A 51,668-nucleotide genomic window follows, 5' to 3' on the forward strand; every position below is an offset into this window, starting at 1 on the left:
TGACTTCCAACAGGGAAAGCGGCTTCGGGAGATACGACGTAATGCTGGAGCCGAGGAAAAAAGAGTACGACGCTATCCTCATAGAGTTTAAAGTGCAGGATACGGAGGAGGAAAAGGAGCTTTCCGACACCGTCCAGGCGGCGCTGAGGCAGATAGAAGAAAAGGATTATGCCGCCGCGCTGCGGGCGAAAGGAATCCCGGAGGAGCGGATACGGAAGTATGGGTTTGCGTTCCGGGGGAAGGAAGTGAAGATTGGAGACAGGATGGACGAAAAATAGAAACCCGTGTCCTGGCGACTTGCAGCATTGGTAAATTGATTGTAGAAATTAAAAAAGGGGGTTTACAATTCCCGGAAAGTATGATAGAATTCTTTTTGTTGTTAGGAAGTGTGCGTTTAGCTCAGCTGGATAGAGCGTTTGGCTACGGACCAAAAGGTCGGGGGTTCGAATCCTCTAACGCACGTTAAAGGTTTTTGTTTTGAAAAGTCCTTGAAGAAGCACTCTGTAAAAGAGTGCTTCTTTGTATTGTTTCATATTTTTCCGTTTTTTTCATATTTGTTTATCCTTTTAAAAATCTGTGTCTGTAGCAATGAAAAGAAAAATACTATTCAAATTGTCTTTGGTAATTGAATCGGATGTTTGGAGTGGAAGAAATAATCTTTGGAAATTAAAAAAGCTGTTGACAAATAAAAGATAGAAAAGTATAATGAAAGAGTCAAATAATTGTGCACAAAAGATTTGGCAGAAAACGGAAGATGAAAGGGCTGCGATGAGGAGTAAGGCAAATTACATCACATCCCCGTAGGCTTTTGTTTTCGACTGTAACCCGTAAACCTCAGATTATAGAAGAAAGGAGATTCGGCACGACCATTAAAAAATCATAATTTGAGTAAGGTTATAAAGACCAGATCATGAAGTGAAATCTTAAATTCATTTACAAATATCTTATGTCGACAGGCATAAGGTTGCAAATTTACATAGGAAAAGAAAGATCCTTTAGTGAATTTTTGCATAAGCGAATATCAACTATAAATATATAAATTATGTTTTTTCATTTACAATAAGAACGGATATGCAGACAATAAGGTGTCGCATATCCGTTCTTTGCGTGTTTTAGGGAGGATTTATCCAAAAGCAGGTGTTCAGGAAGTCAGCAGAAAAATCAGATTCTTAGTATCTTAAAGTCATAAACCGCATGTCCGCACATATATTGTGTAAAGAGGTGAGGACATGAAGGAAAAGGACGAGTTCATCAAGATATTCTCAACAAATATTAGAAACATATTATCAAAAGTGAATATAGATTCCGGGAGGCTTCAGGAAATCAGGCTGCGGGCGGGGAAGCCCTTGGTGCTGTCCGCGGCCGGAAAGGAATATTTTGTCACTTTGTCAGGGAGTCTTACATCTGATTCGGAGAAAAGCTTCAGGGTGTCGAAGCGGGAGATTGAAGAAACGATGGAATATGTGGCGAATTATTCAATGTATGCATACGAAGAAGAGCTGCGCCAGGGGTTTTTGACAATCGGAGGAGGGCATCGTGTGGGAGTTGTGGGAAAAGCAGTGTCGGAGGACGGGCATATCAGGAGTATGAAATACATTTCCTGCATAAACGTGCGGATTGCCCATGAAGTCCGAGGATGTGCAGATGCGGTGATGCCGTATGTGGCAGGCAGGGGAGGCGTACGGCATACGTTGATTATTTCGCCTCCGGGATGCGGGAAAACCACGCTGCTGCGGGATATGATACGCCAGATTTCAAACGGCGGGCAGCATTGCCGGGGACGTACGGTAGGCGTGGTAGATGAACGCTCGGAGCTGGGAGGAGCTTACAGAGGGATTCCCCAAAATGACTTAGGAATGCGTACAGATTTGCTGGATTGCTGTCCGAAAGCAGAAGGAATGATGCTTTTGATACGTTCCATGGCGCCACAGGTAATCGCCGTAGATGAAATAGGAGGGGAGGAGGATATCCGTGCGGTTGAGACAGCGGTGAACTGTGGATGTAGGATTTTAGCTACAGTTCATGGAAATGGCATAGAAGATATTCAGAGAAGGCCGATGCTTGGCAGACTGGTGGAAGAGAAGATTTTTGAATGTTATATTGTCCTTCACAATTTAGGCGGCGTAGGAAAAATCCGGAACGTTTTGGACAGAAACGGGCAGGTACTGTATGTTTAAAATTGTTGGCTTATTGCTGGTGGTCTGCGGCTGTACGGCAATGGGGCTTTCTGCGGGAAACGAAATGGAACGGCGTATCCGTGAACTGCGGGAATTATTGAAGCTGCTGGAGATTTTGGAAGGGGAAATCGGATATGCGAACGCGGCGCTGGCAGAGGCGTTCCGTCATGGAGCAAGGCGCATGGCAGAACCGTTTTCTGGTTTTCTGGAGCATATGGCAGAGCATATGGACGAGTTTCGGGGGGACACGCTGGGGGAGATTTTTATGCGTCACGTGCAGGAAGATTTAAAAGGAACGGCGCTGTGCAGGAAGGATTTGGATGCGCTGACAGGATTTGGAGAACAGCTTGGGTATCTGGATGTAAAAATGCAGCTTGCGGCCATTGGGCTTTATAAGGAGCAGCTTACTCACGAATATGTCCGGGCAAGGGAGGAGTGCCGGAAAAATTCAAAATTGTACCGCTGCCTGGGGCTGATGGGAGGATTGTTTTTGGCATTAATTTTTTTCTGAATATTTCGTGAGAGGCTTAAGGCGGCCTGATATAAGGAAGGGGAAAGGCATGAGTGTAAATCTGATTTTTAAGATAGCGGCTGTGGGGATTCTTGTCTCTGTGCTCAGCCAGGTGTTAAAGCAGAGCGGGAGAGAGGAAACGGCATTCCTGACCGGGCTGGCCGGGCTTCTGGTAGTGCTTTTCTGGATACTTCCCTATATCAATCAGTTGTTTGAAAGCGTGAAAAACCTGTTTTCACTGTAAGGAGGAGAAGGTATGCTGAAAATAGCTATGTTTGGAATAGCCGGAATCCTTACGGCTCTGCTTTTAAAAGAGGTCAAGCCGGCATTTACGGTATTTATTAGTATGGCGGTCTGCCTGCTGATTTTTTTCTATGCGGTCAGTAAGCTGTCATATTTAAAGGACACACTGTCGGGGCTGAAGGAATATGTGGATTTGGGGGATTCCTATCTGGCTTCCCTGATGAAAATTATGGGTATCACATATATTTCTGACTTTTCGGCAAATCTGTGCAGGGATGCGGGATATCTGGCAATTGCAGGGCAGATAGAGTTTTTCGGGAAGATATCAATCCTGACGATTAGCACCCCCATAATCCTGGCGCTGCTGGATACGATCGCCGGATTTTTGGCATGAGGTGGGTATGAAAAGGATTGCAGTGATTTTTGGGATGGCGGTACTTCTTCTGGCGGGGACGTGGGAAGTGAAGGTTTGCGCAGCGGACGGAGGCTTGACGGAAGAATTTTTGGACGAGCTGGAGTTGGATGAAATTGATGCTTCTTTTCGGGAATTGCAGGAGAATGGCGGAGTGCGCTTTACGGATGCAGTAAAAAAGCTGATTCAGGGAGAAGTCCCGATGACCGGGGAGGGCGTCCGGCAGCTTTTGAAGGACACGCTGTTATCCCAGGTGGACGGGAATCGCCGGACGGCAGTGCGGATCATGCTTCTGCTTACGATAGCAGGGGTGTTTACAAATTTTATAAGTGTATTTGAAAAGAGCCAGGCGGCGTCTGCCGGTTTTTATATGATGTATCTCTGCTTGTTTACGCTGCTGATGCAGGTCTTTCAGATGATGCAGCAGATAACCATGGATGCGCTGGATCGCGTGATTACTTTTATGGAGCTTTTAATGCCTTCTTACTTTCTGGCATCCGTGTTTGCTTCAGGATCTGTGGCGGGAGCCGGATTCTATGAGGTAACGCTTGGCGTAATCCTGATTATCCAGTGGATTTTGAAATACGCAGTTATGCCGGCAGTAAATCTGTACGTGCTGTTTTGTATGGTAAATCATCTTACGAAAGAAGACTATCTGTCAAAACTGGCGGAAATTCTGAAAACATTTGTGGAATGGATGTTAAAGACACTCATGGCAGCCGCGCTTGGATTTCAGACTATACAGCGTTTGATCCTTCCGGCTGTAGATTCCCTGAAAACAGCCGTGCTTACGAAAACAGCCGGAGCGGTACCGGGGATTGGAAATGTATTTAGTGGAGTGACAGAGGTAGTTCTGGGTTCGGCAGTGCTGATTAAAAATGCGGTGGGGGCAGCAGGAATGATTTTTCTGGCGCTGCTGTGTCTGGTGCCGCTTTTGAAACTGGGTTTTGGAGCGGTATTTTACCGGCTGCTGGCGGCAATTGCACAGCCGGTTTCGGACAGGCGTATGGTAGACTGTGTGGGCAGTGTAGGAGAAGGGCTGGGACTGCTGATGAAAGTACTGTTGATGGTAGGCGCGTTGTTCTTTATTTCCATCGCTATGGCGGCGGCATCAATTGGCAGCTGAATAGTATCTTTTAGGCTGAAAAAAGGGAATCGGGAGGTGAAAAATGGAAGCGGTTTACGGCTGGATTCGAAATATCGTGTGTTATCTTTGTCTGTTTAATATTTTTCTGCAGGCGCTTCCGGGGGAGAACTTTAAAAAATATGTCCGCTTTTTCGGAGGGCTGCTGCTTATCGTGATGGTTCTGGGACCTTTGGCGGATATGGCGAACCTGTCGGAAAGCTTTGAGCAGGCATGGAGGCTGGGAAGCCTGAGGGAACAGGCAGAGGATATGCGCATCACAGGGCAGGGCATCGAAGAGCTGCGTGAGGATAAAATCAATGAAGCGTATCGGAAAGAGCTGAAAAGGCAGGTGGAGGATGTAGTGCGGGCGTACGGGATGGAACCAGTGAAGGTTGAGCTGCAGTTTTCAGAGAATGCAGAGGGAATCCGGGGAATTTCCGGGGCAGATCTGCAAATTTCCGGGGAGGAGGAAGATTTTGAAAAAAAAGCCTCGGATATAAAAAATGAGCTTCTGGAAGTCTATCATATTTCAGCAGGACATATAAATATCAGTATACAGGAGTAGCTTATGGAAAAGGGAATCGGGAATCTCCGGCAAAAACTAAAGCATATAGATAAGAGTCAATGGCTGATTCTGGTGCTGACGGGAATCCTGCTTCTGGTCATAGCAATGCCTGTGCCCGGGAAAGAGGAGACAGAAACCGCAGATGCCCTGCAGACAGAATCCCGGCAAAAGGAGGGGGTGGACGCGCTGGAGGAGCGGTTGGAAACTGCCCTGGGGCATGTGGCGGGAGTAGGGAAAGTCAAAGTCATGATTATGAGAAAATCCAGCGGAGAAAAAATTGTGGAGAAAGATACGCCCGTGACAGATAGAAGCACTACAGAGGAGGGCGATGATGGAAACAGGAGTTCCGTGGAAAAAGTTCAGGAAGAGTCCACGGTGTACACACAAGATGGAAACGGAGGCCGGGTGCCCTATGTAATAGAAGAAATGGAGCCGCAGATACAGGGAATCCTTGTAGTGGCGGAGGGCGGAGATAATTCTCAGGTAGTTCAGAATATTACAGAGGCAGTTATGGCATTATTCGGAGTGGAAGCGCATAAAATCAAAGTAATGAAGATGAATTAGGAGGGGGAAACGTGAAAAAAATCTTTAAGAAAAATCAAATCATCATCACAGCACTGGCAGTTATGATTGCCGTAGCAGGTTACCTGAATTACTCAGGTTCAAAACTGGGGACGGAGGTGTCCGGTACGGCGGCTGACGAGAACAGTGTGAAGAAGGAGACGGAACTGTCTACGGAAACCGGGAATGACAGCGCCCTGATTGACATTGACAGCCTGGATATGGACTTTACGGATGACAGTTTCAGTATGGAAGACGCGGCAGCGGCAGAAAATGCGGCGGCGGCACAGAATGCTTCTGCAGCCACAGACGGTACGGCGGCAGATTTGTCGGCAGACGGCTCTGCAGAAGGACAGATAACTGATACGCCGGGTGAGGCGGTACTTACCAGCGTTCCGGGAAGTTCCGGGTTTGCGGCCGAGGCCAGGCTCTCGAGAGAACAGGTCCGTGCAAAAAACAAAGAAACGCTGCTGGAAATCATCAATAATGTAAACATAGCAGAAGAACAGAAGCAGGATGCCTTAAACAGTATGAATCAGATGACAGAAATCGCTGAAAAGGAAGCGGCGGCAGAGCTGTTGTTGGAATCTAAAGGTTTTGCGGATGCAGTGGTAAGTATTACAGACGGTACTGTAGATGTGGTTATCAGCCAGGTGGGTGTGACAGATGCACAGAGAGCCCAGATTGAGGATATCGTTAAGAGAAAGACGGAAATTTCTGGCGAAAATATCGTTATTACACCGATGGCCTCCCAGGAAGAGACGAGCGGCGAAACGAACGCAGAAAAATAACATAGGAACTGGAAACGGGCGGCCGGTCATGGCGTTTCAGCTATGGCCGGCTGCTTTGGCATACGCCGTGTATCAACAGGCATCCGGAGGAGCCAGCAGGCGTTCAAGCTGTGCAGAAGCACTTGGATAGTTTTCGAATAAGATAGTATGCAGACAGAACTCTTTGGCAGCTTCCAGATTTGGCATGGAATCATCAATGAAAACAGCGTTTTCCGGGTTAATCTGGAAACGGGTGAGCAGCGCCTGGTATATCTCCGGCTCCGGTTTGATATGTTTTATGTCACAGGACATCAGCCCGCCGTCACACAGGGGGATAAAAGCCAGGGCATCCGGGTTTTTCCGTCGGGTGGTTTCTGCATAATTAGAGAGATAGTAAATATGGAAGCCACGCTTTTTCAGGGATGTAATCCAGGGGACGGCGTGAGAGAGCAGGGAAAGGCTGGAAGGAAAATTATCAAAGACCAGCCGGATTTCTTTTTCGTATCCGGGTGCTGCCAGGCAAAGACGGGTGAGAATTTCCTCATCGGGAAGCGCGCTCCTGTCATATTCAGGCCAGGCAGAGTTTAAAAATACGGCCCGCCCTAAGATATCTGCGGTTTCTTTTGGAAAATGGAAACTGGCGATATATTCCTGCCAGTCAAATTTGACAAGTACCCGTCCGATGTCAAAGATAATCGTGTCAATCATGGGAATCTCCTTTGCAATCACATTTTTTTTAGTATACATGGGGAGAAGGCGCCCTGTCAATTCAGGGAATGGAAATCTTGTCAATGCTGCAAAGTGCAATTTAAGAAAGTTTTCAGAAGTTTGTCACCCGATATTCATAAATGGGGGATATACTGTCGCTGTAAAATGAAATTCCAATATATGCATAAGTTGAGGGGGAAAAGCATATATGGCAGTTAGTATGGATGTACAGAAGGAAATGGGGGTATCACATGAAATACACAACTTATTATGAGGAAAGAAATACCATTACGGTAGGAAGATATCAGCAGCTGAAACAGAGGATGCTGGATGAAGGACAATCATATCAGACAGAAAGAATCACATTGCGTAAACTGAAATTCATCGGAAATGAGTCACAGGATTCACAGGCAGACTATTCTCTGTGCATGAAGAACGGCGATGAAGAGCAGGTTTACCTGGAGAAAAAATACATACAGAACGGGATGTACTTTAAAAGCATCCTGAAGATTTCAGGGGAAGAGTGCCGGAGGATACTGGATGGGGATTTGGAATGGATGAAAGGGCATAAGAAGAGTCTGCTGGCAGATTTTTACCGCCAGATTACACTGAATCACCTCAGCCCGGGATATCTGACAGATTATGACCGGGAGATTAATTATTCAAAGAAAGGACACCGCATTATTTTCTGCAAGAAAATCAACCGTGGAGTGGGAATTACAAATCGTCTGTTTGAAGAACCGAAGAGAGTGATACCGTGCCTGGATGAAGGGAAAATGCTTGTGACTTATCAGAGAGATGTGAAGCTGCCGAAAATTTTCAGCAAGCTGTTCAACAGCCAGGAGGAGCAGCCCCAGGAGGCGCTTTCTTAAATGCAACTAGGAATATGCTATAGAGAGAAAAGGAGGCACTTGAGGGTGTCTCCTTTTCTTATGCTGTTTTATTCCTCCGGCGGCTGTATCTTGTTTCGGTTTAAAACCCGGTACATCAGTACATAGCCATAGAGGAACACAGGAACGATAATGGTACATGCAATGGAGGCCATCAGCATGTCAGAAGCATTTTCGTGTTTCATCAGGGCGAACACGAGGGTAGACAGGTACATTCCGGCCAGGATAATAATTCCGATTATCGCAAGGATACGTTTTGTTTTTTTCATGAAATACCTCCTGGTTTTCTTTTGGATTTTAGTATAATCTCTTCTGCGGGAAAAAGCAATATAACTTTTTTCCTAAAAAGTTCATAATTTGTTTATTGTTTCTGGAAAGTGATTCATGTATAATTTACAGACATATGGTTAAAAAATAGACAATCGGAATGATTGGAATGTGAAATGGTTACTGTAGTCCGGCCAATCAAAGAAAGGTATGGTAGATGTATTATGAGACATAAAGAATATTTAGAGCACATAGGGGAGATGGCCCGCACCTGCGTAGATAACGGAAAGATTGACCTGGAGTTGTATGGAAAATATGACGTCCAGCGGGGGCTTCGTGATAAGAACGGAAACGGCGTGCTGGCCGGTCTTACAAAGGTATCGAAAATTGAAGCATTTGAAGTGGTGGATGGGCAGAAGAAGCCATGTGACGGACGTCTCTACTACCGGGGATACAGCATTCAGGATTTAATCCGGGGAGAAGTCGAGGGACACAGGTATGGATTTGAAGAAGTGGCATATCTTTTGCTTTTCAGTAAGCTTCCCAGTGAGGAAGAGTTAAAAGAATTCCGAAAGGCTCTCGCTTACTGCAGGAAACTGCCTACGAATTTTACCAGGGACGTAATCATGAAAGCGCCAAGCCGCGACATCATGAATTCCCTGTCAAAATGTATCCTGACGCTGGCGTCCTATGACCCGCAGGCGGCGGATATTTCAATTGAAAATGTGCTTCGCCAGTGTATGATGCTGATTAGCACCATGCCGATGCTGGCGGTTTACAGCTACCATGCGTATAATCATTATGAGCGTGATGAAAGCATGTATATTCATCGTCCGGATCCAAAGCTGTCTACAGCAGAGAATTTCCTGCGTATGCTCAGGCCGGATATGAAGTATACAGAGGTGGAGGCGCATGTACTGGATATGGCTCTGATTCTCCATATGGAACATGGCGGCGGTAATAACTCTACATTTACTACCCATGTGGTAACCTCCTCCGGAACGGATACTTATGCGGCTATCGCATCTGCGCTTTCTTCATTGAAAGGACCGAAGCATGGCGGCGCGAATATCAAGGTCGTGGAGATGATTCAGGATTTGAAGAAAAATGTCAAAGATACCACAGATGAAGCCCAGGTGGAGGAATACTTAAAGAAATTGCTTCATAAAGAAGCTTTTGATAAAAAAGGCCTGATTTACGGTATGGGACATGCAATCTATTCTGCGTCCGACCCGAGGGCGGAGGTATTTAAGACATTTGTCAAAGAGCTTTCAGAAGAAAAGCACAGGGAAAAAGACTTTGCACTTTATTCTATGATTGAGCGCTTAGGGCCGAAGGTCATCATGGAGGAGAGGAAAATCTATAAAGGAGTCAGCGCGAATGTGGATTTCTACAGTGGATTTGTTTACAGTATGCTGGATATACCGGAAGAACTGTTTACGCCGATGTTTGCAATTGCCAGAATTGTAGGATGGAGCGCGCACCGCATTGAGGAGTTGATAAATGTGGACAAAATCATTCGTCCTGCCTATAAGAGCGTGATGGATGAGGCAGAGTATGTACCGATGGAAGAGCGTTAGAGAGATATAGATAAGAGAGCTGCTGAGCCGGCTCTCTTATTTTGCCGAAATATATAATTGTTACACACATTTCCCTCACACTACAATGATATGATACAATTAATTAACAAATATGTAACAAAACGTAAGGAGGTATTTATGACTGGACAAAAGAGACATGTAACTCGTATAGTGTTTACGTTTTTGATGATGTTCGCAGTCGCATCTCATTCAGCGTACAAGGCGGAGGCGCAAGCGGCATTTCCGGAGGCGGTGCAGCATCAGACGCAGGTGCCGGAGGGATATACGGCAATCACTACGGCGGCAGAACTGAAAAAGCTGGTAACAGGAGAAACTGTGAAGCCGGAAACACCGGATACGGATGAAAAAGAAACGGAAAGCGAAACAGAGTCCGAGAGCGAGTCAACTACGGAAAGCGAGTCAGAGTCCGAAAGTGAGCCGGAGACTGAGGAGCAGACAGAACCGGAAGTAGAGGGCGGAGCAGTGAGCAGGACAGCGGCGCTGCCGGCACCGGATGGCACAGGGAAATATATTTTAATGAATGATATTGATTTATCAGGGGAGGCTTCCTGGAGCAGTATCGCAGAATTTTCCGGTATCCTGGATGGGAACGGATATGCGATAAAAGGACTTAAGGTTCCGCTCATCGAACGTATGGCAGGAGGAACTATACGGAATCTGGCGCTGGTAGATGTGAATATCCGGGCCGCAGGAAATGGAGGAGCGCTTGCAGTTACTTTGGATGCCCAGGGAACGGCAGCGTGCGAGATTCATAATGTATATGTGACAGGTACTGTGGCGGGCGCAGGTGTAGTTGGGGGCATTGCCGGAAGGGATATATCCGGCAAAAATATGGTAAGCAGTGCAGTGAACTATGCAGCAGTAAGCTCAAGTGCAGGAACTGCCGGAGGGGTTATTGGTGAAAATGGAGCAGGAGCTGCTTCTTCTTATACAAAATGTGCAAATTATGGCACAGTCAGCAGCAATAGCGTCGCCGGGGGAATTGTCGGAAGCGCATACAGCCTGAATGGGCAGATGGGAATGAGTACCTGCACGAATACAGGAAATATCACAGGAGTGAATGGTGTCGGCGGTATTATTGGATATCTGCGGTGTGACAGTACCACAGCAGGCGCGGGGGTTGATATTGCAGGCATGGCGAATTCCGGTACGGTGAAGGGAACAAGCCGGATAGGCGGTGTAGCCGGTTATATATATCTGCAGGATTCTGTAAGCGCATATGATGCCAAAATAGCACTGACACAGAGCTATAATGCAGGATTGATTGATTCTATCAGCAGTTATTCAGGAGGACTGGCGGGACATATTCAAGTTCCGGGGACGGCCAGTGCATCCCAGGCAGTGAAGGTTGAAAATTGCTATAATCTTGGGCGCATGAAGGACGGCGGAAATATCGCAGGAGAAATAACAAGCGTGTCTGGAAATGTCCTCATTAGCAAATGCTTTGGCGCCCAGATATATGGAAGCGCTACAAAAGGAATCATTGACAAAGCGTCCAACGGGGAAGGAACAGGCTACTGCACGCTTTCAGACTGTTATTATTTCAGCGCGACAGGGGAGTATGCGTTTGTATCAGACAGTCGTGTTTCAGGGACGGCGACCGCTTTAAGTGCAGCACAGGCAAAGACGGCAGCCAGCTTTAAAAACTTTGATTTTACCGGAGTGTGGGCAATCAATGCGGCACAGAATGACGGGTATCCGTATCTGAAAGGGCTTTCTTTGATGAAAGCGAGCTTTACCGCCCCGGCAAAAGGAACTGTGCTGACAGACAGCAAGACAGAGGGGATTTATAAGGTAACGGCGGCAGGGCTGAAGGTTTCTTATCAGGGGACGGTAAACACGTCTGCCGCGACAGTTACGATGCCTTCCGAGGTAGAGATAGATGGCTATAGATACGAAGTAACGGCTATTGCAGTTAAGGCGTTTTATAAAAACAGCAACTTGACGAAAGTTACAGTACCGCAAACCGTGACGGTGATTAACAGAGCGGCATTTTATGGGTGTTCAAAGCTGAAAAAAGTCAGCGGATGCAAAGGCGTGGTGAAAATCTATAAGAATGCCTTCCGCGACTGTACGAAGCTTGTGACTCTTGGGGGTACGACGAACAGGATTACGCTTCCATCGGCAGAGTTTGTCGGACAGGGGGTATTCATGAGATGCCGGGCAATTAAGAGCGTGCTGCTTTCGTCGGCAGAGCTGACAACGATTGGTACAGGGGCGTTCCGTTACTGTTCAAATTTGACGAAAATGAGTATTTCCTCACCGGACTTATCGCATATCGGAAAGCTGGCGTTTTATAAAACGCCGAAGCTGAAAACATTTATCGTGAAATCCAGCAAGCTGACGACAGGGAATGTAGGAAAGAAAGTATTTTCAGGTATAAAAGCAACGGCGACGTTCAGCGTACCGTCCTCAAAAGTATCTTCTTATAAGAGTCTGTTCCGGAGTAAGGGAGCGGGCAGCAAGATTACTGTAAAGGCAGTGTAATATCATTAGATATCTATAAAGACAGGACCGGAAATGGTGCAGGCCATTTCCGGTTCTGTCTTTATAAGGAATTGTTATAGAAATCATTTGTGAGGTCAAAGTTATTCGGATAGTTTTTTATACCAGGATGGGCCTATGGGAGAATATAAAAATTAGATATTTAACGAATATTTTGGTAAAAACTTTATAAAATAAGTATTAAAAAGGAAAAATAAGGTTGAAATCTTGTGGAAATGGACGTAATATAAGTTAGCCGATTAATTAAAGTGAGGTGATGTTATGAAGGATGGCAGGTTTTGCGGAATATGCGGCGACAATCTCCAGGCTCTGCTTTTAAAGGCTTCTCATATGTATTTTGCAATGAATTATGAGCAGCTTACGGCAAAAGGGATGCATCCGGGGCAGATGCCGATGCTGAATCTTCTTGCAAGACGGGGAGGAATGAGCCAGAGGGAAATCGCCAGAGAACTTCATGTAAAGCCGCCCAGTGTGGCGGTATCTATCCGGCGTCTGGAGAATGCGGGCCTGGTGGTACGCGCCGCGGACGGAAAGGATCAGCGTATAAGCAGGATTTCGCTGAGCCCGAAAGGGGAAAAGATGCTGGAAGACATACAGGGAATCTTTGAGCAGAATGACAAACTTTTGTTTCGCGGATTTAATGAGACAGAAGAATGCCTGCTAAGGCGTTTCCTGATACAGATTATAGAAAATATGGCAGATGTCCAGAGCGGACAGATTGGCATGGAAATGGAGGGAATAAAGGATAAATGCTGAAAATGTTTCGATATGTGAAGGATAAATGGTACTATATTGTGCTGATTATCGCTTTGCTGTTCCTACAGGCAAGCTGTGATTTGGCGCTGCCCGATTACACATCAAAAATCGTTAATGTAGGAATCCAGCAGAAAGGGATAGAGGACGGAGTGCCGGATGAAATCCGGAAAAGTTCTATGGAGAGGCTGTTTCTTTTTATGGACAGCGAAGAGCGGGCGTATGTAGAGGAAAGCTACACGCTGGAATCCGGAATTTATGTGCGGAATAAGACGGATGCAGAACGCAGGGAGAGGTTAAATCAGATATTCGGTGTCCCGATGCTGGCTGTTTCCGGATTGTCCGGGGAGAGCGAAGAGGCGGCAGATGCCAGGACGCAGATGGGGCTTTCGGAAGACGCAGATATGTTTGAAGCTCTGGGAAAGATGCCGGAGGAGCAGCGGCAGCAGATGCTTGCCGAGCAGGCAGATAAGTTTGAAGAAATGCCGGAATCCATTGTTACGCAATCGGCAGTAGGCTATCTGCAGAATGAGTACGCACAGATGGGCAGGGATTTGGATAAAATGCAGACGGATTATCTGGTGATGTCAGGGTTGAAGATGCTTGGAATGGCGCTTCTCATCATGCTTGCAGCAGTTACGGTCACATTTCTATCCAGCCGTGTGGCATCTTATATGGGAAGGAACCTGAGAAATCAGGTATACCGGAAAGTGATTTCTTTCTCAGGGGCGGAGCTGAACAAATTTTCCACGGCATCTTTGATTACCCGGAGCACGAATGATATCCAGCAGATTCAGATGCTGGCGACTATGATTTTCCGAATCGTGCTCTATGCGCCGATCCTTGGCGTGGGCGGCGTGATAAAGGTATTTCAGACAGATATGTCGATGACCTGGATATTGGCCCTGGCGGTGGGACTGATTCTGTTGGTGGTAGCGGTGCTCTTTGGCGTGGCGATGCCGAAATTTACCCTTCTGCAGAACCTGATTGATAAGCTGAATCTGGTGACAAGGGAGACGCTGACCGGAATCATGGTAATCCGGGCTTTCAGTACGGAAAAGCATGAAGAGGAGCGTTTTGAGGAGGCGAACCGGAGACTTACAAAGACAAACCTGTTTGTAAACCGTGTCATGACATTTATGATGCCGTTGATGATGTTAATTATGAATGGAATCAGTGTGCTGATTGTATACAATGGTGCGTATGCGGTTGACAGCGGGACGATGCAGGTAGGAAATATGATGGCGTTCATCCAGTATGCGATGCAGATTATTATGTCATTCTTGATGATAACGATGATGTCTATTATGATTCCAAGGGCAAATGTGTCTGCGAAGCGTATTGATGAAATACTGCGTACAGAGGTATCTATCCATGACCCGGAGACCGCGAAGCACGGAGATGCAGATGTGAAAGGGCTGGTAGAGTTTGAACACGTAAGCTTTGCGTACCCTGGAGCAGAAGAGAACGTTTTAAACGACATATCTTTTACGGCCGGGAAAGGGCAGACTGTGGCGTTTATCGGCAGTACAGGAAGTGGAAAGAGCACACTGGTGAATTTGATTCCGCGGCTTTTTGACGTGACAGAAGGTTCCATCCGGGTAGATGGAGTGGATGTGCGGGAAATGGAATTGAAGGATTTGCGCGGGAAGCTGGGATATGTACCGCAGAAGGGGGTTCTCTTTTCGGGAACGATTGACTCAAATCTGCGTTACGGGCGTACAGATGCGACAGAAGAACAGATAAAGCGTGCGGCAGAGATTGCACAGGCATGGGAGTTTATCAGTGAAAAGCCGGAAGGTGTGGATTCTCCGATTGCCCAGGGCGGCACAAATGTGTCGGGCGGGCAGAAGCAGAGGCTTTCTATCGCCAGAGCGGTTGCGAAAGAACCGGAGATTTATATTTTTGACGACAGTTTTTCCGCGCTGGATTACAAAACGGACGTAGTGCTGCGGCGGGCTTTGAAGCAGGAGACGCAGGATGCAACGACCCTGATTGTAGCGCAGCGTATCAGCACCATCCTCCATGCGGACAATATCATCGTGCTCGATAACGGATGTGTGGCGGGACAGGGAACTCACAAAGAATTGATGCAGACATGCGATGTATACAGGCAGATTGCCATGTCTCAGCTGTCAGAGGAGGAATTGGCCAATGAGTGATAGTGGAAGAAGGGTAAGAGGCCCTATGGGGCATGGCGGCCGGATGGCCGGAGAAAAGGCGAAAGACTTTAAAGGCTCGATGGGAAAGCTGCTGCGCTATATGAGCCGGTATAAAATCAGGTTGTTTGGGGTTATCCTTTTTGCCGTGGGCGGGACGGTCTTTAATATTGTAGGGCCGAAAATCCTGGGAAGGGCGACGACGGAGCTGTTTAACGGGCTGGTGGCAAAGATTCAGGGGGCTGGCGGGATTAATTTCGGGAAGATTGGGGAAATCCTGCTGATGGCTATGGGGTTGTATGCAGTGAGCGCGCTGTTCAGTTTTATCCAGGGAATTATCATGACAGGAGTTTCCAATGATATGACCTATAGCCTGCGGCGGGACATCTCCAGGAAAATCAACAGGATTCCGCTGGATTATTATGAAAGCCGGACGCATGGAGAAGTGCTTTCGCGGGTGACGAATGATGTGGATACGCTGCAGCAGAGCCTGAACCAGAGTTTGACACAGCTGGTTACTTCTGTAACGACGCTGATCGGCGTGCTGGTGATGATGCTTTCTATTAATGTATGGATGACGCTGGCGGCGCTGTTAATCCTCCCTATTTCTATGGGAATTATCGGGACAGTGATGAAACATTCCCAGAAATATTTCAAGGATCAGCAGAGATATCTGGGTGAAGTGAATGGGCAGGTAGAAGAAGTCTACAGCGGCCACAATGTAGTGAAGGTATTTAATAAAGAGGAGGACGTAGTCAGGGTCTTTGAGGAAACGAACAATCATCTCTACGAATCTGGCTGGAAGTCCCAGTTCTTCTCGGGAATTATGATGCCGGTGATGCAGTTTGTCGGAAACATCGGTTATGTGATGGTGGCAATTCTGGGCGGTTATATGACGATTCGGGGAGCGATTGAAGTAGGAGATATCCAGTCCTTTTTCCAGTATATCCGAAACTTTACGCAGCCGATTCAGCAGATTGCCCAGGTGACGAACATGCTCCAGTCCTCCGCGGCAGCTTCTGAGCGTGTGTTTGAGTTCCTGGAGGAAAAGGAAGAGCAGCAGGAGACGGTACGTGAAATGGATGTTGAGACATCCCAGGGTGCGGTGAGCTTCGAGCATGTGGCGTTTGGGTATCAGCCGGATAAGATTATCATTCATGATTTTTCGTCTGAGGTGGGCGCAGGACAGACGGTGGCGATAGTAGGGCCTACCGGTGCAGGAAAAACGACGATGGTGAAGCTGCTGATGCGTTTCTATGATGTAAATTCCGGGTGTATCCGGGTGGATGGGCACAACATTAAGGAATACGATAGAAGCGAGCTGCGGAAACTGTTTGGCATGGTGCTCCAGGATACCTGGCTTTTTCATGGCACGATTATGGAAAATATCCGCTATGGGCGGCTGGACGCTACCGACGAGGAGGTTATCGCAGCGGCGAAAGCGGCGCACGCTCATAGGTTTATCATGGCGCAGCCCGGCGGTTACCAGATGGTGCTGAATGAGGAGACGAGCAACATTTCTCAGGGGCAGAAGCAGCTTTTGACTATTGCCCGGGCTATCCTGGCGGATAATAAGATATTGATTCTTGACGAGGCAACATCTTCGGTCGATACCAGGACTGAAATACAGATTCAGAAGGCTATGAATAACCTGATGAAAGGCAGAACCAGTTTCGTGATTGCCCACAGGCTGTCCACGATTAAAGACTCGGATTTGATTCTGGTTATGAAAGATGGAGATATCATTGAGCAGGGAACCCATGAAGAGCTGCTGGCTCAGAATGGCTTCTATGAAAACCTGTACAACAGTCAGTTTGAGAAAGCGGAGGCGGTGTGATGTATAAGATTATTGCGATAGAAAGAGAGTATGCCAGCGGAGGAAGTGAAATCGGAGAACGGCTGGCAGCGAAATTAGGGATTCCCTGTTATGGAAGGGAAATCCTGGAGAGGGCGGCGCAGGCACGGGGAACTACGCCGGAACAGATTGTGCATATGGAGGAGGCGACGACAGGGAGCTTCCTCTATACCATCGCCCTGGCAGCGAAGCTGGCGGCAGGAGAGAGCTGCGGGCTGAGCGAAGAAAACCAGCTTTATCTGGAAGAAGCCAAAATTATATGGAATTTAGCAAATCAGGGAAGCTGCGTCATCGTGGGGCGGTGTGCCGGATGGGTGCTGAAAGAGCGGAAAGATGTGCTGAAAGTTTACATCCATGCCGATAGAGATTTTCGTACAAAGCGCGCAGTGACCATTTATCACGATGCCAAAGAGCATGTAGATGGGATACTGCGCCGATGCGACAAACGCCGGGGGAATTTCTACAGCGCGAATACCGGAAAAAAGTGGGATGACAAATCAGAGTATCATTTGATGCTCGACAGCGGAAAGCTGGGGATAGAAGGGTGCGTGGAGGTTATAGGGGCTGCGTGCCAGGGGTAACGATTTAATGTTTTCATTGCGGTTCGTCGGGGAGTGGACACAGTTTTGATAAAAAAGGCTTGTCATATGGTTTTCAAAACTATATAATGTGATGTATCGGAGGAAAGTTTTGCTTTTCAGACGTATGGGCGCCGGATTGGGCTATGTGGCCGGAAGAAAATCAGATATGAACGAGAGGTGGACAAAATGAAGATAGATACCAAAGATATGCTCAAAAGTATTTTGAACAGCCTGTCCCGTATTGAGCATATTAAGCCGGAGGATATTCCGAACATTGACTTATATATGGATCAGGTGACAACTTTTATGGATACTCGCCTGTCTTCTTCGAAGCGTCATCCGGAGGATAAGATATTGACTAAGACCATGATTAATAATTATGCTAAGAATAAGCTGCTTCCGCCCCCGGTGAAAAAGAAATATTCCAAGGAACATTTGCTGGTAATGATTTTCATCTATTATTTTAAAGGAATTCTTTCTATCACAGATATTCAGGCATTGATGAACCCTATTACGGAAAAATATTTTCAGAATGACCAGAAATTTAGCATAGAAACGATTTACAACGAAGTGTTCAGTTTGGAAAAAAGCCAGGCAGATAAGCTGGCAAAGGATATTGTAGATAAGTATAATACCTCGAAGCATACTTTTGAGAATGTGGAAAAGGATCAGGAATTTCTTCAGCTTTTTTCATTTATCTGTATGTTGAGCTTTGACGTTTATGTGAAAAAGCAGATGATAGAAAAACTGATCGACCAGCTTCCGGGAGAATAGCAAAAGGCAGTAATAAGTCCATGTGGACAAAGAATTGAATCCCCCAACTGTGGTGTAACACAGTTGGGGGATTCTTCTTTTCTTTTATAGTGGCAAAGCGCCCGCTAGGCTGTTCGTTGTCCTTACGGTCACTATCAAACAATTCTGCATAATCCTACATTTTCCGTGAGATTGAAAAATCAAATTAAATTACTAACAAAATTCCATATGTTTTGAAATATATGAAACAAAAATCCTATGGGCAAGGTAGGAATTTGCGGATATAATTTGAAAATACCGTAACGAAATGGCTTGTCTGCAGGAGAAGATAGAAAATGTATGAGGCAGTAGTGATAGGAAGCGGTCCGGCAGGATTAAATGCGGCATTATATCTAAAAAGAGCCGGAAAAAATGTTATTGTAATTGAAAAGGAATATGAAGGGACAGGGCAGATTGTACAGAGTATTTGTGTAGAGAATTATCTGGGGTTTCAGCCGCTTTCAGGTGAAGAGCTTGGAGAAAGATTCAGACGGCATGTGTTGTCAGAGTATGTCCCGATTCTGGAGGACGAAGTGACAGAAATCATACATAAAGATACCTGGCATGTTATTTTGTCATCCGGAAAAACTGTTGAGGCGGAAACGCTAATTTATGCAGCAGGAGCTTCTCCCAGAAAGTTGGGAATATCCGGAGAAGAAACGTATCAGGGTAAAGGAATGTCCTACTGTGCGTACTGTGACGGTTCTCTGTATAAAGGAAAAGATACCGCAGTGATTGGAGGAGGAGATACTGCCTTGGACGATGCCATGTATCTTTCTGAACTATGCCGGAAGGTATATTTGATCCACAGAAGAGCAGAATTCAGGGGAAATGAGGCTGCGGTTGAGATTTTGAAGAAAAAGGAGAATGTAGAATTTATTTTAGAAACTTCTGTCCGGGAAATAAAAGGGCAGAAAAGACTGGAGGAGATACTTCTTGACAATGGAAAGAAAATCAGTGTCACCGGACTGTTTGTCGCGATTGGCTCGCTCCCGGCGGCGGATTTGATAGAGAAATATGTCCAAAGGGATGAAAATGGATATGTAATCGCAGGAGAAGATGGGATTACCTCATCCTCTGGATTGTTTGTAGCCGGGGATGTACGAACCAAAAAGCTTCGGCAGGTGATCACTGCAGTTTCTGATGGAGCAAATGCAGCGGCATCTGCGATACATTATCTAAAATTTTGCAGAAAAAGGTGAAGATATGAAGTTTCAAACGGCAGTGCTTCATGCAGGAAATAAAGAACTGGAAAAATACGGCGCAACCTTGCCGCCTGTATACCAGTCCGGCGCTTTTGAACAGAAAAGCGCGGAAGGGCTGGCAAGAATATTTGATAATAAAGCACCGGGATATTGTTATACAAGGGTAGCCAATCCAACGACAGCAGCATTTGAAATGAGAATCACAAAGCTTGAGGGCGGCATGGCGTCAGTTGCCTGTGCATCTGGGATGGCAGCTATAACTAATGCTTTTTTAAATATCCTCCAATCTGGAGATGAAATTGTAACGAGCGCCAGCCTTTACGGAGGAACCATTGATCTTTTCCGGGATCTGGAGGCATTTGGTATTCAGACAAACTTTGTGGAAAATAATAACTGGGGGGCGTTTGAACAGGCAATTAATGAACATACGAAGCTGATTTTTGCTGAGACGATCGGAAATCCCGGACTGGATGTTACAGATATTGAGAGGCTGGCAGAACTGGCACATGCCCATGGGATTCCGCTTATTGTTGATAATACGACGGCGACCTCTTATCTGATCCGTCCGTTGGATATGGGAGCGGATATTGTGGTAAATTCATCGTCAAAATATATAAATGGAAACGGCAGCGCCATCAGCGGTATACTGACGGACAGCGGGCGTTTTAAATGGACCAGGGAAAAATATCCGCTTCTCAGGGACTATCTGAAGTATGGCCCAATGGCATATATTTCCAGAATGCGGGCAACTATTTTTCGGAACTTTGGCGCCTGTCTTTCGCCTCAGAATGCTTTTTTGAACCTGATAGGGCTGGAAACCCTGGGGCTTCGTATGGAGCGCCAATGTAAGAATGCACTGGGGCTGGCAGCATGGATACAGGAGCACTATCCGGAAGCAGCGGTGAATTTTCCAGGACTGAAAAGCAGCCCCTGGCACCAGATTGCTGAAAAACAGCTGAAAAACGGATACGGGGGAATTTTTACCCTGCGTGCAGGAAGCAGGGAAAGGGCATTTTCATTGATTAATAACCTGAAGCTTGCGTTGAAGGTTTCTAATATTGGAGACACCAAAACACTGGTGATACATCCGGCATCGACCATCAGCCTGCATAGCACGCAGAAGCAGAAGGAAGAAGCAGGGGTTTATGATGATCTGATCCGGGTCAGCGTCGGTATTGAAGATCTGGGAGATCTGATTGAGGATTTTCGCCAGGCGATAGAAATGATGGAAAAACAGTAAAGGAGAAGAGCAATGGCAGAAAAAAAACCAGACTATTCAGCATTAAAAAAGGGCGGATTTATGAGACAGAAGCAGAAGGGATATTTTTCGCTTCGTCTCCAGGTTGTAGGAGGAAATCTGACTGCGGAAAACATCCGGACTGTATCAGAGGTGGCGGACAAATATGGAAAAGGGTATGTACATATGACCTCCAGACAGGGAATTGAGATTCCGTTTATTCGGTTTGGGGATATTGAAGAGGTGAAGGAAAAGCTGGCAGAGGGCGGCGTAAAGCCTGGTGTCTGCGGACCAAGGGTACGGACGGTTACGGCATGCCAGGGCGCTGCGGTCTGTCCCAGCGGCTGCATTGACACCTATGCACTGGCGAAAGAACTGGATGAGCACTATTTTGGCAGGGACCTGCCCCACAAGTTCAAATTCGGTGTGACAGGATGTCAGAACAACTGTCTGAAAGCGGAGGAAAATGATCTGGGAATCAAAGGCGGTATGGTTGTAAATTACAAAGAAGAAGCGTGTATTCAATGCGGCGTCTGTGCGAAAGCCTGCCGGGAGAACGCACTGTCAATGAAGGACGGAAAAGTGGTAATCGACAGGGGGAAATGCAATCACTGCGGGCGATGCGTGAAATCCTGCCCTACGGATGCATGGGAAGGGGAAAGCGGCTATCTTGTTTCTTTTGGCGGTTTATTTGGGAATAAAATCTATCAGGGTGAGACACTACTGCCAATTATTAGAGATAAAGACACTTTGCTTCGGGTGGCAGATGCGGCCATTGGATTTTTTGAGAAAAATGCCAGACTGGGAGAACGTTTCCGCCTGATGCTGCAAAGAATCGGTGAGGATGAATTTAGAAGAGTAATTACGGAGGCATATCATGGATGAGATTAAATTTAATGAACAGGCGGATATTACGGATCAGGTTTGTCCGATGACTTTTGTAAAGGCGAAGGTAAGTATCGATGAGCTGGAGGATGGGGAGGTGCTGGCTATTCGTATGAATGACGGTGAGCCGGTTCAGAATGTTCCCAGAAGCATGAAAGAAGAAGGGCACAAAATCCTGAAACTTCACAATAATCAAGACGGCACCTATACCCTGTATGTGCGAAAGGTAGAGGAAGGATAAATGGCAGAGCGAATCGGAAGAGAAGAGTTTGAAGAAAAAGTATTGAAAAGTGGCCTGCCTGTGCTGGTGGATTTTTATTCGGATTCCTGCATGGCCTGTAAAAAACTGGCGCCGGTTCTCAGCCAGGCGGAAGAACTTCTCGGGGAGAGCATTTACTTTTATAAAGTAAATACAAATTATGAGAATGAGCTTACGGAGAAATATGAGATTCTGTCCAGGCCAACATTGATTGTTTTTATAAACGGGCGGGAAGCGGAGCGAAAAACAGGAGTGCAAAGGCTTCAGGAATTCATAGACTGGCTGAAAGCATTCTGATGTAACAAAGGGAGCGTTTTGAGACATTTCTGAATAGCAAAAAGGAGTAAGAGTATGTATATTACAGTTTCTGGAAACAAAAAAGAAGTAAAAAACGGACTGACCTTACCGGAACTGATAGAACTTGAAAACGTGGAAATGCCGGATTATGTAACGGTTTCTGTGAATGATGAGTTTCTTGACGCGGATAAAAAAGCGGGTACAGTTTTAAAGGATGGGGACAATGTGGAATTTCTTTATTTTATGGGAGGGGGATGCTAAATGACATTGACAGATGAACAGATTGAACGCTACTCCCGTCATATCATACTGAAAGAAGTGGGAGCAAAAGGGCAGAAAAAGCTTTTGAATGCAAAGGTTCTGATCATAGGTGCAGGCGGTCTTGGCGCTCCTGCGGCTATGTATCTGGCAGCAGCAGGCGTTGGAACGATAGGAATTGCAGACGCCGATGATGTGGATCTTTCCAATCTGCAGAGACAGATCATCCATTCTACAGAGGACGTGGGAAAGCCGAAGGTAAAATCAGCCAGGGAAAGCATGGAAAGAATGAATCCGGATGTGAAGGTGAATACCCATCATATGTTTGTGGATGCCGCCAATATCCGGGAACTGATTCGGGAGTATGACTTTATCATTGACGGAACGGATAATTTTCCGGCAAAATTCCTGATTAATGACGCCTGTGTCCTGGAGAAAAAACCATTTTCCCATGCGGGCATCATTCGTTTTAAGGGACAGCTTATGACTTATGTGCCGGGAGAAGGCCCCTGTTACCGCTGCGTATTTAAGGAGCCGCCGCCAAAGGATGCGGTGCCCACCTGTAAACAGGCAGGTGTGATTGGCGCAATGGGAGGTGTGATCGGCAGCCTTCAGGCCATGGAAGCGATTAAATACATTATCGGAAAAGGTGAGCTTCTTACTGGATATCTGCTGACTTATGATGCGCTGACGATGGAGTTTCGTAAGGTAGGACTCCCCAGGGATACACGCAGATGTGCTGTATGTGGAGAACATCCTACGATCACGGAGCCTGTTGACTATGAACTGAATGTGTGCGAAGATAAGATATAAAGTGAAAAGTGGGTGGAAATATGAAGAAAGTTATCATTAAAAAACAGGATGTGGAAGAAATGATCTCCTATGCCAGAGAAAAGCTGCCGCAGGAAGCCTGCGGACTGATTGCAGGAAGTGATTATGGGGATGAGAGGGTCATTGAGAAAGTGTATTATTTGACCAACATCGATGCTTCTAATGAGCATTTTTCACTGGAACCAAAAGAGCAGCTTCAGGCGGTGAAGGATATGAGAGCCAGGGGGCTGAAGCCGATTGGAAACTGGCATTCACATCCGGAATCTCCCTCGCGCCCATCCCAGGAAGACAAAAGGCTTGCTTATGACTCAAAAGCCAGTTATCTGATTCTGTCACTTATGGAGAAGGAAGCGGTACTGAACTCGTTTCATGTGGAGAACGGGGAAACTGAGAAAGAATCTCTGGAAATATTGAATAGATAAAATGCGAGGTAATCAATGTGTACACAGTATTGCTGGCAGTAAAAAACGGATTGATTATGCAGGAATTGAAGCGGCTTCGTATCTGGGGAGATTCTACCGGCTTTCAAATCTGTGAAATTATTTGTGATTTTGAGAAATTGATTCAAAACTTAAAAGAGAAGAAATATCATCTGATTATTTTGGAAGCGGCGCCGGATAATCATGCGCTGACTCTTTTGAGGACGATAAAAAAAGAAAAGCTCTGTAAGGCTGTTGCTATAGTCAGTCAGAATGCGGATTTTAAGACTGTGAGAAAAAGCTTTCTGCTGGGGGTGGATGATTATTTTGTGCCCCCTTTTGAAATCAGTCAGTTTATTGCCCTGTTCAGCAAAATAGAGAATGCCGAGCATGGGAAAATAGAGGCGGAAATCTGCAGGAAAGAAGAATTGTTAAGCTATTTTGAACATGTAGATGCTGCGATAAAAGATTATCTGGATAAACTGCTATATGCGTCGCTTTCTGAATATATGAATCTGTCAGAGGCGTTTGCTTACCTGAAACGGATTATTGACGGAGTGCTCTCTGAGCTTTTTGAACGTTATGAGTGGCTGGGTTTTTACTTTCTGCGAGAAGATTATTTGCCGCAGGAAGCAGGCTTTTCAGATTATGAGGAAAGCATACAAAAAAGTATAGAGGATTTCTATGCATTCTTTCTTGAATTTTCGGAGTTGTATCCGGCGCATGGAGAGGGGCTGGATGACATTCTTCTCTATATTTTAAACAGACCAGAAGGGGACTTAAAGCAGAAGACAATTTCAGAAGAACTCTACATAAACCGTTCTTATCTCAGTACGGTGTTTGCCGCTCAGATTCGGGTTAATTTTGTTGATTATGTCAATACAGTAAAAATGAAACGTGCAGCATATCTGCTGAAGCATACGAAAATGAAAGTAATTGACATTGCAGGGGCTTTGGACTATAAAGATATGGGATATTTTTTAAAAAGATTTAAGGCAAAGTATGGTGTAACACCGTCCCAGTACCGGATTCCGGAGGCATATGAATTTCAGATTTAGATCCAGATACCGATGGCATATTGTGGATTGGAGAAAGGTAATAGAGAAATCATGGCAAAAATCTATCAGAAAATTACGGATATGGTGGGAGCTACTCCACTGTTGGAGCTTCAGGAATATAGGGCTGCAAATGGATGTAAGGCAAGGATTCTTGCGAAGCTGGAATATATGAATCCGGCAGGCTCTGTAAAGGACCGGATTGCGGTAAGAATGATTGATGAAGCAGAGAAGGCAGGAATCCTGCATAGAGGAGATGTGATTATCGAGCCGACTTCCGGGAATACAGGGATTGGCCTGGCCTGTGTAGCGGCAGCACGCGGATACCGTCTGATCATTACCATGACGGAAACGATGAGTGTGGAGAGAAGAAGGATTTTGTCCGCATACGGTGCGGAACTTGTTCTGACTCCTGCTTCAAAGGGAACCAAGGGTGCGATTAAAAAAGCAAATGAGCTGGCAGAAGAAATCGGTGGATTTGTTCCCAGCCAGTTTACGAATCCTTATAATCCTCAGGCTCATTACGAAACAACGGGACCTGAAATCTGGGAAGATACAGAGGGAACTGTAGATATTTTTGTTGCCGGAGTGGGAACCGGAGGAACCATTACAGGAATTGGGAAATACCTGAAAGAAAAAAATCCGGCGGTGAAAATTGTCGCTGTAGAACCTGCCGGCTCGCCTGTTTTATCAGATGGGATACCTGGCGGGCATAAGATTCAGGGAATCGGCGCGGGATTTATTCCGGATACTCTGGATACAGAGGTTTATGATGAGATTATAGCTGTAAGCGATGAAGATGCATATATGACTTGCAGGGAACTGGTGGAAGCAGAAGGCGCTTTGTGCGGAGCGTCCTCCGGGGCAGCCTTGTATGCCGCGAAAAAGCTGGCTGAAAGGCCTGAGAATGAGGGAAAAACGATTGTAGTATTGCTGCCGGACAGTGGAGAACGGTATCTGTCCATGGGAGTTTTTGATAAAGGATAAGTAAGAGAATGGTAACTCGCTTTCAATGACATGGAAAATGTTATTGGAGGCGTTTTTTATAGAGAATGTAATAGAGCCTGTGAATTTTGTTAAACTTTTATCCCATGGAAAAAGTAAAACATATAATCCATAGATGATTAGCAGGAAAAAGTGTATAAATATGAAAAACAAAACAGGAGTATAAACGAAAACATGATAAAAGAACTGAATAATACAGGGTATGAAGAAATCTTGAAGGAAAAGAGAACGGCTGTCATAGAGTTTTATTCGCAGACCTGTCCGCATTGTAAGCGGACGGAAGCAGGACTGAGGGAGCTGGTTCAGCAACTGGATAAGGCTCAGACAGATACAGTTGTATTCGCAAAATGCAATATTGAGTCGGAACCTGCACTTGTAAAGAGGCTTGAAATTCAGGCATTGCCCACACTGCTTTTTATCCAGGAAGGGCAGATTAGAAACAGGAAGGCTGGTTTTACACATAAACTGATTCTGCAGGAGGAAATCAGAAAATTAGCAGGGCCGAATCATTAAGCGTTTTTAGAATGCTGCACAACGGTGATATGGCAATTCATAAGGAGAGATGATTGAAGGAGGATGAAAAATGGGTTACCCTACGATATTTCCTACAGGTACGTTAAGATATGACAAAGAAAAAGCATGGAATGGTTATACACTCTTTCCATCGAGCCGCGGCGCGCTTCTGATTGACATGGATGGGAATGAGGTGCAGCGCTGGGCCGGGCTGGGAGGATTTCCCAATAAGCTGCTGCCAGGTGGATATGTACTTGGCACCAGCGGGACGCGCAACAGCAAATATGCATTCCAGGATCAGCTGGATTTGATTCAAGTGGATTGGGACGGCAATATTGTCTGGAAATTTGATCGGACAGAGCTGGTAGCTGATCCGGGGAAAGAACCACAGTGGCAGGCAAGGCAGCATCACGATTTTCAAAGAGAAGGTTCTTCTACAGGTTATTACGCACCGGGAGCAGAACCGTGTGTGGATGGCGGAAAAACCCTGATTCTGACACATGAGAATCTTTACAATCATGAGATTACTGATAAGCTTCTGATTGACGATAAGATTATTGAAACAGACTGGGAGGGGAATATCCTCTGGAGCTGGAGAGCCAGCGATCATTTTAATGAACTGGGGTTTGATGAGGCGGCAAAAAATGTGTTGTTCCGTAATCCCGGACTTCACGGAGAAGCCGGAGGCGACTGGATGCATATCAATAGCATTTCCACGCTGGGTCCTAATCACTGGTATGAAGAAGGCGACAGGCGTTTCCATCCGGATAACATTATTTTCGATGCCAGAAATTCCAACATTCTGGCAATCATCAGTAAAGAAACAGGAAAAATCGTTTGGCGCGTCGGACCTGATTACAATGAGAATGAAGCGACGAAAAAACTGGGCTGGATTATCGGCCAGCACCATTTACATATGATTCCCAGAGGACTTCCCGGGGAAGGAAATCTCCTTGTATTTGATAATGGCGGTTACGGCGGATATGGCAATCCGAACCCTGGTTCTCCCACTGGCAATAACAATGCACTGCGCGATTATACCAGGGTTCTGGAATTCAATCCGGTTACACTGGAAATTGTATGGCAGTATACACCGTTGGAAGCAGGCTTTTTGCTTTTCACGGATGCATCGAAGTTTTACAGTTCCTATATTAGCGCCGCCCAGAGACTTCCAAATGGCAACACGCTGATTACAGAAGGGTCAGATGGGCATTTGCTGGAAGTGACGCCGGAACATGAAATTGTCTGGGAATATATCAATCCTTATTTTCATAAGATTGCGGGGAAATTCACTAACAATATGATTTATCGTGCGTACCGCGTCCCATATGAATGGGTGCCTCAGCTGGAGAAACCCCAGGAAACATCCATTGAGCCTGTTGATGTGGAAAGCTTCCGTGTACCGGGGGCGCCGGTGGGCAAGGGGAAAGGAAAGACAACGGTTATTGAAGGTATTGACCCGGAGAGAATCCCCATGACAGGCAGCAAGGACAAGGAAGATGAAGATGATGTACAGATTGATTTCTGTGTTGCATCCGTTAAAAAGAGTGAGCTGGAAAAAATAAACCGAAAAAATGTGATTAAATCAGAAAACACATAATATATGAACAGGAGAGAAAGTCTATGAAAAAAATATTTGCAATACTTACGGCACTGGCACTGGCAGCATCTGTTGCGGCATGTGGAAATGCTGGTTCATCGAATACAGCGAGTGACACGAATACAAAGGAAAACGCCCAGAAGCTGACAAAGGTGCGGGTTGCCATTATGACAGGAGGTGCTTCCCACTGGTATGCAGTGATTGGCAAGGAAGCGGGCATTTTTGAAAAGCACGGGCTTGATGTGGAAATTACGGAATTTGCGGCCGGTATCAATACGGTAGACGCTATAGTGACCGGGCAGGCGGATTTTGGCAATCTGGCAGATTATGCATGTGTCAACCGTCTTGGAAGCACACAGGAAAACACCAATCTAAGAATTGTAGATCGTCTGAGTACCAGTAAGGGTGCGAATAATGGCGGCCTGTACGTCAGCGACGATATCAAATCTTTAAATGATTTGGCAGGCAAAGGATTTGCAACGCAGCCAGGAACCGTATGGGACTACTGGGTAGCGAAAACATATGAGAAAGCAGGAATCAAAGAGGAAGCTCAGAACATTCTGAACGTGGACAGTGCGGCTTCAGCAGTGGCGCTGATGATTTCCGGCGAGGCGTCTGCGTTCTGGGCAAGTGGTACCAATGCAGCCAAACTGGAGGATGCGGGTTTCCATTCACTGCTGAAACTGGATGATTTGGGGCTGTATACCGATGCGTATTATATCTCTACCAGTGATTTTCTGGAACAGAATAAAGAAGTTTCGGAAGAATTTATTAAAGCACAGAAAGAAACGGCAGACTGGATTTATGCAAATGAAGACAAGGCGGCGGAGATTTTTGAAAAGGCATCCGGGACGAGTCAGGAACAGTTCCACAGCGATCTTGCGGCAACACTGCTTGTGACGGATTTTTCACAGGATACGCTGGATCATCTGAGCGATGTTAAAACATGGGCTGTAGAAAACAGACGTTTTTCGGATTATGATATTCTGAAATTTTCTGATTTTACTGCGCTGAAAGCTGTATATCCTGATTCGATTACGATCAAATAGATAATGAGAGGTATCATAATGTATCTGGAGATGAAACATATTAGCAAATCGTTTGGAAATTTTAAAGTATCGGATGATGTATCATTTGGGATTGAGCGGGGCAAGCTGGCTGCCCTGCTTGGTCCCAGCGGCAGCGGTAAGACGACAATTCTCAGAATTCTTGCCGGTCTGGAGCATCAGGATGAGGGAGATATTTATATTGGAGGAAAACTGATGAATGGTGTATCAGTGAAAGACAGGGGAATCGGGTTTGTATTTCAGAATTATGCGCTATTCCCTTATCTAACGGTGCATGATAATATCGCTTATGGTATGAAGCTCAGGAAAAAAAGCAAGCATGAGATTCAATCAAAAGTCAGTGAGCTGCTTGAACTGGTTGGGCTGCCGGGACTTGGAAGCCGTTTTCCTGCTCAGCTCTCGGGAGGGCAGCGGCAGAGAGTGGCGTTTGCCAGGGCACTGGCGACGGAACCGCAGGTGCTCCTGCTGGATGAGCCTTTTGCAGCTATCGATGCGAAGGTGCGCAAGGAACTTCGCCACTGGCTGAAAGACATGATAGAGCAGGTAGGCATTACCAGTGTATTTGTTACACATGACCAGGAGGAAGCGGTCGAAGTTGCAGATGAGCTGATTATCACCAATGAAGGGTGCGTGGAACAGGTCGGTACACCGATTGATATTTATAAAAATCCGCAGACGTCCTTTGTGGCACAGTTTATCGGAGAATCGGTGATCCTGGATGATTATGCTTACGAAAAACTGCGTGGTTTCCAGCGTCAAGAAGGCGCTCCCAGTGCAGCAATCCGGCCGGAATTCGTGAAGGTGATTGCGGCTGGCCAGGAACCAGAGTTTCCAAGTATCTATATGAACGGTGTAATACGGCATAAGGAATTTAGGGGAAGATATACAGAACTGACAGTTCAGATCGGGGATATTGAACTGAAGGCAGAACAGCAGATTGATGAGGGAAATATGAAAAAAGGAGATGCTGTGAAGGTCATGGTTTCAAGGCTGTTTGCCTTTGATTCGAAACAGGCTTACAATCTGGTGAATTTGGGTCTGAAGAATGAAAATATTTACTATATCTGATTGTGAAAGAAACAAAATATGCCAGACATAGAATGCATATACAATAAAAATGAATGTTGAGGAAAATCATGAAAGAAGAACACAAACTGATTACAATAATTTTGAAAAGCGGACTTATCACATGGCTGTTACTGCTTGCGGTGTGGAGTTTCGGAGCAATGTTTTATACGGATGATTTCCTGCCGGGACCGTTTGTAACTCTAAAAGGAATGGCTGGCCTGATTTCGGATGGCACACTGGAAAAAGACATTATGTTCAGCCTGATCCGTGTGCTGAAGGGCTGGATTCTGGGGCTTCTGTTTGCGGTACCTGCGGGACTCTGTGTGGGGTATTTTAAACCGGCAGGCTATGTACTGGAGCCGTTTCTAAATTTCTTTCGTTTTATACCGGCAATTGGCTTTATCACCCTGTTTCTGCTGTGGTTCGGCGTAGGGGAATCCTCCAAAGTCTCCCTGATCTTTTATGCGGTGATATTTCCGGTTATGGTCAATACGATTGCCGGAGTGAAGAGTGTGGATTATTCCCTGATCGAAGCAGCACAGTCTATGGGAGCAGGACGGAGTAAAGTGTTCTTTACGGTGATCGTACCGTCTGCTGTGCCGAATATATTTACAGGAGTGCGCCTGGGACTCAGCGGAGCTATTATCTGTATCGTGGCCGCAGAAATGCTGGCGGCATCGGAAGGAATCGGCTATCTGATCTATACATCGCGCCTGTATTATAGGACAGACTGGATTTTTACGGGGATATTTACACTGGGAATCATCGGATTGCTGGCAGATAAGCTGCTCCGGCTGCTCGGAAAACGTTTTCTGTATCGATTTGGAGTGCGATAAGGTTCAGATAAACTATTCGGCATTGGATGAAAATCCGTATTCATCCGGAGATTTCTATCGTCCTTACACATAGAAAGAGGGTATCACTCCATCATCTGTTTTGATGATTTTGCGACACCCTCTTTATAATCCTGTCTCCAATCGGGTCTATTTGGATGCCTCCATACGGTTAAAGACCATCTCATATCCGTCGTTTCCATAGTTTAGCGAACGGTTTACACGGCTGATCGTTGCAGTGGACGCCCCTGTTTTTTCGGCGATTTCCAGATAAGTTTTCTTTTCACGCAGCATTTTTGCCACTTCAAAGCGCTGCGAAAGAGAGAGCAGTTCATTCACTGTACATACATCCTCGAAAAATAAATAGCATTCTTCTTTATTCTGTAAATTTAAAATTGCTTCAAATAAATGATCAACGGATTCAGTCCTAATTTTCTTACTCATGATTTTTCCCTTCATAGATACGTATTGTGCGTGTTCTATAGCATATCGGACAGCCTGGAACGATTACCGACATGCGAAAAGAATAGACGCTGCAATTCTACAGCGGATGTTATCTATTTTAACACACTAAAGTTTTAATGTAAAGTCGCAAGTTCTGATTCTTGGCAGACCAGTAACTATTCAGTTTTCAATTCCGTTTTGGCGGGCAGTAGTCATTTTTTCTTGACAGGATATCAGTATAGGTCTATAATACATTTAAAAATTAAGTTAAATGTTAAATGAAGGGGCGTATGTCATGGGAATGCAGCAAACTCTCCGTGCTTTGGCGGACCCTAGCCGGAGGGAGATATTGAATATGTTAAAGAAGGGCAGGATGTCCGCCGGGGAAATCGCAGAGCGTTTTTCGGTAAGCGGCGCCGCGGTTTCCAGACATTTGTCGGTGCTTAAAGAAGCTGATCTTATCACAGACCAGCGGGAGGGAAAGTTTATATATTATGATTTGAATGCGTCCGTGCTTGAGGAAATTATGCTCTGGATTTCGGAACTTAGAGGAGGGGATGGCCATGCTGAGACAAAATAAATGGAAAATATTGCTTACGACATTGATAATTTTGATTCCGATACTTGTCGGATGCATATTGTGGAACAGGCTTCCCGATACGATTGCCACCAGTTTTGGGGTGGATAGTGCGGCAAATGGGTGGAGCAGCAAGCTTTTTGCTGTATTGGGCATTCCTGCCATGATAGCAGTGGTGCATTTGTTTTGCCTGGTTGTTATGTCTGCGGATCCGAAACAGAAAAATATCGGGAAAAAGCCGCTGGGGATTTTCTTTTGGATATTACCGTGTACTTCATTGCTGATAAGTACAGTAATATATGGAAATGCTATGGATGTGAAGATGGATGTAGGGTTTCTGGTATGCTTGTTTCTGGGCGTTCTTTTTGTTATGATGGGAAATATACTTCCCAAAGCGGGGCAGAACTATTCGTTTGGCATTAAGCTGCCTTGGACGCTGAACGATTCGGAAAACTGGAAACATACGAACCGGTTTGGCGGCTGGTGTATGGTGATTGCCGGGATTGTTATTATAGTTACTTCGCTGTGGCATAACCCTTGGTTTTTCTTTGGGGTTGTGTTCGCCGCAGCGGCGGCTCCAATGTTTTATTCTTATATTTATGAGAAACGTCATGGCAGGGAAAAATGATATTTGTGAGAGGAGAAGCAGAAGAATATGGAAGCGGTTAGGACAATTTCTTTGACGAAATATTATGGAAAGTCGAGGGGAATTAAGGACATTAATCTGGCTGTGCCGGAGGGGGATTTTTTCGGGTTCATCGGTCCGAATGGGGCGGGGAAAAGCACAACGATCCGCACGCTTTTGGGGCTGATTTCACCTAGCAGCGGAACAGCGGAGATTTTCGGACAGGATATCCGTGGACATAAGGATAAAATTTTGTCAGACATCGGCTATATGCCATCGGAAGCTAATTTTTATCCCGCTATGAAAGTGCGGGAGGTTATAAGATTTTCAGCGGAGCTTAGAGGGCGGGACTGCAGTGTGGAAGCGGCGCGGCTCTGCGAACGGCTGGAGCTGGACACAGGGAAGAAAATCGGCGCGCTTTCTCTGGGAAACCGCAAAAAGGTATCGATTGTCTGCGCGCTGCAGCACAAGCCGAAGCTTTGTATTTTTGATGAGCCTACCAGCGGCCTTGACCCGCTGATGCAGCGTGAATTTTACGCTATCCTGGAAGAGCGCAATGCACAAGGGGCTGCCATTTTCCTGTCGTCGCATGTTCTTTCGGAAGTACAACGGCACTGCAGGCATGCTGCTGTGATCCGTGAGGGAGAGATTTTAGTTGTGGACAGCATGGAGCATCTGGGCAAAACCCGTGCAAAGAGAGTGACGCTCAGGGGAGTTGACGCGCCGCCTGCGCTTGAGGGTATCCGGGATGTAAAGAAGGGCGGCGATGCGGTGAATTTCCTGTACAGCGGCAGCCCTGAGGTGCTTTTGAATGCCCTGGCGGCGCTTCCGTTGACGGATGTTACTATAACTGAACCGGATTTAGAAGAAATTTTCATGCACTACTATAGAGAGGGGGAAAAGTGATATGGCGGTATTGAAGCATGAGTTAAGACAGGGAAGGAATGCCCTGGTTATATGGACTGGTATTATTGCTTTTATGCTGGGAGTCTGTGTTTTGATTTATCCTGAAATGAAGAAGCAGATGAGCGAAATCAGCGGGATGTTTGCCGATATGGGGAGCTTTTCAGCTGCTTTTGGGATGGATAAGATTAACTTTGGTGAATTCATTGGCTATTTTGGTGTTGAATGTGGAAATGTGCTCGGACTTGGCGGTGCCTTCTTTGCAGCTCTTTTGGGCATTTCTGCACTGGCGAAGGAGGAAAAGGAACATACGGCGGAGTTCTTGCTGACGCATCCTGTCAGCCGCGGAAAAATCGTAGTACAGAAGCTTTGTTCAGTATTCTTGCAGATTGCCGTGCTAAATGTAGTGGTCATAGGTGTTGCAGTGTTATCGGCGTTTTTTGTGGGAGAGATGCCGGAGGCAAAGATTTTCGCACTTTTATTTCTTGCATATTTTGTCCTGCAGATTGAAGTTGCGGCTATTTGTTTTGGTATTTCTGCTTTCATTAGCAGAGGGGGGCTGGGGATTGGCCTGGGGATAGCGGCGCTGTTGTATTTCCTGAACATTATCTCAAATCTGACAGAGAACGCTGAGTTTTTGAAGTATATTACGCCTTTCGGATATACAGAAGGGGCTGATATCATTGCAAATGGCAGCATCAACAGGGGGTATCTGTCTGTGGGGCTGGTTTTGACGGTTATCGGAATAGGAATGGCGTTTTATAGATATAGCAGAAAAGATATTGCATAAAATATCCAGGCAGTCTTTATATGGCACAAAGCAGTAATCGGTCCGCAGGGCAGAACGGTTACTGCTTTGTATATTTTTTGAGTCTGTTTGCTGCCGGCACGGTGGTACGCGCTCGGCAAGAGGGCTGTTGCTGATTCAAATCATGAGCGATAAGACTGCCATAGTTTTATCGCTTTTTTATATTCAAAAAATAGAAATTTTTGTTGATGCCTGTCCTATTGACATATGTACGAAATCGTACTATAATGACGTAGTATGATTTCGTACATGAGGAGGTTTGATATGGTAAACAATATTAAGGAAGAAATGAAGAGGTATAATCATCTAAATACGGAAATAGAAGGAGTATACCATGAAGCGGCATGGAGGCTTGGCCTGTCTGACAGCGCAATGTTTATTCTCTATACGATCTGTGAGCATGACGGGAGTTGTCTGCTTGGAGATATTACCCGTTTGTCTGGCATCAGCAAGCAGACGATTAATTCTGCCCTCCGCAAATTGGAAAACGACGGGATTGTATTTCTGGAACCAGCGGGCGGCAGAACGAAAAAAGTCTGCCTTACGGAAAAAGGAAAGCGGACGGTGAAAGATACCGTCTGCCGGCTGATTGAAATTGAAAATAATATATTCTCTTCCTGGAAAGCGCAGGAGCGGGAATTGTATCTTGAACTGACACAACGGTATTTGACGGCTTTAAAAGAAGGAATTCATGAGCTTGGGAGGGAACTATGAATATTCAGCTTTCGGATCATTTTAACTGCAGAAGGCTTTTGCGGTTTACGCTGCCATCTATCGTTATGATGATATTTACATCTGTTTATGGCGTAGTAGATGGATTTTTTGTATCAAATTTTGTAGGGAAAACGTCTTTTGCAGCAGTAAACTTCATTATGCCGTTCCTGATGATATTGGGTGCGGTTGGTTTTATGTTTGGTGCAGGCGGCGGCGCGCTTATCGCCAAGACAATGGGCGAGGGCAGACATGAGAAAGCACAGAAACTTTTTTCTTTGTTTGTATATGTTACGGTTATCTGCGGGATTGTGATTGCTGTTTTGGGCAGCATTTTTATTCGTCCTATCGCTGCGTTTCTTGGGGCGGAGGGGACGATGCTGGACGCACTTTTTGTGGCAGTCCTGCCGTGGGGGCTGGTGGGCGCAGCCGCGGCGACTGCTGCGAGCCAGTGTCTGGGCGGCGTGATTCCGCTGATTTATTTTGGGAGCAGAAACACAAGCCTTCTTCGTCTGAGAAAATGGGAAATGGATGGAAGGGCTTTGCTGAGAGCCTGCACAAATGGTTCTTCTGAGTTGATGAGCAATATATCTATGTCAATTGTCAGTATGCTTTACAACAGCCAGCTTATCAGATATGCGGGAGAGGACGGTATTGCCGCTTACGGCGTCCTGATGTATGTAAACTTCGTTTTTCTTGCTGCTTTTATTGGATATTCCACGGGTACTGCGCCCATTATAGGATACCATTATGGTGCGGGAAACCACAGAGAACTGAAAAGCCTGCGGAAAAAGAGTTTTCTGCTTATCGTCATATGCTCTGGCGGTATGTTTATGCTGGCAGAATTGCTGGCAAAACCTCTTGGCGGCATTTTTGTGGGGTATGACCAGAATCTTTTAGATTTGACAGTGAGGGCTTTTACAATTTATTCTTTTTCTTTCCTTTTTGCGGGAATTGCTATTTTTGGCTCGTCTTTTTTTACGGCGTTGAATGATGGACTTACCTCAGCGGTGATTTCTTTTCTCAGGACGCTGGTTTTTCAGGCGGCGGCTGTGCTGCTTTTTCCATTGTATTTTGGGATTGACGGCATTTGGCTCTCTATTGTTGCTGCTGAATGGATGGCTATGCTTGTGACGCTGATGTTTATCGTCGGTAAAAGGAAAAAGTATCGCTATTGATACCATGAGCCTGCATCTTTTCAGGGTGACAAAAAAGCCGGAATAGAGTATAATCAGAAAATATACATAAGAAAGGCTGGGCTTTAAATTATGAGTATTTATGATTCAATGAACGAGAGGCAGAGGGAAGCGGTGTTCCACACCGAGGGGCCGCTTCTGATTCTGGCAGGGGCAGGCTCGGGAAAAACTCGTGTATTGACCCACAGGATTGCCTATTTGATAGAAGAAAAAGGTGTGAATCCGTGGAATATTCTGGCGATTACGTTTACAAATAAAGCGGCGGGAGAGATGCGGGAACGGGTGGACAGGCTGGTGGCGTTTGGTGCGGAAAGCGTGTGGGTTTCTACGTTTCATTCTGCCTGTGTGCGGATTCTGCGAAGGCATATCGACCGGCTGGGATATGATAGCAAATTTACTATTTATGACAGCGACGACCAGAAAACGCTGATGAAGGATATTTGTAAGCGGCTCCAGATTGATACGAAGCAGTGGAAGGAAAAGACTCTTCTCGGTATCATCTCTTCGGCAAAAAATGAGTTGATTGGCGCACAGGAATATGAGATGAATACGATGGGAGATTTTTCAAAACGGAAGATTGCGGAGGTGTATAAGGAATACCAGAGGCAGCTTCGGACAAATAATGCCCTGGACTTTGATGACTTAATTATGAAAACGGTGGAATTGTTCAAGCTGAATCCCGATGTGCTGGAGGCATATCAGGAGCGCTTCAAATATATCATGGTCGATGAATACCAGGATACGAACACAGCGCAGTTTAAGCTTATCAGCCTGCTGGCGTCTAAATATCAAAATCTGTGTGTGGTGGGGGATGATGACCAGTCCATTTATAAATTCCGGGGAGCGAATATCAGAAATATCCTGAATTTTGAGGATGTATTTCCGAGCGCCCGTGTGGTTAAACTCGAACAGAACTACCGCTCGACAAAAACGATTCTGGATGCGGCGAATCATGTGATTAGGAATAATCTGGAAAGAAAGAACAAGACTCTGTGGACGGCGAATGACGGCGGCGCGCCTATTATATTCCAGAATTTTATGACTGCGTATGAGGAAGCGGAGTATATTGCAGAAGATTTGGCGAAAAGGGTGGCGGCTGGAGACGGAAACTACAGCGACTGTGCCATCCTCTACCGTACGAATGCCCAGTCACGTTTACTGGAAGAAAAATTTCTGCTGGCCAATATTCCTTACCGGATTATTGGCGGCGTGAATTTCTATGCCAGAAAGGAAATCAAAGATTTGCTTTCTTATTTAAAAACGGTAGACAATGCGAGGGATGATTTGGCGGTACGCAGGATTATCAATGTGCCGCGCAGGGGAATCGGCGCTGCCACGCTGGCAAAGGTACAGGACTTTGCAGTAGAGAACGAAATCAGCTTTTACAACGCGCTCCGTGCCGCAGAAGAAATTCCGGCGCTGGGAAGGAGCGTGGCAAAGCTGAAGCCTTTTGTGACCCTGATTCAGACGCTGCGCGCGCAGCAGGAATATTTTTCAGTGGCAGAGCTTTTGAAGGAGGTCATTGACAGAACAGATTATGTGAAAGAGCTGGAGGATGAAAATACCGAAGAATCCCGTGCGAGAATTGAAAATATTGACGAATTGATTTCGAAAGCGGCGTCCTATGATGAAGAAGCGGAAAATCCCACGCTCAGCGGATTTCTGGAGGAAGTGGCCCTGGTGGCTGACATCGATAACCTGGAGGAGAATAATGACAGGGTCGTGCTGATGACGCTTCACAGCGCGAAGGGGCTGGAATTCCCGAATGTATACCTGGCGGGGATGGAAGACGGGATCTTTCCGAGTTATATGACCATTGTTTCGGAAGACCCCACAGATCTTGAAGAGGAGCGGCGGCTCTGTTATGTGGGGATTACCAGGGCGATGCGGCAGCTTACGATTACCAGCGCCCGGTCGAGGATGATCCGGGGAGAGACACAGTACAATAAGGTATCCCGATTTATCCAGGAAATTCCCCGTGAGCTGGTGCAGGTGGGAAGTATGATAAAGCCTAAGGTGCAGGAACTGCCGAAGCAGACGGCGTATATCCAGGCGAAACAGGCATTTCAGGCGAAGGCATTTGAGCCGAAACAATATAAGGTTACGAAAGCAGATAAGCTGGAGTATGGAGTGGGCGACAGGGTAAAACATATAAAGTTTGGAGCGGGAACGGTTGAAAATATTGTAGAGGGAGGAAAAGACTACGAAGTGACCGTGAATTTCGACCGGGCGGGAGTAAAGAAGATGTTTGCCGCGTTTGCGAAACTGAAGAGAGAATAAACGGAAGCCGGGGAAGGCGGTATCTCTTTTCGTTGACATTTTCCGGCGAAATTAGTAGAATAGAAAATTAGGAAAGAAGTTTGTTTTTACAATTATTTATAAAAGAAGGAGAATATACCATGACAAAAGTTGGGATTGTAATGGGCAGTGATTCAGATATGCCGGTTATGGCGAAAGCAGCAGATATTTTGGAGCAGCTGGGTGTGGACTATGAGATGACGATTATTTCCGCACACCGGGAGCCGGATGTATTTTTTGAATATGCAAAAACTGCGGAAGAGAAAGGATTTAAGGTAATCATCGCGGGCGCGGGGATGGCGGCACATCTTCCGGGCATGTGCGCGGCGATTTTTCCGATGCCTGTCATTGGTATCCCGATGCATACTACTTCGCTGGGAGGCAGGGATTCTCTTTACTCTATCGTGCAGATGCCGTCGGGAATCCCAGTGGCTACCGTGGCCATTAATGGCGGGGCAAATGCGGGAATTTTAGCGGCAAAGATTCTGGCGGTTTCGGATGGGGAGCTGCTGGAAAGGCTGAAAAAGTATTCTGCGGATTTGAAAAATCAGGTAGTGGCAAAGGATGAGAAGCTTCAGAAATTGGGACATAAGGAATATTTAAAGCAGAAGTAGGCATATAAGCAGTGGAAAAAGGAGAAAATTATGGATTATAAGAACGCAGGAGTAGATATTGAAGCGGGTTACAAGTCAGTGGAGCTGATGAAGGAACATATCAAAAAGACGATGAGGCCGGAAGTACTGACAAATATTGGAGGATTTTCCGGTGCATTTTCTATGGAAGCATTTAAAAACATGGAGAAACCCACGCTGGTATCCGGTACGGACGGTGTGGGGACGAAGCTGAAACTGGCATTTATCATGGACAGGCATGATACCGTGGGGATTGACTGCGTGGCTATGTGCGTAAATGATATCGCATGTGCGGGAGGAGAACCTTTATTTTTCCTGGACTATATTGCATGTGGGAAAAATGTGCCGGAGAAGATTGCGACGATTGTAAGCGGTGTGGCTGACGGGTGCGCCCAGTCTAATGCGGCGTTGATTGGCGGCGAGACGGCGGAGATGCCGGGCTTCTATCCGGAAGATGAGTATGATTTAGCAGGGTTTGCCGTGGGCGTTGTGGATGAAAAAGATCTGATTACCGGAAAAGATATCAAGCCGGGAGATACTCTGGTGGGCATTGCGTCCTCAGGAGTTCACAGCAATGGATTTTCGCTGGTTCGGAAAATTTTTCAGATGGACGCCGGGACTTTGAATACTTATCATGAGGAGCTTGGGAAAACGCTGGGAGAGGCTCTTTTGGCGCCTACAAAGATTTATGTGAAAGCATTGAGGAATGTAAAAGAGGCTGGCGTCCGTATCAAGGGGTGCAGCCATGTGACAGGCGGCGGTTTCTATGAAAATATTCCAAGGATGCTCCCTGATAATGTGCGTGCCGTGATTAAAAAGGATAGTTACGAAGTTCCTGCAATTTTCCGTATGATGGCGCGGGAGGGCGACGTGGCGGAAGAGATGATGTACAATACCTACAATATGGGCATTGGCATGGTGCTGGCGCTGGATGCGGCAGATGTAGATAAGGCTATGGCAGCTATCAAGGCAGCCGGGGAGACGCCTTATGTGATTGGCCAGGTTGAGGCTGGGGAAAAAGGAGTTACTTTATGTTAAGGCTGGCAGTACTTGTCTCAGGCGGGGGGACGAATCTCCAGGCAATTATGGACAGCATCAGGGACGGCAGGATTACGAACGCCGAGATTTCCGTAGTTATCAGCAATAATAAAAATGCATATGCGCTGGAGCGCGCGAAGCAGGGCGGTATTGATGCGGTTTGCGTCTCACCAAAAGATTATGAGAGCAGGGATGCATTTAATGAAGCTTTTTTGGAAAAACTGAATTCTTATAAGCCGGATCTTGTAGTACTGGCAGGCTGTCTGGTGGTGATTCCCGAAATTATGGTAAAGGCATATCCAAACAGGATTATTAATATTCATCCGGCGCTGATTCCGTCTTTCTGCGGGACAGGATATTATGGGCTGAAGGTTCACGAGGGCGTGTTGGAGCGCGGGGCAAAGGTTACGGGAGCAACGGTACATTTTGTAGATGCCGGGACGGATACGGGGCCGATTATTTTGCAGAAAGCTGTGGAAGTGCGCCAGGGTGATACTCCGAAGGTACTGCAGCAGCGTGTGATGGAAGAAGCAGAGTGGAAAATTCTGCCGGAGGCGATTCATTTGATAGCAAACGGCAGGGTGCGTGTAGATGAGCGGAATCATGTAGTGATTGAGGGGGCATAAGAAAAGATGAAAGTATTAATCGTAGGAAGCGGCGGAAGAGAACATGCAATCGCGTGGAAAACGGCGCAGAGCAGTAAAGTCGACAAAATTTACTGCGCGCCGGGCAATGCGGGGATTGAAGAATATGCGGAGTGCGTAAATATCGGCGCTATGGAGTTTGAGAAGCTGGCGGCGTTTGCAAAGGAAAAAGAAATTGATTTAACGGTAATTGGGATGGACGATCCCCTGGTTGGAGGAATTGTAGATGTCTTTGAAGCCGAAGGGCTGCGGGTGTTCGGTCCCCGGAAAAACGCGGCGGTTCTGGAAGGCTCCAAAGCATTTTCGAAAGATTTGATGAAGAAATACGGTATTCCAACGGCGGCATATGAAAATTTCGATAACGCAGAGGAGGCGCTTGCCTATCTGGAAACGGCGAAATTTCCGATTGTACTGAAAGCGGATGGTCTGGCGCTGGGGAAAGGCGTGCTTATCTGCAATACTCTGGATGAAGCAAGAGACGGCGTCCGTACAATTATGACAGACAAGAAATTCGGGACTGCCGGAAACCGTATGGTTATTGAAGAATTTATGACGGGCAGGGAAGTTTCGGTACTTTCTTATGTAGATGGAAAGACGATTAAGACTATGACCAGCGCGCAGGATCATAAACGTGCAGGAGACGGGGATACCGGACTGAATACAGGCGGTATGGGAACTTTTTCTCCAAGTCCTTTTTATACGGAGGAAGTGGATGAGTTCTGCAGGAAGTATATTTACCAGGCAACGGTAGATGCGATGGCAGCAGAGGGGAGAGAGTTCAAAGGAATCATTTTCTTCGGATTGATGCTCACGGAAGATGGGCCAAGGGTTCTGGAATATAATGCGCGTTTTGGCGACCCGGAGGCGCAGGTTGTCCTTCCAAGGATGAAAAATGATATCATTGAAGTGTTTGAAGCATGTATTGACGGGACGCTGGATCAGGTTGATTTGCAGTTTGAAGATAATGCAGCAGTTTGCGTTGTACTGGCTTCAGAAGGGTATCCGGTGAAATACGAGAAAGGCTTTGCGATAAAAGGACTGGAAAATTTCAAAGACAGAGAAGGATACTATGTGTTCCATGCAGGAACAAAGAAAGCAGAAGAAGGAATTGTAACAAATGGCGGCCGTGTGCTGGGCGTTACAGCGAAGGGGAAAGATTTGAAGGATGCCAGGGCAAATGCTTATGAGGCAATCCGGCTGGTGGAATTTGATAATAAATATTACCGCTCGGATATTGGTAAAGCGATTGACGAGGCAGAATAAAGAGAGGTGCGTTATGAAAGCGAGAAAGAACTTCCGGAGAGCCGGAGCAGTATTGGCGCTGCTGATATTTTTCTGTCTTAGTATGTCAGTTCTGGCTTCTTCAGACGATAACTCCCTGTCTGCCCTGAATATCCATAACGGGACATTGTCAAGGGACTTTGAGTACAATATTTTAGAATATGACGTTACGGTGGATCCGGGAACGGCGGAGCTTTATCTGGAGCCTTCCACATCGAACCCGGCCGCGACGATTGATTCTATCACAGGAACAGTACTGGAGGGGGGAAAAGCTACAGTGCTGATTACCGTGTCATCTCAGAGCGGCATTCCGGTAACGTATACGCTCCATGTGACGGAGTCGGGAGCAGGCGGGGAAGAAACTCAGACGGAAGCGCCTGAAACAGAGGCGCAGGAAGCGGTTACGGAACCCCCGGCTGCTTCAGCGCAGACGGAGCTTCAGACAGAGTCAGAAACGGAGACGGCTGCGCCGTCTAATGCGTTTCAGGGGCATATGACGAAGTTAAAATCGGATTCAGACTTGATGATGAAAATTGTATACGGGTTGATTATTCTTTCCGTTATTTTGCTGGTGTTTATCATTAATCTGATTTTGAGAAACCGTGATTTGAAAGATGATTTGAAAGACGTGAAAAACCAGCTTGCATATTATACAAATGAATTTGCGCGTAAAGAGCAGATGATGGTAACGGATAACTACTATGCGCCTGCGCAGCAGGGGGATGCAAAGCCTGAAGAGGCTGAACAGGCGACGGAATATACCCAGGCTCAGCAGAACGGAGCAGCAGTGGAAGAAACTTTTGGGACACGGATGGGTATAGGCGGATATCAGGGCATGATGCCGGAGGATGTGCCGCCAAACCGTCCGATTACGGAGCCGGAGCCTGTGGATAAGCGTACATCCCGCCGGTCGGCATCCCGGCCAAGGACAGAGTCCGGGGCTGAAACGCCGCCGGAGTCTCAGCCGAAAGCAGAGCCACAGCTGGAAGCAGCTTCCAGATCGGAGGCGGCGGTACAGCCAGAGCCTGTTTCCGCGTTGGAGGAACCGTTACGGCCGGAGCCGCCGGCATCCGTGCCGCAGCCTGTTATACAGGCCGCATCTCAGCCACCGGTGCAGCCGGGAAATGAAAGCATGGATATTGATGTTACGATGGTAGAGTTATAGCGGATGAGAGCCGCAGCCTTGTGGAAAGGCTGCGGCTTATGCTATTTATACAGGCAGCAGATATGTATGTAAGGATACTTAATATTTTTTTGCGATTTTTTAAAGATTTAGTAAAGTTGTGCCGCTTATATTGAGTATTCTTAAAAACCCTGTTATACTTAGGAATGGCGACGGCTTAAAGTAATATTTGCCAGCATTCCGGTTTGGAGGAGCTGATGATATATTATGGAAGCGTTGCCAGAAATCATGATAAGTATGAGGCAGAGAAATGGGGAGAATAAGAAAGAGATTGTCTGGCCTGGTTCCGGTATATGGCATATTTCCGCTTATCATGGCGGTGACTGTAAATACGGCGGTTTATGGCGGCTCCAGAATGATTGCCGGGGAATGGCATCACTATAATATTGAGAGTCCGCTTGACCGTTTGGTTCCGTTCTGGCCGCCGTCAGTGCTGATTTATCTGGGATGTTATTTGTTTTGGGCGGTAAATTATGTATTGATTGCCCGTCAGGGAAAAAAGGAGGTCTGTCAGTTTTTTACAGCGGATTTCCTGTCAAGGATGGTATGCCTGGTATTTTTTCTGGTGTTCCCCACAACAAATATCCGTCCGGAGCTGGCGCAGGATGGACTGTGGAATTGGCTGATGGGGTTCGTGTATTCCGTAGATGCGGCCGATAACCTGTTTCCGTCTATCCACTGTCTGGTGAGCTGGTTTTGTTATATAGGCATACGGGGAAAGAAGGAGATTCTGGCGTGGTATAGGGGCGCTTCTTGTGTGATGGCGGTTTTGGTCTGTATTTCTACGTTAACGACAAAGCAGCATGTCCTTGTGGATGTGTTTGGGGGAGTTGCCCTCGCAGAGCTGTGCTTCGTAATAGGGAAGCGGGAAGTTGTCTGGCGAAAATATGAAAAACTTCTGGATAAAGTGAATGGGAAGATTTTTCATAAGGAGGAGTAGGATGCGGGCAAAAAAGAAAATAGTAGGAAATACGGTTTTTCTTCTGGCAGTTTTCGGGCTTACGCTCTATGGTGTTTTTCATGGGGAAGATTTGGACGCCATGATGGAGGCGATACGAAGGGCAGATATCCGCTGGCTGGTTCCGGGGGTAGCGCTTGTATTGATTTTTATTTGGGGAGAGTCTGTTATCATCTGGTATATGATGCGTTCCTTTGGGATATATCTAAAGAAGAGGGTGTGTTTTTTGTTTTCTTCAGTAGGATTCTTTTTTAGCTGTATCACCCCGTCAGCGAGCGGCGGACAGCCGATGCAGATTTATTATATGAAAAAAGAGAAGATACCGATACCAGTTTCTACAGTGATACTGATGGTGGTAACGATTACCTATAAGCTGGTACTGGTGGTGATTGGGCTTGGGATTCTGCTGTTTGCCAGAGGGTTTGTACACCGTTATCTGGAGGGAATTCTCCCAATTTATTATCTGGGAGTGCTGCTGAATGTTTTTTGTGTGAGTTTTATGACCATTCTGGTATTTCACCCGGTTCTGGCAAAAAAGATACTGCTGAAGGGTATGGACTGGCTGGAAAAACTGAGGTTTCTGAAACGCAGGGAAGAGCGGAGGAACAAGCTTCAGGAGTCCATGCAGGTATACCGGGAAACGGCAGAATATTTGAAAGAGCATAAGCGTGTGATTGTTCATGTGATTTTAATTACTTTTGTTCAGCGTATTGCGCTGTTTGCGGTAACATGGATGGTATATCAGGCATTTGGCATGTCCGGGATATCTGTGTGGGACGTTGTGCTTTTGCAGGCTGTAATATCGGTTTCAGTGGATATGCTTCCGCTTCCGGGCGGTATGGGGATTAGTGAATCCTTGTTTCTGAAAATTTTTGCTCCGGTATTTCCGGGCGTGCTGCTTCCTGCGATGGTGCTTTCGAGAGGGCTGGGATATTACAGCCAGCTTCTTATCAGCGCTTTGTTTACGGCAGTGGCGCAGATGCGGAGTGCGTGGAATGAACGGTCCGGCTGACTATGAAGGAAGCCGGAAGCAGCGGTGTTATCGGATTGTTGGGTGGAGTGTTGTTTTGATAGAAGAGGGAGATTACATATGATAGGATTTTATGATTATACTGTGGTTTTGACGTATATCAGCCTTGCGTGTTCTGTGATAGGGATGTTCTGTGCATCAGAGATGAATCTCAGATGGGCGATTTTCTGTCTGGCGGTATCCGGGCTGTGCGATATGTTTGACGGAAAAATTGCCAGGACGAAGAAGAACCGTACAGAAGATGAGAAGAATTTCGGGATTCAGATAGATTCCCTCTGTGATGTGGTGTGTTTTGGGATTTTTCCGATTATCATTTGTTATAAAATAGGAATGAACCATATGTACAGTATGGTGATTCTGGTACTGTATGGACTGGCGGGAGTTATCCGCCTGGGATATTTTAATGTCATGGAAGCGAAACGCCAGAATGAAACGGATGAGGCAAGGAAGTATTATCAGGGATTGCCGATTACATCTATGGCAATTGCTTTGCCGATTTTGTTTGTGTTTTCCCCGTTGTTTCCCAGCCATGAGCTGTTTTTAGCAGCGCTGCATGTAGTTGTTGCGGCGGTAGGGATTTTGTTTGTCACCAATTTTAGACTGAGGAAACTTTCAACAAAGGAACTGTTTTTACTGGTGGGAGTAGTTGCAGCAGCAGTGGCAGTGATTGTTTTTGTGTGGCGGGGCTGGTGGATGTTCCTGCATTCTTTAAAATAGGTATTTCTGTTAAGAATGTTTGGCCGGGCGTCGGTAAATAGCAGATAGGAGAGAGGAAATGCATTTTTTAGCAGACCGCGGGGGGCGGATAGTGGAAGAGAACTCTTTACAGGATCGGTTTTTAGAGTGGATGTATGGCCATGTGGCGGGAAGAGTTCTCTTAAGGCCGCTGGTTTCTCCGGTGTTTTCGAGAGCGGGAGGAAGATTCTTGGATTCCAGGCTGTCGAGGCTTATGATTCCGGCATTTATCAGGAATCATTCTATAGATATGAAGGAATTTGAACAGAAGGAATATAGTTCCTATAACGCATTTTTCAAACGGAGGATGCTTTCGGGAGTACGTGAGATTGAACATGCTCCTCAGGTTTTTGTGAGCCCCTGTGACAGCCGCCTGAGTGTTTATAGAATCAGCAGGGAACAGGAGTTTTCTATTAAAAATACGAAATATACAACAGAGCAGCTTCTGAGAAGCCGGAAGCTGGCGGGGAAATACAGCGGCGGCTATGCCTGGGTGTTCCGTCTGTGTGTGGAGGATTATCACCGTTATATTTATGTAGATGGGGGCAGGGTATCTCCCGGTATCTGTATTCCCGGTGTATTTCATACCGTGAACCCGGCGGCAAATGACAGGTATCCGATTTACGTGGAAAATACCAGGGAATATTCCCTGCTGCAGTCAGAGCACTTTGGTACAATCCTCCAGATGGAGGTGGGGGCGCTTTTGGTAGGGAAAATCGAGAACCGTACAGTTAGCGGAACCGTGCGGAGAGGACAGGAGAAAGGAAACTTTGCGTTCGGAGGTTCTACAGTAATCCTGCTGACGCAGGAAGGGAAGGTTCGGCCGGATAAGGATATCCTGGAGAATTCCGGGAAAGGGATAGAGACGAAAGTGAAACTTGGGGAGAGGGTAGGATGTGTGTGAAAAAGTCCTTGCGCTTACGGGGTTGCTGTGATATACTACCAACGGCGAAAATTAATCACGTAGGGCAGATTCCGGGGATGGTGCCGTATATATGGTTTTCCACGGGAGCGGACGTCTGCGGAAGAACAACCAAAAAGGAGAAGAATCATGAGTGTAATTTCAATGAAGCAGTTACTGGAGGCAGGTGTTCATTTTGGACATCAGACAAGAAGATGGAACCCTAAAATGGCTCCGTATATCTACACGGAAAGAAACGGAATCTATATCATCGACCTGCAGAAGTCTGTAGGAATGGTAGACACTGCTTATAAGGCAGTTTCTGATATTGTAGCAGAGGGAGGTACCATTCTTTTTGTAGGAACCAAGAAACAGGCGCAGGACGCTGTGAAAGCAGAGGCAGAGCGCTGTGACATGTTCTATGTAAATGAGAGATGGTTAGGCGGTATGCTGACCAACTTCAAGACCATCCAGAGCCGTGTAAGACGTTTAAAAGATATTGAAGCAATGCAGGAAGACGGTACTTTTGAAGTACTTCCGAAGAAAGAGGTTATTGCATTAAAGAAAGAAATGGACAAGCTGCAGAGAAACCTCGGCGGCATTAAAGAAATGAAGAAGCTTCCGGATGCTATTTTTGTAGTAGATCCGAAGAAAGAAAGAATCTGCGTACAGGAGGCACATACTCTGGGAATTCCGTTGATTGGCATCTGTGATACAAACTGCGACCCGGAAGAGCTGGATTATGTAATCCCGGGAAATGACGACGCAATCAGAGCCGTAAAATTAATTGTTTCCAAGATGGCAGATGCTGTTATCGAGGCAAACCAGGGGACTGAAGGTGAAGTGTCAGAGGCAGAGTTTGTAGAAGAAGCTGCAGCAGAGGAGTAATTCCTGACATAGTAAATAGATAACGGAGGAAATTTGAAATGGCTATTTCAGCTAAGATGGTAAAAGAGTTACGTGAAATGACAGGCGCCGGAATGATGGACTGTAAGAAAGCGCTTACGGCTACAGACGGCGATATGGATAAAGCAGTTGAGTTCCTGAGAGAAAAAGGACTTGCTACTGCTCAGAAAAAGGCCGGAAGAATTGCAGCAGAAGGTATCGTAATGCTGAAAGTTTCCGAGGATGAGAAGAAAGCTGTCGCTGTAGAAGTAAATGCTGAGACAGACTTCGTGGCAAAGAATGAGAAGTTCCAGAATTATGTATCCCAGGTAGCAGCACAGGCTCTGGCGACAGAGGCTGCTGATGTAGAAAGTTTCCTGAATGAAGAGTGGACTTACAGCGAGTCTGCTACCGTAGCAGAAGAACTGGCGCATCAGATCGCAGTTATCGGCGAGAACATGAATATCCGCCGTTTCGCTCAGGTGAAAGAGGAGAACGGTTTTGTAGCTTCCTATACACACATGGGCGGAAAGATCGGCGTTCTGGTTGACGTAGAGACAGATGTTGTAAATGACGCTGTAAAAGAGATGGCAAAGAACGTGGCAATGCAGGTAGCAGCCCTGAAGCCGCAGTACACCAACAGGAGCGAAATCAGCGAAGAGTTCATTGCGCATGAGAAAGAAATCCTCATGGCACAGATTATGAACGACCCGAAAGAGTCCCAGAAGCCGGAGAAGGTTATCGCAGGTATGATTAACGGCCGTATTAATAAAGAGATGAAAGAAATCTGCCTGCTTGACCAGGTATACGTAAAGTCAGAGGACGGAAAGCAGTCTGTTGAGAAATATGTAGAAGAAGTAGCGAAAGCAAACGGCGCAAAGATTACGGTAAAAGGATTCGTTCGTTTCGAGACAGGAGAAGGTCTTGAGAAGAAGGAAGAGAACTTTGCGGAGGAAGTTGCAAAACAGATGAATCAGTAGAAATTTGTCGAAAACAGGCGAATAGAGATAGGAATGAGAACCCTTGTAAGTGGCGTTGGTGCGCTGCTTGCAGGGGTTTTTATTATGCGGTATGTATAAAAGTTATAATGGATATTGTCTATAGAATGTGGTAAAATAAATAAAAACAGAAATTGGGAGTTGATTTTATGCTAGTCAGTACAGATAAGAAATGGGATTATGCATTAGGTATGATTAAAGTAGATGGATTAGAACCATCTCCAGAATTTAAAAAATTAATTGAAAAAGAAAGTCGTGGAGAAATGACCACGGAGGATATGCGTAAGGTTTTAGACAAAAAATATAAGATGAAAGAATAGATAAAAATATTATGAATGATCCATATTTATATCCACATACAGATATTCTAAAGAATCTTGCTGATATACGGGACAGAGAAATGTTGTCGTGTATGGAGGCAGAATATACGAGTATACGGCTTGCGGAACTTGTAATAGGAGAATCCGTCAGCCGTTTTGATTTTGTAGCATTTTGTGATATGCATCATTATATTTTTCAGGATATATACGAATGGGCAGGAAAAATTAGAATTATAAACATTGAAAAATCAGAGCCGGCTTTAGGAGGTATTTCAATAGAGTATTCTGATTGTTTTGATATTGAAAAGGACGCAACATATGTCTTAGATAAAATGAACCATTACGCTTGGGAAAAGGTATCTATTGAAGAAGTGGCAGAAATATTTTCAAAATATTTAGCTGAACTTTGGAAAGTGCATCCTTATCGAGAAGGTAATACGCGCACGGTAATTACATTTTGCAGCCAGTTTATAGAGAGTAAAGGGTTTTATATAGATAGTGATTTATTCAAAGATAATGCGCAATATATGAGAACTGCTTTAGTTGCGGCAAATGCTTTGTTTTCAGATCTTGGGGATAAACGAAAGCCGGAATATTTAGAGAAGATAGTCTTGGATGCTTTGGAAAGAGGACGGGAAATGAAACAAAGGGTTTCTGATATCATAAAAAAAGCAGGATATAGAGTGACAGAAAGAACAATCCGTAAGATTGTATATTGGAATCGTTTAGAACGGTATGAGCATGGGGAACGAGATGTTAGATTATATTTATTACAAAATAGGGAATGTGAATAAATGGCTTATATAAAAAATCAAATATTACAGAATAATGCGCTTGAAGCATGGGCAATGGCAGTTAGATATTGTGATTATATTTTAGAGGGAAAGGTAACCTTGGAATATCGTAAGCACTTTGTGTCTGTGCTTCATAATGCTGTGGAATTATTTGTAAAACAGTTAATGTTAAATAATACAGATTATCGGGTAACACAATTGAAAAAGGGATGCAATCCGGATGGGCAGCCAGCAAGAGATTTTTATAATTCCAAAGATTTAAATGCTTATTTCAGTAGTTTGGATGAGCAGACAATGAAGAAATTTTTTTCGATAGAATTTAATAAAATCGTTGATATAACAAATGAGTTATTTTCAGAATACTATGACCAAAATGGTGACACATCTGTAAAAAGTGCTTTATCACTGCTAAATAGGCTGAGAAATTGTGAGATGCATTTTTTTATTGATAAGAACACATTTCTTTTGGAAAAAGAATTTCAACAGCTTCATAATTTTATGATAGAATTTTATAATATTCTTCATTTTTATTCACTATTACCTTTTTGGGGAAGATTTGGGAGATGGGAATATGCAAAGTTACAATTTGACAGACAGACGCTGTTTGATTTTACATACAGAAATGCTGTAAAAAATACGAAATTTGTGAAGACTCTCAAAGAACAATTAGAAGGTGAAATTTTTCCTGCGAGCGTAGGAGGTTCAGCATTTGATATTGCCGATAGTATTGCTAGCGTAATTAATGAGTATCAAGGAAATAAATTTGATGATTTATGGGTTTATGTTGAGACGATGCTTGGAAATAAAATATTGTCCTATCATGATGAAGCAGATGAATATGAAATAGAAGGACAGTATGGAATAGAAAAGGGATGTAATGTATATCGGCAATATTATATAAATATTTGATATCAGAAGGGAAGTTTGAAATGTCAGAATTGCACATTATTGGAAATGGATTTGATAAAGGACATGGATTAAAGACTTCTTAAAGAGTATTTTGGGGTTGGAATAGGTTGAATTCATCCTATAAATTGGATATAATAAAATTATCAGGAGGTATGGACGATGACAATAAATACAAATACAATGGTTTCTATTACAGAAGCAAATCAGAATTTTTCAAAAGTAGCAAGATTAGTGGATGAGCATGGGACAGCTGTTATATTAAAAAATAATGTACCAAGATACCTTGTCATAGATTTCAGTAAAGCTGAGCATGATGCTGTTGCGTCAAATGAAGATGTATTGAGTATATCGAAACGATTAATTGAGAAGAATAAGGAATCTTATGAGGTGCTTGCAAAATGATAAAGCTGACAAAAGAACAGATTCTATTGCTTCATACTCAGTTAATAGAGACTACCGGAGGAAGCGATGGGATTAGGGATATGGGTCTGCTTGAATCTGCATTAGAAAGTCCTTTTCAATCTTATGGTGGAGAAGAATTATATCCAAGCATACAGGCAAAGGCAGCGAGACTTTGTTATGGACTGGTTAAATCGGAGAAACATCAAAGAATGTAGGAAATAAGCGGGGAAACGGTCTCAATCCGCATAAATACAGGGTTTTCAGGGTGTCAGACGGTTTTGCACAGGCGGCTAAAAATCTGGATAAATGCAAACGGTTAGCAACACGTTAGCAACAAACAGGAGGCGGCGCAGGTATCTTCTCAATTTCAGCCCGCAGGTCATCGACA

Annotated in this window: 58 protein-coding genes and 1 tRNA gene; 56 read left to right on the top strand and 3 right to left on the bottom strand. The window is 45.6% G+C overall.

Features of this window, described 5'->3' with window-relative positions:
* The 10 genes from NFR99_RS08355 to NFR99_RS08400 all read left to right on the top strand — a co-directional run.
* Positions 1–278, top strand: a 278-nt coding sequence (locus NFR99_RS08355; RefSeq protein ID WP_251353406.1) for a PD-(D/E)XK nuclease domain-containing protein, incomplete at its 5' end; no start/stop codon positions are given.
* Between the two features lie 110 nt (positions 279–388).
* Positions 389–462, top strand: a tRNA-Arg gene (locus NFR99_RS08360).
* A gap of 767 nt (positions 463–1,229) precedes the next feature.
* Positions 1,230–2,177, top strand: a complete 948-nt coding sequence (gene spoIIIAA, locus NFR99_RS08365; RefSeq protein ID WP_251353407.1) for a stage III sporulation protein AA — start codon at positions 1,230–1,232, stop codon at positions 2,175–2,177.
* Positions 2,170–2,688, top strand: coding sequence for a stage III sporulation protein AB (locus tag NFR99_RS08370; RefSeq protein WP_135976358.1), 519 nt, complete (start codon positions 2,170–2,172; stop codon positions 2,686–2,688). Before spoIIIAA ends, NFR99_RS08370 begins: the two co-directional genes overlap by 8 nt.
* A 49-nt stretch (positions 2,689–2,737) precedes the next feature.
* The gene (gene spoIIIAC / locus NFR99_RS08375; RefSeq protein WP_120483471.1) at positions 2,738–2,932 is read left to right on the top strand and encodes a stage III sporulation protein AC; all 195 of its coding nucleotides are present in this window, start codon (positions 2,738–2,740) and stop codon (positions 2,930–2,932) included.
* A 12-nt stretch (positions 2,933–2,944) separates the two neighbouring features.
* Positions 2,945–3,325, top strand: a complete 381-nt coding sequence (locus NFR99_RS08380) for a SpoIIIAC/SpoIIIAD family protein (protein WP_120483469.1) — start codon at positions 2,945–2,947, stop codon at positions 3,323–3,325.
* Positions 3,326–3,332: 7 nt separating this feature from the next.
* Positions 3,333–4,469 (top strand): stage III sporulation protein AE, encoded by a 1,137-nt coding sequence (locus NFR99_RS08385; protein WP_251353408.1) that lies wholly within the window; start codon positions 3,333–3,335, stop codon positions 4,467–4,469.
* Between the two features lie 43 nt (positions 4,470–4,512).
* Complete coding sequence (locus NFR99_RS08390) at positions 4,513–5,034, top strand: stage III sporulation protein AF (protein ID WP_251353409.1); 522 nt, start codon at positions 4,513–4,515, stop codon at positions 5,032–5,034.
* A 3-nt stretch (positions 5,035–5,037) separates the two neighbouring features.
* Positions 5,038–5,598 carry a stage III sporulation protein AG gene (locus tag NFR99_RS08395; protein WP_120483463.1) on the top strand — a complete coding sequence of 187 codons (561 nt, stop codon included), beginning with the start codon at positions 5,038–5,040 and terminating at the stop codon, positions 5,596–5,598.
* Between the two features lie 11 nt (positions 5,599–5,609).
* Complete coding sequence (locus tag NFR99_RS08400; RefSeq protein WP_120483461.1) at positions 5,610–6,386, top strand: SpoIIIAH-like family protein; 777 nt, start codon at positions 5,610–5,612, stop codon at positions 6,384–6,386.
* A 72-nt stretch (positions 6,387–6,458) separates the two neighbouring features.
* On the opposite strand, the gene NFR99_RS08405 is transcribed toward NFR99_RS08400, so the two are convergent.
* The gene (locus NFR99_RS08405) at positions 6,459–7,112 is read right to left on the bottom strand and encodes an HAD family hydrolase (RefSeq protein ID WP_251353410.1); all 654 of its coding nucleotides are present in this window, start codon (positions 7,110–7,112) and stop codon (positions 6,459–6,461) included.
* Between the two features lie 212 nt (positions 7,113–7,324).
* On the opposite strand from NFR99_RS08405, the gene NFR99_RS08410 reads away from it, so the two are divergent.
* Positions 7,325–7,945 (top strand): VTC domain-containing protein, encoded by a 621-nt coding sequence (locus NFR99_RS08410; RefSeq protein WP_120483457.1) that lies wholly within the window; start codon positions 7,325–7,327, stop codon positions 7,943–7,945.
* A gap of 68 nt (positions 7,946–8,013) precedes the next feature.
* Here the strand turns inward: NFR99_RS08410 and NFR99_RS08415 are convergent, their stop codons facing one another.
* Positions 8,014–8,232, bottom strand: a complete 219-nt coding sequence (locus NFR99_RS08415) for a hypothetical protein (RefSeq protein ID WP_120483455.1) — start codon at positions 8,230–8,232, stop codon at positions 8,014–8,016.
* A gap of 258 nt (positions 8,233–8,490) precedes the next feature.
* Between NFR99_RS08415 and NFR99_RS08420 the strand changes: the two genes are divergently transcribed.
* The 22 genes from NFR99_RS08420 (at position 8,491) to NFR99_RS08525 (ending at position 31,011) form a co-directional block, all read left to right on the top strand.
* Complete coding sequence (locus tag NFR99_RS08420) at positions 8,491–9,810, top strand: citrate/2-methylcitrate synthase (protein ID WP_416388334.1); 1,320 nt, start codon at positions 8,491–8,493, stop codon at positions 9,808–9,810.
* Positions 9,811–9,948: 138 nt separating this feature from the next.
* Positions 9,949–12,318 (top strand): leucine-rich repeat protein, encoded by a 2,370-nt coding sequence (locus tag NFR99_RS08425; protein WP_251353411.1) that lies wholly within the window; start codon positions 9,949–9,951, stop codon positions 12,316–12,318.
* Between the two features lie 279 nt (positions 12,319–12,597).
* The gene (locus NFR99_RS08430) at positions 12,598–13,092 is read left to right on the top strand and encodes a MarR family winged helix-turn-helix transcriptional regulator (protein ID WP_243126600.1); all 495 of its coding nucleotides are present in this window, start codon (positions 12,598–12,600) and stop codon (positions 13,090–13,092) included.
* Complete coding sequence (locus tag NFR99_RS08435; RefSeq protein WP_251353412.1) at positions 13,086–15,251, top strand: ABC transporter ATP-binding protein; 2,166 nt, start codon at positions 13,086–13,088, stop codon at positions 15,249–15,251. The genes NFR99_RS08430 and NFR99_RS08435 overlap by 7 nt, the downstream gene beginning before the upstream one ends.
* Positions 15,244–17,085 carry an ABC transporter ATP-binding protein gene (locus NFR99_RS08440; protein WP_277613457.1) on the top strand — a complete coding sequence of 614 codons (1,842 nt, stop codon included), beginning with the start codon at positions 15,244–15,246 and terminating at the stop codon, positions 17,083–17,085. The genes NFR99_RS08435 and NFR99_RS08440 overlap by 8 nt, the downstream gene beginning before the upstream one ends.
* Positions 17,085–17,684: a cytidylate kinase-like family protein gene (locus tag NFR99_RS08445; protein WP_251353413.1), complete on the top strand. Its 600-nt coding sequence runs from the start codon at positions 17,085–17,087 to the stop codon at positions 17,682–17,684. Before NFR99_RS08440 ends, NFR99_RS08445 begins: the two co-directional genes overlap by 1 nt.
* A gap of 186 nt (positions 17,685–17,870) precedes the next feature.
* Complete coding sequence (locus NFR99_RS08450) at positions 17,871–18,458, top strand: DUF1836 domain-containing protein (RefSeq protein ID WP_120483445.1); 588 nt, start codon at positions 17,871–17,873, stop codon at positions 18,456–18,458.
* A 314-nt stretch (positions 18,459–18,772) separates the two neighbouring features.
* Complete coding sequence (locus tag NFR99_RS08455; protein ID WP_251353414.1) at positions 18,773–19,678, top strand: NAD(P)/FAD-dependent oxidoreductase; 906 nt, start codon at positions 18,773–18,775, stop codon at positions 19,676–19,678.
* 4 nt (positions 19,679–19,682) lie between these two features.
* Entirely contained in the window at positions 19,683–20,921 is a 1,239-nt protein-coding gene (locus NFR99_RS08460; RefSeq protein WP_251353415.1) for an O-acetylhomoserine aminocarboxypropyltransferase/cysteine synthase family protein, read from the top strand.
* 12 nt (positions 20,922–20,933) lie between these two features.
* Entirely contained in the window at positions 20,934–21,803 is an 870-nt protein-coding gene (locus NFR99_RS08465) for a 4Fe-4S binding protein (RefSeq protein ID WP_251353416.1), read from the top strand.
* The gene (locus NFR99_RS08470; RefSeq protein ID WP_120483437.1) at positions 21,796–22,044 is read left to right on the top strand and encodes a sulfurtransferase TusA family protein; all 249 of its coding nucleotides are present in this window, start codon (positions 21,796–21,798) and stop codon (positions 22,042–22,044) included. Before NFR99_RS08465 ends, NFR99_RS08470 begins: the two co-directional genes overlap by 8 nt.
* Positions 22,045–22,359 carry a thioredoxin family protein gene (locus NFR99_RS08475; protein ID WP_251353417.1) on the top strand — a complete coding sequence of 105 codons (315 nt, stop codon included), beginning with the start codon at positions 22,045–22,047 and terminating at the stop codon, positions 22,357–22,359.
* 54 nt (positions 22,360–22,413) lie between these two features.
* Positions 22,414–22,620, top strand: coding sequence for a sulfur carrier protein ThiS (thiS, locus tag NFR99_RS08480; RefSeq protein WP_120483433.1), 207 nt, complete (start codon positions 22,414–22,416; stop codon positions 22,618–22,620).
* A complete protein-coding gene (locus tag NFR99_RS08485; RefSeq protein ID WP_251353418.1) occupies positions 22,621–23,430 on the top strand; it encodes a HesA/MoeB/ThiF family protein in 810 nt (269 codons plus the stop codon).
* A 20-nt stretch (positions 23,431–23,450) separates the two neighbouring features.
* Positions 23,451–23,870: a M67 family metallopeptidase gene (locus tag NFR99_RS08490; protein ID WP_135976362.1), complete on the top strand. Its 420-nt coding sequence runs from the start codon at positions 23,451–23,453 to the stop codon at positions 23,868–23,870.
* A gap of 17 nt (positions 23,871–23,887) precedes the next feature.
* Complete coding sequence (locus NFR99_RS08495; RefSeq protein WP_120483427.1) at positions 23,888–24,925, top strand: AraC family transcriptional regulator; 1,038 nt, start codon at positions 23,888–23,890, stop codon at positions 24,923–24,925.
* Between the two features lie 51 nt (positions 24,926–24,976).
* Complete coding sequence (gene cysK, locus NFR99_RS08500; RefSeq protein WP_120483572.1) at positions 24,977–25,909, top strand: cysteine synthase A; 933 nt, start codon at positions 24,977–24,979, stop codon at positions 25,907–25,909.
* 192 nt (positions 25,910–26,101) lie between these two features.
* The gene (locus tag NFR99_RS08505) at positions 26,102–26,440 is read left to right on the top strand and encodes a thioredoxin family protein (RefSeq protein WP_135976363.1); all 339 of its coding nucleotides are present in this window, start codon (positions 26,102–26,104) and stop codon (positions 26,438–26,440) included.
* A gap of 70 nt (positions 26,441–26,510) precedes the next feature.
* On the top strand, positions 26,511–28,040 hold the full coding sequence (locus NFR99_RS08510; RefSeq protein ID WP_120483423.1) for an aryl-sulfate sulfotransferase: 1,530 nt from the start codon (positions 26,511–26,513) through the stop codon (positions 28,038–28,040).
* A 23-nt stretch (positions 28,041–28,063) separates the two neighbouring features.
* On the top strand, positions 28,064–29,089 hold the full coding sequence (locus NFR99_RS08515) for an ABC transporter substrate-binding protein (protein WP_120483421.1): 1,026 nt from the start codon (positions 28,064–28,066) through the stop codon (positions 29,087–29,089).
* Between the two features lie 18 nt (positions 29,090–29,107).
* Positions 29,108–30,175: an ABC transporter ATP-binding protein gene (locus tag NFR99_RS08520; RefSeq protein ID WP_120483419.1), complete on the top strand. Its 1,068-nt coding sequence runs from the start codon at positions 29,108–29,110 to the stop codon at positions 30,173–30,175.
* Between the two features lie 68 nt (positions 30,176–30,243).
* Positions 30,244–31,011, top strand: a complete 768-nt coding sequence (locus NFR99_RS08525) for an ABC transporter permease (RefSeq protein WP_251353419.1) — start codon at positions 30,244–30,246, stop codon at positions 31,009–31,011.
* 147 nt (positions 31,012–31,158) lie between these two features.
* On the opposite strand, the gene NFR99_RS08530 is transcribed toward NFR99_RS08525, so the two are convergent.
* A complete protein-coding gene (locus NFR99_RS08530; RefSeq protein WP_120483414.1) occupies positions 31,159–31,452 on the bottom strand; it encodes a YerC/YecD family TrpR-related protein in 294 nt (97 codons plus the stop codon).
* A gap of 301 nt (positions 31,453–31,753) precedes the next feature.
* Between NFR99_RS08530 and NFR99_RS08535 the strand changes: the two genes are divergently transcribed.
* The 23 genes from NFR99_RS08535 (at position 31,754) to NFR99_RS08645 (ending at position 51,495) form a co-directional block, all read left to right on the top strand.
* Positions 31,754–32,032, top strand: coding sequence for an autorepressor SdpR family transcription factor (locus NFR99_RS08535; RefSeq protein WP_330571639.1), 279 nt, complete (start codon positions 31,754–31,756; stop codon positions 32,030–32,032).
* Complete coding sequence (locus NFR99_RS08540; RefSeq protein WP_251353420.1) at positions 32,016–32,657, top strand: SdpI family protein; 642 nt, start codon at positions 32,016–32,018, stop codon at positions 32,655–32,657. The genes NFR99_RS08535 and NFR99_RS08540 overlap by 17 nt, the downstream gene beginning before the upstream one ends.
* 27 nt (positions 32,658–32,684) lie before the next feature.
* Entirely contained in the window at positions 32,685–33,560 is an 876-nt protein-coding gene (locus tag NFR99_RS08545) for an ABC transporter ATP-binding protein (protein ID WP_120483408.1), read from the top strand.
* Between the two features lies 1 nt (position 33,561).
* A complete protein-coding gene (locus tag NFR99_RS08550) occupies positions 33,562–34,347 on the top strand; it encodes an ABC transporter permease subunit (RefSeq protein WP_251353421.1) in 786 nt (261 codons plus the stop codon).
* A gap of 282 nt (positions 34,348–34,629) precedes the next feature.
* Positions 34,630–35,079, top strand: a complete 450-nt coding sequence (locus NFR99_RS08555; protein ID WP_120483395.1) for a MarR family winged helix-turn-helix transcriptional regulator — start codon at positions 34,630–34,632, stop codon at positions 35,077–35,079.
* Positions 35,076–36,254: an MATE family efflux transporter gene (locus tag NFR99_RS08560; RefSeq protein ID WP_251353422.1), complete on the top strand. Its 1,179-nt coding sequence runs from the start codon at positions 35,076–35,078 to the stop codon at positions 36,252–36,254. The genes NFR99_RS08555 and NFR99_RS08560 overlap by 4 nt, the downstream gene beginning before the upstream one ends.
* A 90-nt stretch (positions 36,255–36,344) precedes the next feature.
* A complete protein-coding gene (pcrA, locus tag NFR99_RS08565; RefSeq protein WP_251353423.1) occupies positions 36,345–38,552 on the top strand; it encodes a DNA helicase PcrA in 2,208 nt (735 codons plus the stop codon).
* Positions 38,553–38,671: 119 nt separating this feature from the next.
* Positions 38,672–39,184 (top strand): 5-(carboxyamino)imidazole ribonucleotide mutase, encoded by a 513-nt coding sequence (gene purE, locus NFR99_RS08570; protein WP_120483391.1) that lies wholly within the window; start codon positions 38,672–38,674, stop codon positions 39,182–39,184.
* Between the two features lie 30 nt (positions 39,185–39,214).
* A complete protein-coding gene (gene purM / locus NFR99_RS08575) occupies positions 39,215–40,240 on the top strand; it encodes a phosphoribosylformylglycinamidine cyclo-ligase (RefSeq protein ID WP_120483389.1) in 1,026 nt (341 codons plus the stop codon).
* A complete protein-coding gene (purN, locus tag NFR99_RS08580; protein WP_120483386.1) occupies positions 40,234–40,866 on the top strand; it encodes a phosphoribosylglycinamide formyltransferase in 633 nt (210 codons plus the stop codon). The genes purM and purN overlap by 7 nt, the downstream gene beginning before the upstream one ends.
* 6 nt (positions 40,867–40,872) lie before the next feature.
* A complete protein-coding gene (gene purD / locus NFR99_RS08585; protein ID WP_251353424.1) occupies positions 40,873–42,147 on the top strand; it encodes a phosphoribosylamine--glycine ligase in 1,275 nt (424 codons plus the stop codon).
* Between the two features lie 13 nt (positions 42,148–42,160).
* Positions 42,161–43,330, top strand: a complete 1,170-nt coding sequence (locus NFR99_RS08590; protein ID WP_120483382.1) for a cadherin-like beta sandwich domain-containing protein — start codon at positions 42,161–42,163, stop codon at positions 43,328–43,330.
* A 268-nt stretch (positions 43,331–43,598) separates the two neighbouring features.
* Positions 43,599–44,288, top strand: coding sequence for a phosphatase PAP2 family protein (locus NFR99_RS08595; RefSeq protein ID WP_251353425.1), 690 nt, complete (start codon positions 43,599–43,601; stop codon positions 44,286–44,288).
* Between the two features lies 1 nt (position 44,289).
* Positions 44,290–45,318, top strand: a complete 1,029-nt coding sequence (locus NFR99_RS08600) for a lysylphosphatidylglycerol synthase transmembrane domain-containing protein (protein WP_251353426.1) — start codon at positions 44,290–44,292, stop codon at positions 45,316–45,318.
* A 78-nt stretch (positions 45,319–45,396) separates the two neighbouring features.
* Entirely contained in the window at positions 45,397–46,053 is a 657-nt protein-coding gene (locus NFR99_RS08605; RefSeq protein ID WP_120483376.1) for a CDP-alcohol phosphatidyltransferase family protein, read from the top strand.
* A gap of 58 nt (positions 46,054–46,111) precedes the next feature.
* Positions 46,112–46,975, top strand: coding sequence for a phosphatidylserine decarboxylase (locus NFR99_RS08610; protein ID WP_120483374.1), 864 nt, complete (start codon positions 46,112–46,114; stop codon positions 46,973–46,975).
* A 147-nt stretch (positions 46,976–47,122) separates the two neighbouring features.
* On the top strand, positions 47,123–47,860 hold the full coding sequence (gene rpsB / locus NFR99_RS08615) for a 30S ribosomal protein S2 (protein WP_120483372.1): 738 nt from the start codon (positions 47,123–47,125) through the stop codon (positions 47,858–47,860).
* Between the two features lie 38 nt (positions 47,861–47,898).
* Positions 47,899–48,837, top strand: coding sequence for a translation elongation factor Ts (gene tsf / locus NFR99_RS08620; RefSeq protein WP_251353427.1), 939 nt, complete (start codon positions 47,899–47,901; stop codon positions 48,835–48,837).
* A gap of 167 nt (positions 48,838–49,004) precedes the next feature.
* The gene (locus tag NFR99_RS08625; RefSeq protein ID WP_004052588.1) at positions 49,005–49,175 is read left to right on the top strand and encodes an antitoxin VbhA family protein; all 171 of its coding nucleotides are present in this window, start codon (positions 49,005–49,007) and stop codon (positions 49,173–49,175) included.
* 11 nt (positions 49,176–49,186) lie between these two features.
* Complete coding sequence (locus tag NFR99_RS08630) at positions 49,187–49,969, top strand: Fic/DOC family protein (RefSeq protein WP_251353428.1); 783 nt, start codon at positions 49,187–49,189, stop codon at positions 49,967–49,969.
* Positions 49,970–50,878 carry a hypothetical protein gene (locus NFR99_RS08635; protein ID WP_251353429.1) on the top strand — a complete coding sequence of 303 codons (909 nt, stop codon included), beginning with the start codon at positions 49,970–49,972 and terminating at the stop codon, positions 50,876–50,878.
* Between the two features lie 159 nt (positions 50,879–51,037).
* Positions 51,038–51,280 carry a hypothetical protein gene (locus NFR99_RS08640; protein ID WP_016290522.1) on the top strand — a complete coding sequence of 81 codons (243 nt, stop codon included), beginning with the start codon at positions 51,038–51,040 and terminating at the stop codon, positions 51,278–51,280.
* Positions 51,277–51,495 carry a type II toxin-antitoxin system death-on-curing family toxin gene (locus tag NFR99_RS08645; protein WP_330642178.1) on the top strand — a complete coding sequence of 73 codons (219 nt, stop codon included), beginning with the start codon at positions 51,277–51,279 and terminating at the stop codon, positions 51,493–51,495. Before NFR99_RS08640 ends, NFR99_RS08645 begins: the two co-directional genes overlap by 4 nt.
* The last annotated feature ends 173 nt before the right edge of the window (positions 51,496–51,668 follow it).

This window comes from Hominisplanchenecus murintestinalis (assembly GCF_943193015.1).
GTDB lineage: Bacteria > Bacillota > Clostridia > Lachnospirales > Lachnospiraceae > Hominisplanchenecus_A > Hominisplanchenecus_A murintestinalis.

Coding starts and splice junctions, on each gene's coding strand:
- NFR99_RS08515 (WP_120483421.1), top strand. CDS start 28,064: ATGAAAAAAATATTTGCAATACTTACGGCACTGGCACTGGCAGCATCT.
- NFR99_RS08370 (WP_135976358.1), top strand. CDS start 2,170: ATGTTTAAAATTGTTGGCTTATTGCTGGTGGTCTGCGGCTGTACGGCA.
- NFR99_RS08410 (WP_120483457.1), top strand. CDS start 7,325: ATGAAATACACAACTTATTATGAGGAAAGAAATACCATTACGGTAGGA.
- tsf (WP_251353427.1), top strand. CDS start 47,899: ATGGCTATTTCAGCTAAGATGGTAAAAGAGTTACGTGAAATGACAGGC.
- purD (WP_251353424.1), top strand. CDS start 40,873: ATGAAAGTATTAATCGTAGGAAGCGGCGGAAGAGAACATGCAATCGCG.
- NFR99_RS08545 (WP_120483408.1), top strand. CDS start 32,685: ATGGAAGCGGTTAGGACAATTTCTTTGACGAAATATTATGGAAAGTCG.
- NFR99_RS08445 (WP_251353413.1), top strand. CDS start 17,085: ATGTATAAGATTATTGCGATAGAAAGAGAGTATGCCAGCGGAGGAAGT.
- NFR99_RS08525 (WP_251353419.1), top strand. CDS start 30,244: ATGAAAGAAGAACACAAACTGATTACAATAATTTTGAAAAGCGGACTT.
- NFR99_RS08430 (WP_243126600.1), top strand. CDS start 12,598: ATGAAGGATGGCAGGTTTTGCGGAATATGCGGCGACAATCTCCAGGCT.
- NFR99_RS08470 (WP_120483437.1), top strand. CDS start 21,796: ATGGATGAGATTAAATTTAATGAACAGGCGGATATTACGGATCAGGTT.
- NFR99_RS08455 (WP_251353414.1), top strand. CDS start 18,773: ATGTATGAGGCAGTAGTGATAGGAAGCGGTCCGGCAGGATTAAATGCG.
- purM (WP_120483389.1), top strand. CDS start 39,215: ATGGATTATAAGAACGCAGGAGTAGATATTGAAGCGGGTTACAAGTCA.
- NFR99_RS08645 (WP_330642178.1), top strand. CDS start 51,277: ATGATAAAGCTGACAAAAGAACAGATTCTATTGCTTCATACTCAGTTA.
- NFR99_RS08420 (WP_416388334.1), top strand. CDS start 8,491: ATGGCCCGCACCTGCGTAGATAACGGAAAGATTGACCTGGAGTTGTAT.
- NFR99_RS08385 (WP_251353408.1), top strand. CDS start 3,333: ATGAAAAGGATTGCAGTGATTTTTGGGATGGCGGTACTTCTTCTGGCG.
- NFR99_RS08630 (WP_251353428.1), top strand. CDS start 49,187: ATGAATGATCCATATTTATATCCACATACAGATATTCTAAAGAATCTT.
- NFR99_RS08460 (WP_251353415.1), top strand. CDS start 19,683: ATGAAGTTTCAAACGGCAGTGCTTCATGCAGGAAATAAAGAACTGGAA.
- NFR99_RS08600 (WP_251353426.1), top strand. CDS start 44,290: ATGCGGGCAAAAAAGAAAATAGTAGGAAATACGGTTTTTCTTCTGGCA.
- NFR99_RS08560 (WP_251353422.1), top strand. CDS start 35,076: ATGAATATTCAGCTTTCGGATCATTTTAACTGCAGAAGGCTTTTGCGG.
- NFR99_RS08640 (WP_016290522.1), top strand. CDS start 51,038: ATGACAATAAATACAAATACAATGGTTTCTATTACAGAAGCAAATCAG.
- NFR99_RS08405 (WP_251353410.1), bottom strand. CDS start 7,112: ATGTATACTAAAAAAAATGTGATTGCAAAGGAGATTCCCATGATTGAC.
- NFR99_RS08625 (WP_004052588.1), top strand. CDS start 49,005: ATGCTAGTCAGTACAGATAAGAAATGGGATTATGCATTAGGTATGATT.
- NFR99_RS08510 (WP_120483423.1), top strand. CDS start 26,511: ATGGGTTACCCTACGATATTTCCTACAGGTACGTTAAGATATGACAAA.
- NFR99_RS08395 (WP_120483463.1), top strand. CDS start 5,038: ATGGAAAAGGGAATCGGGAATCTCCGGCAAAAACTAAAGCATATAGAT.
- NFR99_RS08485 (WP_251353418.1), top strand. CDS start 22,621: ATGACATTGACAGATGAACAGATTGAACGCTACTCCCGTCATATCATA.
- pcrA (WP_251353423.1), top strand. CDS start 36,345: ATGAGTATTTATGATTCAATGAACGAGAGGCAGAGGGAAGCGGTGTTC.
- spoIIIAA (WP_251353407.1), top strand. CDS start 1,230: ATGAAGGAAAAGGACGAGTTCATCAAGATATTCTCAACAAATATTAGA.
- NFR99_RS08530 (WP_120483414.1), bottom strand. CDS start 31,452: ATGAGTAAGAAAATTAGGACTGAATCCGTTGATCATTTATTTGAAGCA.
- thiS (WP_120483433.1), top strand. CDS start 22,414: ATGTATATTACAGTTTCTGGAAACAAAAAAGAAGTAAAAAACGGACTG.
- NFR99_RS08380 (WP_120483469.1), top strand. CDS start 2,945: ATGCTGAAAATAGCTATGTTTGGAATAGCCGGAATCCTTACGGCTCTG.
- cysK (WP_120483572.1), top strand. CDS start 24,977: ATGGCAAAAATCTATCAGAAAATTACGGATATGGTGGGAGCTACTCCA.
- NFR99_RS08425 (WP_251353411.1), top strand. CDS start 9,949: ATGACTGGACAAAAGAGACATGTAACTCGTATAGTGTTTACGTTTTTG.
- NFR99_RS08415 (WP_120483455.1), bottom strand. CDS start 8,232: ATGAAAAAAACAAAACGTATCCTTGCGATAATCGGAATTATTATCCTG.
- NFR99_RS08390 (WP_251353409.1), top strand. CDS start 4,513: ATGGAAGCGGTTTACGGCTGGATTCGAAATATCGTGTGTTATCTTTGT.
- NFR99_RS08605 (WP_120483376.1), top strand. CDS start 45,397: ATGATAGGATTTTATGATTATACTGTGGTTTTGACGTATATCAGCCTT.
- NFR99_RS08540 (WP_251353420.1), top strand. CDS start 32,016: ATGCTGAGACAAAATAAATGGAAAATATTGCTTACGACATTGATAATT.
- NFR99_RS08490 (WP_135976362.1), top strand. CDS start 23,451: ATGAAGAAAGTTATCATTAAAAAACAGGATGTGGAAGAAATGATCTCC.
- NFR99_RS08465 (WP_251353416.1), top strand. CDS start 20,934: ATGGCAGAAAAAAAACCAGACTATTCAGCATTAAAAAAGGGCGGATTT.
- NFR99_RS08590 (WP_120483382.1), top strand. CDS start 42,161: ATGAAAGCGAGAAAGAACTTCCGGAGAGCCGGAGCAGTATTGGCGCTG.
- NFR99_RS08550 (WP_251353421.1), top strand. CDS start 33,562: ATGGCGGTATTGAAGCATGAGTTAAGACAGGGAAGGAATGCCCTGGTT.
- NFR99_RS08435 (WP_251353412.1), top strand. CDS start 13,086: ATGCTGAAAATGTTTCGATATGTGAAGGATAAATGGTACTATATTGTG.
- NFR99_RS08520 (WP_120483419.1), top strand. CDS start 29,108: ATGTATCTGGAGATGAAACATATTAGCAAATCGTTTGGAAATTTTAAA.
- purN (WP_120483386.1), top strand. CDS start 40,234: ATGTTAAGGCTGGCAGTACTTGTCTCAGGCGGGGGGACGAATCTCCAG.
- NFR99_RS08450 (WP_120483445.1), top strand. CDS start 17,871: ATGAAGATAGATACCAAAGATATGCTCAAAAGTATTTTGAACAGCCTG.
- NFR99_RS08505 (WP_135976363.1), top strand. CDS start 26,102: ATGATAAAAGAACTGAATAATACAGGGTATGAAGAAATCTTGAAGGAA.
- rpsB (WP_120483372.1), top strand. CDS start 47,123: ATGAGTGTAATTTCAATGAAGCAGTTACTGGAGGCAGGTGTTCATTTT.
- NFR99_RS08595 (WP_251353425.1), top strand. CDS start 43,599: ATGGGGAGAATAAGAAAGAGATTGTCTGGCCTGGTTCCGGTATATGGC.
- NFR99_RS08610 (WP_120483374.1), top strand. CDS start 46,112: ATGCATTTTTTAGCAGACCGCGGGGGGCGGATAGTGGAAGAGAACTCT.
- NFR99_RS08635 (WP_251353429.1), top strand. CDS start 49,970: ATGGCTTATATAAAAAATCAAATATTACAGAATAATGCGCTTGAAGCA.
- NFR99_RS08475 (WP_251353417.1), top strand. CDS start 22,045: ATGGCAGAGCGAATCGGAAGAGAAGAGTTTGAAGAAAAAGTATTGAAA.
- spoIIIAC (WP_120483471.1), top strand. CDS start 2,738: ATGAGTGTAAATCTGATTTTTAAGATAGCGGCTGTGGGGATTCTTGTC.
- purE (WP_120483391.1), top strand. CDS start 38,672: ATGACAAAAGTTGGGATTGTAATGGGCAGTGATTCAGATATGCCGGTT.
- NFR99_RS08440 (WP_277613457.1), top strand. CDS start 15,244: ATGAGTGATAGTGGAAGAAGGGTAAGAGGCCCTATGGGGCATGGCGGC.
- NFR99_RS08555 (WP_120483395.1), top strand. CDS start 34,630: ATGGTAAACAATATTAAGGAAGAAATGAAGAGGTATAATCATCTAAAT.
- NFR99_RS08535 (WP_330571639.1), top strand. CDS start 31,754: ATGCAGCAAACTCTCCGTGCTTTGGCGGACCCTAGCCGGAGGGAGATA.